Annotated in this window: 70 protein-coding genes, 1 rRNA gene and 2 other annotated features (1 of these 73 cut by a window edge); all 71 genes read right to left on the bottom strand. The window is 40.3% G+C overall.

Features of this window, described 5'->3' with window-relative positions; translation table 11 throughout:
- Positions 1-538 carry the 5' portion of an Mrp/NBP35 family ATP-binding protein gene (locus ACFOU2_RS18175; RefSeq protein ID WP_377917629.1) on the bottom strand. Its footprint begins 533 nt before the window's first position, so only the first 538 of its 1,071 coding nucleotides appear in the window; it begins with the start codon at positions 536-538; the stop codon falls past the left edge of the window.
- A 139-nt stretch (positions 539-677) separates the two neighbouring features.
- Entirely contained in the window at positions 678-1,385 is a 708-nt protein-coding gene (cwlD, locus tag ACFOU2_RS18170) for an N-acetylmuramoyl-L-alanine amidase CwlD (protein WP_377917628.1), read from the bottom strand.
- A 68-nt stretch (positions 1,386-1,453) separates the two neighbouring features.
- Positions 1,454-1,897 (bottom strand): DUF2521 family protein, encoded by a 444-nt coding sequence (locus tag ACFOU2_RS18165; RefSeq protein WP_377917626.1) that lies wholly within the window; start codon positions 1,895-1,897, stop codon positions 1,454-1,456.
- Between the two features lie 680 nt (positions 1,898-2,577).
- Positions 2,578-2,970: a 30S ribosomal protein S9 gene (gene rpsI / locus ACFOU2_RS18160; RefSeq protein WP_377917624.1), complete on the bottom strand. Its 393-nt coding sequence runs from the start codon at positions 2,968-2,970 to the stop codon at positions 2,578-2,580.
- A 20-nt stretch (positions 2,971-2,990) separates the two neighbouring features.
- Positions 2,991-3,428: a 50S ribosomal protein L13 gene (gene rplM / locus ACFOU2_RS18155; protein WP_377917622.1), complete on the bottom strand. Its 438-nt coding sequence runs from the start codon at positions 3,426-3,428 to the stop codon at positions 2,991-2,993.
- 164 nt (positions 3,429-3,592) lie between these two features.
- Entirely contained in the window at positions 3,593-4,336 is a 744-nt protein-coding gene (gene truA, locus ACFOU2_RS18150; protein ID WP_377917620.1) for a tRNA pseudouridine(38-40) synthase TruA, read from the bottom strand.
- Between the two features lie 24 nt (positions 4,337-4,360).
- Positions 4,361-5,158 (bottom strand): energy-coupling factor transporter transmembrane component T family protein, encoded by a 798-nt coding sequence (locus ACFOU2_RS18145; RefSeq protein ID WP_377917618.1) that lies wholly within the window; start codon positions 5,156-5,158, stop codon positions 4,361-4,363.
- Positions 5,155-6,024, bottom strand: a complete 870-nt coding sequence (locus tag ACFOU2_RS18140) for an energy-coupling factor ABC transporter ATP-binding protein (RefSeq protein WP_377917616.1) — start codon at positions 6,022-6,024, stop codon at positions 5,155-5,157. The genes ACFOU2_RS18145 and ACFOU2_RS18140 overlap by 4 nt, the downstream gene beginning before the upstream one ends.
- A complete protein-coding gene (locus ACFOU2_RS18135; RefSeq protein WP_377917614.1) occupies positions 6,000-6,839 on the bottom strand; it encodes an energy-coupling factor ABC transporter ATP-binding protein in 840 nt (279 codons plus the stop codon). Before ACFOU2_RS18135 ends, ACFOU2_RS18140 begins: the two co-directional genes overlap by 25 nt.
- Positions 6,840-7,296: 457 nt before the next feature.
- Positions 7,297-7,659 carry a 50S ribosomal protein L17 gene (rplQ, locus tag ACFOU2_RS18130; RefSeq protein ID WP_377917613.1) on the bottom strand — a complete coding sequence of 121 codons (363 nt, stop codon included), beginning with the start codon at positions 7,657-7,659 and terminating at the stop codon, positions 7,297-7,299.
- Between the two features lie 29 nt (positions 7,660-7,688).
- Entirely contained in the window at positions 7,689-8,633 is a 945-nt protein-coding gene (locus ACFOU2_RS18125; protein WP_377917643.1) for a DNA-directed RNA polymerase subunit alpha, read from the bottom strand.
- A 187-nt stretch (positions 8,634-8,820) separates the two neighbouring features.
- A complete protein-coding gene (gene rpsK, locus ACFOU2_RS18120) occupies positions 8,821-9,210 on the bottom strand; it encodes a 30S ribosomal protein S11 (protein WP_078415016.1) in 390 nt (129 codons plus the stop codon).
- Between the two features lie 23 nt (positions 9,211-9,233).
- Positions 9,234-9,599: a 30S ribosomal protein S13 gene (gene rpsM / locus ACFOU2_RS18115; RefSeq protein WP_377917610.1), complete on the bottom strand. Its 366-nt coding sequence runs from the start codon at positions 9,597-9,599 to the stop codon at positions 9,234-9,236.
- Positions 9,600-9,622: 23 nt separating this feature from the next.
- Positions 9,623-9,736 carry a 50S ribosomal protein L36 gene (gene rpmJ / locus ACFOU2_RS18110; RefSeq protein WP_003156543.1) on the bottom strand — a complete coding sequence of 38 codons (114 nt, stop codon included), beginning with the start codon at positions 9,734-9,736 and terminating at the stop codon, positions 9,623-9,625.
- Positions 9,737-9,773: 37 nt separating this feature from the next.
- Positions 9,774-9,992, bottom strand: coding sequence for a translation initiation factor IF-1 (gene infA, locus ACFOU2_RS18105; RefSeq protein ID WP_003348578.1), 219 nt, complete (start codon positions 9,990-9,992; stop codon positions 9,774-9,776).
- Between the two features lie 249 nt (positions 9,993-10,241).
- A complete protein-coding gene (gene map / locus ACFOU2_RS18100) occupies positions 10,242-10,988 on the bottom strand; it encodes a type I methionyl aminopeptidase (RefSeq protein ID WP_377917608.1) in 747 nt (248 codons plus the stop codon).
- Positions 10,985-11,638: an adenylate kinase gene (locus tag ACFOU2_RS18095; RefSeq protein ID WP_377917606.1), complete on the bottom strand. Its 654-nt coding sequence runs from the start codon at positions 11,636-11,638 to the stop codon at positions 10,985-10,987. Before ACFOU2_RS18095 ends, map begins: the two co-directional genes overlap by 4 nt.
- A gap of 68 nt (positions 11,639-11,706) precedes the next feature.
- A complete protein-coding gene (secY, locus tag ACFOU2_RS18090) occupies positions 11,707-12,999 on the bottom strand; it encodes a preprotein translocase subunit SecY (protein ID WP_377917604.1) in 1,293 nt (430 codons plus the stop codon).
- Positions 12,999-13,439, bottom strand: a complete 441-nt coding sequence (gene rplO, locus ACFOU2_RS18085) for a 50S ribosomal protein L15 (protein WP_377917602.1) — start codon at positions 13,437-13,439, stop codon at positions 12,999-13,001. Before rplO ends, secY begins: the two co-directional genes overlap by 1 nt.
- Positions 13,440-13,471: 32 nt before the next feature.
- On the bottom strand, positions 13,472-13,657 hold the full coding sequence (gene rpmD, locus ACFOU2_RS18080) for a 50S ribosomal protein L30 (RefSeq protein ID WP_078415013.1): 186 nt from the start codon (positions 13,655-13,657) through the stop codon (positions 13,472-13,474).
- Between the two features lie 13 nt (positions 13,658-13,670).
- On the bottom strand, positions 13,671-14,171 hold the full coding sequence (gene rpsE / locus ACFOU2_RS18075; protein WP_377917600.1) for a 30S ribosomal protein S5: 501 nt from the start codon (positions 14,169-14,171) through the stop codon (positions 13,671-13,673).
- A 20-nt stretch (positions 14,172-14,191) separates the two neighbouring features.
- Complete coding sequence (gene rplR, locus ACFOU2_RS18070; protein ID WP_377917598.1) at positions 14,192-14,554, bottom strand: 50S ribosomal protein L18; 363 nt, start codon at positions 14,552-14,554, stop codon at positions 14,192-14,194.
- 32 nt (positions 14,555-14,586) lie between these two features.
- A complete protein-coding gene (gene rplF, locus ACFOU2_RS18065) occupies positions 14,587-15,126 on the bottom strand; it encodes a 50S ribosomal protein L6 (protein WP_377917596.1) in 540 nt (179 codons plus the stop codon).
- A gap of 30 nt (positions 15,127-15,156) precedes the next feature.
- On the bottom strand, positions 15,157-15,555 hold the full coding sequence (rpsH, locus tag ACFOU2_RS18060; protein ID WP_377917594.1) for a 30S ribosomal protein S8: 399 nt from the start codon (positions 15,553-15,555) through the stop codon (positions 15,157-15,159).
- 30 nt (positions 15,556-15,585) lie between these two features.
- Positions 15,586-15,771, bottom strand: a complete 186-nt coding sequence (locus tag ACFOU2_RS18055) for a type Z 30S ribosomal protein S14 (RefSeq protein WP_377917592.1) — start codon at positions 15,769-15,771, stop codon at positions 15,586-15,588.
- A 34-nt stretch (positions 15,772-15,805) separates the two neighbouring features.
- Positions 15,806-16,345, bottom strand: coding sequence for a 50S ribosomal protein L5 (gene rplE, locus ACFOU2_RS18050; RefSeq protein ID WP_377917590.1), 540 nt, complete (start codon positions 16,343-16,345; stop codon positions 15,806-15,808).
- A gap of 23 nt (positions 16,346-16,368) precedes the next feature.
- Entirely contained in the window at positions 16,369-16,680 is a 312-nt protein-coding gene (gene rplX / locus ACFOU2_RS18045; protein ID WP_377917588.1) for a 50S ribosomal protein L24, read from the bottom strand.
- A gap of 43 nt (positions 16,681-16,723) precedes the next feature.
- A complete protein-coding gene (gene rplN / locus ACFOU2_RS18040; protein ID WP_377917586.1) occupies positions 16,724-17,092 on the bottom strand; it encodes a 50S ribosomal protein L14 in 369 nt (122 codons plus the stop codon).
- Between the two features lie 40 nt (positions 17,093-17,132).
- Positions 17,133-17,396: a 30S ribosomal protein S17 gene (gene rpsQ, locus ACFOU2_RS18035; RefSeq protein ID WP_377917584.1), complete on the bottom strand. Its 264-nt coding sequence runs from the start codon at positions 17,394-17,396 to the stop codon at positions 17,133-17,135.
- A 25-nt stretch (positions 17,397-17,421) separates the two neighbouring features.
- Entirely contained in the window at positions 17,422-17,622 is a 201-nt protein-coding gene (gene rpmC / locus ACFOU2_RS18030) for a 50S ribosomal protein L29 (RefSeq protein ID WP_028397301.1), read from the bottom strand.
- Entirely contained in the window at positions 17,612-18,046 is a 435-nt protein-coding gene (rplP, locus tag ACFOU2_RS18025; RefSeq protein WP_377917582.1) for a 50S ribosomal protein L16, read from the bottom strand. Before rplP ends, rpmC begins: the two co-directional genes overlap by 11 nt.
- A gap of 2 nt (positions 18,047-18,048) precedes the next feature.
- Entirely contained in the window at positions 18,049-18,705 is a 657-nt protein-coding gene (rpsC, locus tag ACFOU2_RS18020; protein WP_377917580.1) for a 30S ribosomal protein S3, read from the bottom strand.
- Between the two features lie 3 nt (positions 18,706-18,708).
- A complete protein-coding gene (gene rplV, locus ACFOU2_RS18015; RefSeq protein ID WP_377917578.1) occupies positions 18,709-19,050 on the bottom strand; it encodes a 50S ribosomal protein L22 in 342 nt (113 codons plus the stop codon).
- Positions 19,051-19,069: 19 nt separating this feature from the next.
- Positions 19,070-19,348 (bottom strand): 30S ribosomal protein S19, encoded by a 279-nt coding sequence (rpsS, locus tag ACFOU2_RS18010; protein WP_377917576.1) that lies wholly within the window; start codon positions 19,346-19,348, stop codon positions 19,070-19,072.
- Positions 19,349-19,405: 57 nt separating this feature from the next.
- Complete coding sequence (rplB, locus tag ACFOU2_RS18005; RefSeq protein WP_377917574.1) at positions 19,406-20,236, bottom strand: 50S ribosomal protein L2; 831 nt, start codon at positions 20,234-20,236, stop codon at positions 19,406-19,408.
- Between the two features lie 27 nt (positions 20,237-20,263).
- On the bottom strand, positions 20,264-20,551 hold the full coding sequence (gene rplW, locus ACFOU2_RS18000) for a 50S ribosomal protein L23 (protein ID WP_377917572.1): 288 nt from the start codon (positions 20,549-20,551) through the stop codon (positions 20,264-20,266).
- Positions 20,551-21,174 (bottom strand): 50S ribosomal protein L4, encoded by a 624-nt coding sequence (rplD, locus tag ACFOU2_RS17995; protein WP_377917570.1) that lies wholly within the window; start codon positions 21,172-21,174, stop codon positions 20,551-20,553. Before rplD ends, rplW begins: the two co-directional genes overlap by 1 nt.
- 30 nt (positions 21,175-21,204) lie before the next feature.
- Positions 21,205-21,834: a 50S ribosomal protein L3 gene (gene rplC / locus ACFOU2_RS17990; RefSeq protein ID WP_377917568.1), complete on the bottom strand. Its 630-nt coding sequence runs from the start codon at positions 21,832-21,834 to the stop codon at positions 21,205-21,207.
- Positions 21,835-21,873: 39 nt separating this feature from the next.
- Positions 21,874-22,182 carry a 30S ribosomal protein S10 gene (gene rpsJ, locus ACFOU2_RS17985; protein WP_019394071.1) on the bottom strand — a complete coding sequence of 103 codons (309 nt, stop codon included), beginning with the start codon at positions 22,180-22,182 and terminating at the stop codon, positions 21,874-21,876.
- Positions 22,183-22,606: 424 nt separating this feature from the next.
- Entirely contained in the window at positions 22,607-23,797 is a 1,191-nt protein-coding gene (gene tuf, locus ACFOU2_RS17980; protein WP_377917566.1) for an elongation factor Tu, read from the bottom strand.
- Between the two features lie 122 nt (positions 23,798-23,919).
- Positions 23,920-25,998 (bottom strand): elongation factor G, encoded by a 2,079-nt coding sequence (gene fusA / locus ACFOU2_RS17975; protein WP_377917564.1) that lies wholly within the window; start codon positions 25,996-25,998, stop codon positions 23,920-23,922.
- 96 nt (positions 25,999-26,094) lie between these two features.
- Positions 26,095-26,565, bottom strand: a complete 471-nt coding sequence (gene rpsG / locus ACFOU2_RS17970) for a 30S ribosomal protein S7 (RefSeq protein ID WP_377917562.1) — start codon at positions 26,563-26,565, stop codon at positions 26,095-26,097.
- Positions 26,566-26,608: 43 nt separating this feature from the next.
- Positions 26,609-27,031, bottom strand: a complete 423-nt coding sequence (gene rpsL, locus ACFOU2_RS17965; RefSeq protein ID WP_377917560.1) for a 30S ribosomal protein S12 — start codon at positions 27,029-27,031, stop codon at positions 26,609-26,611.
- Between the two features lie 99 nt (positions 27,032-27,130).
- On the bottom strand, positions 27,131-27,379 hold the full coding sequence (locus ACFOU2_RS17960; RefSeq protein WP_377917558.1) for a 50S ribosomal protein L7ae-like protein: 249 nt from the start codon (positions 27,377-27,379) through the stop codon (positions 27,131-27,133).
- Between the two features lie 136 nt (positions 27,380-27,515).
- Complete coding sequence (gene rpoC / locus ACFOU2_RS17955) at positions 27,516-31,109, bottom strand: DNA-directed RNA polymerase subunit beta' (RefSeq protein ID WP_377917556.1); 3,594 nt, start codon at positions 31,107-31,109, stop codon at positions 27,516-27,518.
- Between the two features lie 63 nt (positions 31,110-31,172).
- A complete protein-coding gene (gene rpoB, locus ACFOU2_RS17950; RefSeq protein ID WP_377917554.1) occupies positions 31,173-34,739 on the bottom strand; it encodes a DNA-directed RNA polymerase subunit beta in 3,567 nt (1,188 codons plus the stop codon).
- 251 nt (positions 34,740-34,990) lie between these two features.
- Positions 34,991-35,596 carry a class I SAM-dependent methyltransferase gene (locus tag ACFOU2_RS17945; protein WP_377917552.1) on the bottom strand — a complete coding sequence of 202 codons (606 nt, stop codon included), beginning with the start codon at positions 35,594-35,596 and terminating at the stop codon, positions 34,991-34,993.
- Positions 35,597-35,718: 122 nt separating this feature from the next.
- Positions 35,719-36,084 carry a 50S ribosomal protein L7/L12 gene (gene rplL, locus ACFOU2_RS17940; RefSeq protein WP_377917550.1) on the bottom strand — a complete coding sequence of 122 codons (366 nt, stop codon included), beginning with the start codon at positions 36,082-36,084 and terminating at the stop codon, positions 35,719-35,721.
- 56 nt (positions 36,085-36,140) lie between these two features.
- Positions 36,141-36,641, bottom strand: a complete 501-nt coding sequence (gene rplJ, locus ACFOU2_RS17935; RefSeq protein ID WP_377917641.1) for a 50S ribosomal protein L10 — start codon at positions 36,639-36,641, stop codon at positions 36,141-36,143.
- Positions 36,642-36,690: 49 nt separating this feature from the next.
- Positions 36,691-36,829: a sequence feature (ribosomal protein L10 leader region), on the bottom strand.
- A gap of 66 nt (positions 36,830-36,895) precedes the next feature.
- Positions 36,896-37,597, bottom strand: a complete 702-nt coding sequence (rplA, locus tag ACFOU2_RS17930) for a 50S ribosomal protein L1 (RefSeq protein ID WP_377917548.1) — start codon at positions 37,595-37,597, stop codon at positions 36,896-36,898.
- Positions 37,598-37,706: 109 nt separating this feature from the next.
- Entirely contained in the window at positions 37,707-38,132 is a 426-nt protein-coding gene (gene rplK, locus ACFOU2_RS17925; RefSeq protein ID WP_028397322.1) for a 50S ribosomal protein L11, read from the bottom strand.
- A 165-nt stretch (positions 38,133-38,297) separates the two neighbouring features.
- Complete coding sequence (gene nusG / locus ACFOU2_RS17920) at positions 38,298-38,831, bottom strand: transcription termination/antitermination protein NusG (protein ID WP_377917546.1); 534 nt, start codon at positions 38,829-38,831, stop codon at positions 38,298-38,300.
- Positions 38,832-38,992: 161 nt separating this feature from the next.
- The gene (secE, locus tag ACFOU2_RS17915; protein WP_377917544.1) at positions 38,993-39,175 is read right to left on the bottom strand and encodes a preprotein translocase subunit SecE; all 183 of its coding nucleotides are present in this window, start codon (positions 39,173-39,175) and stop codon (positions 38,993-38,995) included.
- Between the two features lie 58 nt (positions 39,176-39,233).
- Positions 39,234-39,383, bottom strand: coding sequence for a 50S ribosomal protein L33 (rpmG, locus tag ACFOU2_RS17910; RefSeq protein ID WP_377917542.1), 150 nt, complete (start codon positions 39,381-39,383; stop codon positions 39,234-39,236).
- An 83-nt stretch (positions 39,384-39,466) separates the two neighbouring features.
- Positions 39,467-40,105, bottom strand: a complete 639-nt coding sequence (gene sigH / locus ACFOU2_RS17905) for an RNA polymerase sporulation sigma factor SigH (RefSeq protein WP_377917639.1) — start codon at positions 40,103-40,105, stop codon at positions 39,467-39,469.
- 79 nt (positions 40,106-40,184) lie between these two features.
- Entirely contained in the window at positions 40,185-40,694 is a 510-nt protein-coding gene (locus ACFOU2_RS17900; protein ID WP_377917540.1) for an NYN domain-containing protein, read from the bottom strand.
- Between the two features lie 4 nt (positions 40,695-40,698).
- Positions 40,699-41,442, bottom strand: a complete 744-nt coding sequence (rlmB, locus tag ACFOU2_RS17895; protein WP_377917539.1) for a 23S rRNA (guanosine(2251)-2'-O)-methyltransferase RlmB — start codon at positions 41,440-41,442, stop codon at positions 40,699-40,701.
- Between the two features lies 1 nt (position 41,443).
- Positions 41,444-41,863, bottom strand: a complete 420-nt coding sequence (locus ACFOU2_RS17890) for a Mini-ribonuclease 3 (protein WP_377917537.1) — start codon at positions 41,861-41,863, stop codon at positions 41,444-41,446.
- Between the two features lie 6 nt (positions 41,864-41,869).
- A complete protein-coding gene (cysS, locus tag ACFOU2_RS17885; protein WP_377917535.1) occupies positions 41,870-43,267 on the bottom strand; it encodes a cysteine--tRNA ligase in 1,398 nt (465 codons plus the stop codon).
- Entirely contained in the window at positions 43,257-43,913 is a 657-nt protein-coding gene (gene cysE, locus ACFOU2_RS17880) for a serine O-acetyltransferase (RefSeq protein WP_377917533.1), read from the bottom strand. The genes cysS and cysE overlap by 11 nt, the downstream gene beginning before the upstream one ends.
- Before the next feature lie 88 nt (positions 43,914-44,001).
- Positions 44,002-44,222 (bottom strand) — a binding site (T-box leader).
- A gap of 44 nt (positions 44,223-44,266) precedes the next feature.
- Complete coding sequence (gene gltX, locus ACFOU2_RS17875; protein ID WP_377917532.1) at positions 44,267-45,724, bottom strand: glutamate--tRNA ligase; 1,458 nt, start codon at positions 45,722-45,724, stop codon at positions 44,267-44,269.
- A gap of 96 nt (positions 45,725-45,820) precedes the next feature.
- The gene (gene ispF, locus ACFOU2_RS17870) at positions 45,821-46,300 is read right to left on the bottom strand and encodes a 2-C-methyl-D-erythritol 2,4-cyclodiphosphate synthase (protein WP_377917530.1); all 480 of its coding nucleotides are present in this window, start codon (positions 46,298-46,300) and stop codon (positions 45,821-45,823) included.
- Positions 46,301-46,312: 12 nt separating this feature from the next.
- Positions 46,313-47,002: a 2-C-methyl-D-erythritol 4-phosphate cytidylyltransferase gene (ispD, locus tag ACFOU2_RS17865; RefSeq protein WP_377917528.1), complete on the bottom strand. Its 690-nt coding sequence runs from the start codon at positions 47,000-47,002 to the stop codon at positions 46,313-46,315.
- A gap of 93 nt (positions 47,003-47,095) precedes the next feature.
- Positions 47,096-48,187 (bottom strand): PIN/TRAM domain-containing protein, encoded by a 1,092-nt coding sequence (locus ACFOU2_RS17860; RefSeq protein ID WP_377917526.1) that lies wholly within the window; start codon positions 48,185-48,187, stop codon positions 47,096-47,098.
- Between the two features lie 119 nt (positions 48,188-48,306).
- Positions 48,307-49,380 (bottom strand): DNA integrity scanning diadenylate cyclase DisA, encoded by a 1,074-nt coding sequence (gene disA, locus ACFOU2_RS17855; protein WP_377917523.1) that lies wholly within the window; start codon positions 49,378-49,380, stop codon positions 48,307-48,309.
- A gap of 2 nt (positions 49,381-49,382) precedes the next feature.
- Entirely contained in the window at positions 49,383-50,759 is a 1,377-nt protein-coding gene (gene radA / locus ACFOU2_RS17850) for a DNA repair protein RadA (protein WP_377917521.1), read from the bottom strand.
- A 90-nt stretch (positions 50,760-50,849) separates the two neighbouring features.
- A complete protein-coding gene (clpC, locus tag ACFOU2_RS17845) occupies positions 50,850-53,291 on the bottom strand; it encodes an ATP-dependent protease ATP-binding subunit ClpC (RefSeq protein WP_377917519.1) in 2,442 nt (813 codons plus the stop codon).
- Positions 53,292-54,383 carry a protein arginine kinase gene (locus ACFOU2_RS17840; RefSeq protein WP_377917517.1) on the bottom strand — a complete coding sequence of 364 codons (1,092 nt, stop codon included), beginning with the start codon at positions 54,381-54,383 and terminating at the stop codon, positions 53,292-53,294.
- Positions 54,384-54,385: 2 nt separating this feature from the next.
- Positions 54,386-54,934: a UvrB/UvrC motif-containing protein gene (locus ACFOU2_RS17835; protein WP_377917515.1), complete on the bottom strand. Its 549-nt coding sequence runs from the start codon at positions 54,932-54,934 to the stop codon at positions 54,386-54,388.
- 41 nt (positions 54,935-54,975) lie between these two features.
- Entirely contained in the window at positions 54,976-55,437 is a 462-nt protein-coding gene (locus ACFOU2_RS17830) for a CtsR family transcriptional regulator (RefSeq protein ID WP_377917513.1), read from the bottom strand.
- Positions 55,438-55,685: 248 nt separating this feature from the next.
- Positions 55,686-55,801: ribosomal RNA gene (gene rrf, locus ACFOU2_RS17825) — 5S ribosomal RNA — on the bottom strand.
- Positions 55,802-56,041: the final 240 nt, after the last annotated feature.

Here is a 56,041-nt window from a genome sequence, read left to right as displayed (position 1 = left end):
TGACTTTTACGCCAAATCGTTCAACTGGAATGATTTTATCGCCCCGCACAACCGGCCTTTGGGCAACCCCCATCATATCCGGCACGCTAAATCCATAAATATCAGCATCGATTAATCCAACTTTCTTTCCAAGTCGAGCTAAAGCTATAGCTAAATTTACAGAAACAGTTGACTTTCCTACGCCTCCTTTTCCGCTGGCAATCGCTAGAAAGTGAGTGGAGTCTGAATTGGCTAAAAGATGATTAGGAGCAGTACTTGGAATCTGAGCCTTAAACTGTTTTAGCTCGTCCCCGGATAACTCAACAAAACGCAAGCCTACTGTAATTGCTCCTGCAGCTTTTAATGTATTGACGACAAGCTCTTGAAATTTTAACTGTTCTGATGTTCCGGTTTTAGCAAGAGCTATTTTGACACTAACATGACCTTTTTCTTGTTTCACCGTCACTTCCTTAAGTGCGCCTGTCTCTTCAAGCGTTTTATGTAAAAAAGGATCTTTTAAATCTTTTAACAAAGCGTATACTTTCTCTTCTGTTAACATATCTCCCACCACCATATGAATTCGTTTACACTTTTTAGTATAACATACTTCTAAAGAGGATGTTGAGGAGTAGTCTCCTTCTTCCTCACGCAAAATGGAGATAATCTTCCAGTTCCATGTGAAACATGAAAACACCTCCTTATTCAGGAGATGTTTGTTCAGTAAAATATCGATTGATGCCTCTATAAATAGCTTCCGCTACTTTCTTCTGGTATTCCTCTGTCTGAAGTAAATTTCTTTCCTCCACATTTGATAAAAATCCCACTTCTACTAAAGCGCCAGGAACCTTAGCATGTTTCACAAGATAAATTCCTTGGATAAGTTTTGCTTCCCTTGATGTGTTCTCTAAGCTGCTTTTCAGCTCATTCTGCACAGACTTGGCTATAGCCTCGTTTTCTTCCAAAGATCCATGAAAAAAGGTTTGTGCCCCTCGCCATCTAGGAGAAGGGATGGCATTTAAGTGAATACTCAAATACAAATCTGCCTGTGATTCATTGATGATTTCTAGTCTTTTCTTTAGGTCTTCTACCTTCCTTCTGCTAATTCGCTTTGTTTCTTCATTGGCTAAATCTCGGTCGTCTTCCCTTGTTAAAATGACTAACGCTCCTTGCTCTTGTAAATAATCCTTTACTAAAAGGGTGATGTTTAAGGCGATATCTTTCTCAAGCACCTTTCCCCCTACTGCTCCTCCATCCATGCCCCCGTGCCCTGGGTCCAAGACAATAATTTTCCCGCTTAACGGTAAGTTCCACGATTTCCAGGAGTTCTTGTCCCATACCTCATATTGAATAATGCAAAATAGCAAGGTAATTCCCACTATAAATAATAGCACTTTCACCGGTCTCATCTTATCCCTCCAACTTGCCTCGTCCTATTATCCTTATATGGGACAAGAAAGGGATTTATGATTAGTTTTTAATGCAGACGCAACCGGTAACGTTTCTCTCCTTTTTGAAACCCTTCTTCCCACCAATCCTGCACGTATTGCTCACATGTATAATAAATACTTTCTTGATAAAAATCCTTTTCACCTTCAGGAGACCAAAAACACAAGTAATCATAAAGTGCATCGATTAACATCTTCTCTTCTTCCTGACATCGCTTTTTAACAAATTGTAACGATTCTCCATAAAAGCCAAATCGGCTAAAATGGGCTCCCAATAAAAAAGCTTCAATTGCAATATCCATACAACCTTCTTCTAACGACATTGTCCAATCATGATCTTTAAAAAATAAAGGTTCAAAATAATATCTTATTTTTTTTCTTAAAATGTCCAGTGAAAGCTCTCTCAGCATCTTCCGCTCATAATTGATCTGTTTTTCCCGTCTTTTATCTTTTAAATTTGTCACAATACCCATAACAATATAGCGCCCCCTTTCCCCTATTTTCTACGTGTTTCTTTTTCTCATGCGTCTATCATAACAAAGTTAAATTGGCAAAATATATGGATATATTCCAGTGGAAAATTTCAATATTACTATGCATGTAACTTCCTCTAAAGATCAATGTGAAATGTAAAGTTAGGATGAATATAAGTCAGTTCAAAATCCGGATTGTCTTTTAAGTTAGAATAGAGATCTTCTGGTGCAAACCATAAATGATCATTTTTAAATTCGTAATTTGCACCGTAATAATAGCTTAGCCACACTAATTTTGTGCAGTATATATGGGTCCATTCATCATTTAAGGGGGTATTAAGGGTAAAAAAGAAGCATAAAAGATACCGTTGAAAAATTGATATCCTTTATGCCTTTTCTATTCCTGTACTTCAATCAATAAAGCATGTGTATCATCCTCTGATCCTTTAAAAAATGGCATCCATGTCTCTGTTTGATCCATTTTTGCGACGATATGAGGCTTGTCTACACAAGAATACCCCTTTTTGTCCATAAATCTTGATATTTTTCTTTCATGCTTTCTACTTGGAAGTAAATAACAGAACTTGATTTAGCATATATATTTCGTGGTCAAAAGTTATTTTCAAGCATAAAAAAGACCCCCAACCAATAATGGTTGAGAGCCTTTGAAACGCCAGCAATTAACGTTTTGAGAACTGAGGTGCACGACGAGCGCCTTTAAGACCGTATTTTTTACGTTCTTTCATACGAGCGTCACGAGTTAATAAACCAGCACGTTTTAAAGTTGTGCGGAACTCCGGATCAGCTTGCAATAAAGCGCGAGCGATACCATGACGGATAGCACCTGCTTGACCAGTGTATCCACCACCATTTACGTTTACTAATACATCGTAGCTGCCTGTAGTTTCAGTTGCAACAAGAGGTTGTTTTACAACTTCTCGTAATGCAGCGAATGGGATGTAGTTTTCGATTTCACGATCGTTAATAACAATACGTCCGTTACCTGGTACTAAACGTACACGTGCAACAGAGCTTTTACGACGGCCTGTTCCGTAATATTGTACCTGTGCCAAAATGATTCCCTCCTCTTAAATTATCCGCGAAGTTCGTAAACTTCTGGTTTTTGAGCTTCATGTGGATGTGTAGCGCCAGCATACACATGTAATTTTTTGAACATTTGACGACCTAAGCTACCTTTTGGAAGCATGCCTTTAATAGCAAGCTCAAGCATTCTCTCAGAGTAATTTGTACGCATTTCCAATGCAGTGCGTTGTTTTAAACCACCTGGATGTTGGCTGTGACGGTAGTAAATTTTGTCAGTTAATTTTTTACCAGTCAATTCAATTTTAGAAGCGTTGATGATGATTACATGATCACCAGTGTCAACGTGTGGTGTATAAGTTGGTTTATGTTTACCGCGTAAGATTGAAGCAACTTCGCTTGCAAGACGGCCTAAAGTTTTACCTTCAGCGTCTATAACGTACCATTTACGTTCTACTTCGTTCGCTTTCGCCATGAAAGTTGTACGCATGAGTTTCCCTCCTAATTTTTCAACATTAAAATCCAAAAAACTGATTTCAACCTCTATTTTCAACACGATTAATTTCCGGGGCTAATCGTGGGGTTAAAATACCATAACATATGATATATTAAAGGTTTGTGATAGCAATGTCAAGAAAATATTATACACCAGGTTTAGTTGTCATAGTGTACCTGCCATAAATAAAGCCCGTGTCCCGGTGCTGTTTTGCCTGCTTTTTCCCTTGATTTGCTCTCTAAAATATTTTTCATTTCCACTGCTTTTATTTTTCCTTGCCCTACATCCAGTAATGTCCCAACTAAAATACGGACCATATTATACAAAAAGCCGTCTCCCACAAACCGAAATATGAGCTCGTCTTTTTCTTCAAAAAACTCAATCTCATATATCGTTCGTACTTTATCTTCTACTTCCGTTTTCGCCGAACAAAAGCTTGCGAAATCATGCGTCCCGACTAAATATTTAATAGCTTCTTTCATCTCCACATAATCAAGTGGATAAGGAAAATGATAAGCATGATGGCGTTGGAAGACATTCCGCTCTTGAGATCTGATAATCTTATAGCGGTATTCTTTGGACACAGCCTGAAAGCGGGCATGAAAATCTAGAGGTACAATCTGCACCTCTTTTACCGAAATATCTTCTGGCAACAAGGAATTCAGCGCTTTTTTCCATCGATCAGCCGGTATGTTTAAAGGTGTATCAAAGTGGATGACCTGCCCATAGGCATGGACATGGGCATCTGTACGACCGGAAGCATGGATTTTAATGGTCTGGCCATTATGCATTTTCATCAACACTTCTTCAAACTCTGATTGAACTGTTCTTTTGTTCGGCTGGACTTGATAGCCGGAAAAATAAGTACCATCATAGGATAGAATACATTTCAACCTTTTCATCATCTCATCACCACATAACAGGAGTTAGGATCGGACGAAGAATAACACGATTGATAAGAACAAAAGCAAGAAGAGCATGAGAGAATCTAATGTTGTCCATCTCAATTGACGGAATTTTGTCCGTCCTTCTCCCCCTCGATATCCTCTTGCCTCCATAGCAATCGCTAATTCTTCAGCACGCTTAAATGAATTAATAAACAACGGGACAAGGAGTGGGACAACTGCTTGCAGGCGATTCTTTAAAGACCCGCTTGAAAACTCAATCCCTCGTGCAGCCTGTGCCTTCATAATCTTTTCTGTTTCATCCATTAATGTAGGGATAAAGCGCAAGGAAATCGACATCATAAGGGCAAGTTCATGTACAGGAAAACGAAATCTTTTAAGAGGATGCAGCAAGCTCTCAATGCCATCTGTCACTTGAATTGGAGTTGTCGTTAGTGTTAAAAGGGTGGTAATCAAAATAAGAAAGAAAAAACGGAAAGAAATGAAAATACCTTGAAGTACACCGCCTTTATACACAGAAAGCCAGCCCCATTTAAAGAGCAATTCCCCTTCCTTTGTCATCAGGATATGGAGAATAAATGTAAAAATGATAATAAATAAAACCGGTTTTAGTCCATTTAATATAAAACGGAACGGAACACGACTTAAAAAAAGCGCCGCAAAACTATAAAGACCCAATGCCAGATATCCGTAAAGATTATTAGCCAAGAACACCACCAGCACATAAAAAAAGACAATGAGCAGCTTTGCCCGCGGATCCATCCGATGAATGACCGAGTTCCCTGGTACATATTTCCCAATAATCATTCCATTCATCATCTGCTTTCACCCTTTACTATCAAATTCTTTAGCTGAAAAATAACTTCTTCAAAAGTGACAGCAGGCTCAGGAAATTGAACACCAAAGGCTTCTTCCATCTTTTTCATGAATTTTAAAGACTCAGGGATATCTAAACCATACTGATGCAGTTGCACATAAGAACCAAAGACTTCTTTAGGAGTTCCTTTCATAGCGATCGTTCCTTTATGCATCACCACAATCTGGTCGGCATATTGAGCGGCATCCTCCATACTGTGAGTAACTAAAATGATTGTTAAATTCTTTGATTTATGAAGGTTGGCGACCATTTGCATAATTTCTTGACGTCCCCTTGGATCTAACCCTGCGGTAGGCTCGTCTAATACCAGTACCTCTGGTTCCATTGCTAAAATGCCTGCAATCGCTACCCGGCGCATTTGCCCTCCACTTAAATCAAAAGGAGAGCGTTGTAAGATATCTTCAGGGAGCCCGACAAGAGCCAGCATTTCGTTTGCCTTTTTCTTTGCTTCTTCTTCCCTTACCCCAAAATTCATGGGACCAAAGCAAATATCTTTTTCCACTGTTTCCTCAAATAATTGATGCTCTGGAAACTGAAAGACAATCCCCACCTTTTTTCGAATGGGTTTTAGGTCCTTTTCTTTGCGATTAGCATGAATTACTCTATCGCCAATAGTAATGGTCCCTGAAGTCGGTTTAAGCAAGGCATTAAGGTGCTGGATAACGGTTGACTTGCCAGAGCCTGTATGGCCGATTACGGCCACAAAACGACCAGAGGGAATCTCCAAGTTCAAATCATACAAAGCTATCCTCTCAAATGGTGTATTCTGCTGATAACGATGTTCTACATTTTTGAGTACAATGTCCATAGATCCTTCACCAAACCCTCATCTGTTATGTGAATGTTAGATACAGGAATGCCTGCCTGTTTCAATGATTGGCTTAGTTTAGCTGCAAAAGGCAAATCTAGACCGATCTCTGTTAATTTTTCACCTAAGGCGAACACCTCTTCTGGTGTTCCTTCAGCCAGCAATTGTCCTCTATTCATCACAATGGCACGATCGGCTGCCGCCACTTCTTCTAAATCATGTGTAATAGAAATAATAGTTAGATTCCTTTCCTCTTTTAACCTGCGTACTGTTTCTAATACCTCTTTTCTTCCTATCGGATCGAGCATGGATGTCGCTTCATCGAGCACCATGATAGAAGGCCGAACAGCAATGATTCCTGCGATAGCAACACGTTGTTTTTGACCACCCGAAAGGTGATGGGGTTCATGGTCCACAAAAGAGGACATGTTTACAAGATCGATGGCTTCCTCTACTCTTTGAATCATCTTTTCTACAGGAAATCCGTTGTTTTCCAAGCCAAATGCTACATCATCCTTTACTGTGGCTCCTACAAACTGATTATCTGGATTTTGAAACACCATTCCAATTTCTCTGCGAATATCCCATATGGTTTCTTCCGACAACACAGTGTTACGTACGATTACCGTTCCGTCCTGTGGAAGTAAAAGACCGTTTAATATTTTAGCCAAGGTAGATTTTCCAGAGCCATTATGCCCTACAATAGCAAGCCACTCTCCCTTTATAACGGAAAACGAGACATCTTGAAGGGCCCAGTTGGCGTCCTCTCTGTAACGATAAGATAGGTTTTTAACTTCTAATATCGTCTCTCTCAAGGCTATCCTCCTCTCAACTCTTCCAGGAAATTTCCGTATTATTCTCTACTCTACTATAACAAATATCAAAAAGAAGAACAAAAGCGCAAGCGCCTCGCTCAGTCCCGACAAGCGCTGGCCGGCTAAAAGCGCCACGTCCTGTGGCAACACATCCTGTACGTCGGAGGCCTGGCAGTGAAGCCGTCCTTTGACTTCATGGACAGGACCCGAAGCGGCTCGAGGAGCTAGGCGCTGGAGCTGGGCGATAAAGCTATTTATACTTTCTTGTGTAAAAAAGAAAACTCACCGATTGGCAAGCCTGTAGAGGTGAAGACAGAGGTATAGTTGTTCTTATACAACGTAAAATTGGCTGCTTCGTCAAACCTGCCGCGGTGCTGCCAATTTATACTTTCCAAAAGTATAAAAAAAGGGCTAGACAATTTGCGAACTGTCATGCCCTTGCAATAGTACCTAATTATTAAACTAATTCAATGATTACCATTGGAGCAGCGTCTCCACGACGAGGTCCAACTTTTAAAATGCGAGTATATCCACCTTGACGCTCTTCATAACGAGGAGCGATATCGCCGAATAATTTTTGTAATGCATCTTGTCCAGCTTCTTCATTTGCAACCTCGTTGCGGATGAAGGCAGCAGCTTGACGACGAGCATGTAGATCTCCACGCTTACCTAAAGTAATCATTTTTTCTACAACTGAGCGTAACTCTTTCGCACGAGCTTCAGTTGTCTCAATGCGTTCATTGATGATTAAATCAGTCGCTAAATCACGAAGAAGTGCTTTACGTTGAGCACTTGTACGACCTAATTTACGGTATGCCATGTGAGGTCCCCTCCTTTGTTTAATGCTAATTAGTCATCTTTGCGTAAGCCTAAACCTAGTTCTTCAAGCTTCGCTTTTACTTCCTCTAATGATTTCCGTCCTAAGTTACGAACTTTCATCATATCTTCTTCTGTTTTATTTGCTAACTCCTGAACAGTGTTAATACCAGCACGCTTTAGGCAGTTGTAAGAACGAACAGATAAATCGAGTTCCTCAATCGTCATTTCAAGAACTTTCTCTTTCTGATCTTCTTCTTTCTCAACCATGATCTCTGCTTTTTGTGCTTCATCTGTCAAGTTAACAAAGATGTTTAGATGCTCTGTTAAAATCTTTGCACCTAACGCTACAGCTTTCTCTGGTTCGATGCTGCCATCAGTCCAAACATCAAGCGTCAATTTATCATAATTTGTCATCTGTCCTACACGAGTATTCTCAACATAGTAAGCTACACGTGTAACGGGTGTATAAATAGAGTCAATTGGAATCACACCAATCGGCTGATCTTCGCGTTTATTTGAATCTGCTGGACTATAGCCTCGACCTGTTCTAGCTGTAAATCTTATACGTAAATGCGCATCCGTCTCTAAAGTAGCAATGTGAAGATCCGGATTTAAAATCTCAACATCACTATCAGCTTGAATGTCCGCTGCTGTTACAGTACCTTGGCCCTGAACATCAATTTCTAATGTTTTTTCTTCTTCAGAATAGATTTTTAATGCTAATTTCTTAACATTTAAGATAATGTTTGTTACGTCTTCCACAACACCAGGTATTGTCGAAAATTCGTGTAATACACCATCTATTTGAATAGATGTTACAGCGGCACCAGGGAGTGAGGATAATAGGATACGACGTAAGGAGTTACCCAAAGTAGTACCATATCCACGCTCAAGTGGTTCGACGACGAATTTACCGTACTTTCTATCATCGCTGATTTCTACCGTTTCGATTTTTGGCTTTTCAATCTCTATCATCACTTAAACCCTCCTTCAAAACGTCGAAACCCCGGCTAGACAACGAATGAGTCCGTACTCAATTGGCTAGCCGAAATTCCCTATTAGACAGTTCCCGAATGTGCACAACAAATCAATGAATTTTTCTGTATGAAACAGACTGTACCTATCCCATTATAGACAAAGATACAAATTTTATACAGATTAATTATACACGACGACGTTTTGGCGGGCGGCAACCGTTATGTGGAACTGGAGTTACATCTTTAATAGCTGTAACTTCTAAGCCAGCAGCTTGAAGTGCACGGATTGCAGCTTCACGGCCAGCACCAGGTCCTTTAACTGTTACTTCAAGAGTTTTCATACCATGTTCTTGTGATGCTTTCGCAGCAGTTTCAGCAGCCATTTGCGCAGCAAATGGAGTAGACTTACGAGAGCCTTTGAAGCCAAGTGCACCAGCACTAGACCATGCAACAGCGTTACCATGAACGTCTGTAATTGTTACAATAGTGTTATTGAAAGTTGAGCGAATATGAGCAATACCAGATTCAATGCTCTTTTTTACACGACGCTTACGTGTATTCGTTTTGCGTGCCATAGGTCAAGAACCTCCCTTACTTGTTATTTTTTCTTGTTAGCTACTGTACGACGTGGGCCCTTACGTGTACGAGCATTGTTTTTCGTATTTTGACCACGAACAGGTAAACCACGACGGTGACGGATACCGCGGAATGAACCGATTTCGATTAGACGTTTAATGTTAAGAGATACTTCACGACGAAGATCACCTTCAACTTTTAAACGGTCAACGATATCACGAATTTTACCTAATTCTTCTTCTGTTAAGTCGCGTACGCGTGTATCTTCAGAAACTCCAGCTTCTGCTAATACTTTTTCTGCAGTTGAGCGACCGATACCAAAAATATAAGTTAGTGATACTACTATACGTTTATCACGAGGAATATCAACACCAGCAATACGTGCCATGTGAAAAGTGCACCTCCTTGTTATTAGCCTTGTTTTTGTTTATGTTTAGGGTTTTCACAAATAACCATTACTTTACCTTTTCTGCGAATAACTTTACATTTTTCGCAAATCGGTTTAACCGATGGTCTTACCTTCATTGTTCATACCTCCTTGATAGTACGGAGTGCATAGGTTTTATTTAAATCGGTACGTAATTCTACCACGTGTTAAATCATAAGGTGATAATTCAACGGTCACTTTGTCACCTGGTAAGATTCGAATGAAGTGCATACGAATTTTACCAGAAACATGAGCAAGCACTGTATGACCATTTTCTAATTCTACCTTGAACATTGCATTTGGTAAAGTCTCAACAACAGTACCTTCCACTTCAATTACATCGTCTTTCGCCATTAAATTGCTCTCCTTTCTCTATGAACAAGTAATATACTCATTTATCTTTAGACATCTAGAACCTGTTCTCAACATTCGGAGATTCGGAATCATTAAATTCAAGATGAATCACGTTTGTAATATACATCTTTACCATTTTTAAAGCAATTCAGACGAAACGATCATCGTGAATTTAGATAATTACCGCATACTGCCCAGTTTTATCTAACGAGGAATGGATAGAGACTGATCTTTCTGTATCTTAACCAATCAGAGAGTCGTTAAAATCTCATAACCTGTTTCAGTTAATGCAATAGTATGCTCGAAATGCGCACACATTTTACCGTCCACTGTTACAACAGTCCAGTTATCAGCCAATGTTCTAACATATCGGCTTCCAGCATTCACCATCGGCTCAATCGCAAGAACCATTCCAGGACGTAAACGCGGTCCCTTATTAGGTGGACCATAATGTGGAATTTGCGGATCTTCATGCAAGTCTTGACCTACACCGTGGCCAACATACTCTCTTACAATTGAAAAGTTATGCGCCTCTACATATGTTTGAATAGCATGGGAAATGTTTGACAAACGATCCCCTGGTTTTGCTTGCTCTAATCCTTTGTAAAGGGATTGTTCTGTTACCTCTAACAGCTTTTGAGTTTCCTCATCAATAGTCCCTACCGGATAAGTCCAAGCAGAATCTCCATGATAACCGTTATACTTAGCCCCGATATCGATGCTGATGATGTCGCCATTTTTCAGCTTACGATCACCCGGAATACCATGCACTAATTCTTCATTGACAGAAGCACATATACTGCCGCGAAATCCATTATAACCTTTAAAAGATGGAATTGCATCATGTTGACGAATAAACTTTTCGGCAATTGCATCCAATTCTTTCGTCGTGATGCCTGGTTGAATATGCTTCTTTAGCTCCTGATGAGTTAAAGCGACAATTTTGCCAGCCTCACGCATAATCCCAATTTCCCTAGGAGTTTTGCAAATGATCATTCACTTACGCCCCCAAGTAATGCGCGAATATCTTCGAATACATCATTGATATCTTGATCACCATTAATATTGCGTAGATAGCCTTTTGTTTCATAGAAGTCAAGTAAAGGTTTTGATTGCTTCACATTTACTTCTAAGCGGTTTGCAACTGTTTCGCTGTTATCATCTGCACGTTGATAAAGCTCTCCACCACATTTGTCGCACACGCCTTCTTTGGCTGGCGGATTGAACACTAAGTGATATGTTGCTCCACAATCTTTACAAATTCGGCGGCCCGTTAAACGTTCCATTAAAATGCTTTGATCTACATCAATATTAATAACATAATCAATCTTACGATCCAGTTCTTCTAACATCTGCTCCAGCGCTTCTGCCTGAGCTACTGTTCTAGGAAACCCATCAAGCAAGAAACCATTTTGACAGTCAGCTTTTGACAAACGTTCACGAACAATGCCAATCGTAACCTCATCGGGAACGAGTTCGCCTTTGTCCATGTAAGATTTAGCTTTTAATCCTAGTTGTGTTCCTTCCTTAATTGCAGCACGGAACATATCTCCTGTTGAGATATGAGGGATTTCGTAATTCTCTACAATTCGTTCAGCTTGTGTACCTTTCCCAGCACCAGGAAGGCCCATTAAAACTAAATTCATTTCTATTTCCCCCTCAGTCTCTTAATCAGTTTAATGGGAAAGCAAAAATTGCTCCCCACTAAACTCCCTTATTTAATAAATCCTTTATAATGGCGTTTTACCAACTGACTCTCAAGCTGTTTCATTGTTTCAAGCGCAACACCAACAACGATTAACAAACTTGTGCCGCCGATTTGAGCCGATGGCGGCAAGTCAGCGATTTGGATAAAGAAGACAGGAAGAACTGAAATAGCTGCAAGGAATAGAGAACCAATCAAGGTTAATCTATATAAAATCTTTGTTAGGTATTCTTGAGTGTTCTTACCTGGACGTATACCTGGAATATAACCGCCCTGCTTTTTCAGGTTTTCTGCTACCTGTTCAGGGTTAACCTGAACAAAAGTATAGAAATACGAGAAAGCAATAATAAGGGCAATATATATTACCATACCAATAGGCTTCGTATAATCAAATGTTTTCTGAATCCAATCCGTTACATCGTTTGAACCGAAGAACGACGCAATTGTTGGTGGAGTGATGATAAATGAAACTGCAAAGATAACAGGGATAACCCCAGCTGCATTTACCTTTAAAGGCAAATGAGTGGACTGGCCGCCAACCGGCGTTTTGCCAGCTGCTCTTTTTGCATATTGAATCGGAATTTTTCTTAGCGCTTGTTGCATGAAAATAACACCAACAATAACAGCTAAGATTGCCAGAGCAATTAGAATAACCGTTACAATGCGGATAAATAATTGATCTCCAACATCTTCAAATTGTTGCGCATAAATTTGATTGACTGTTGTTGGAATTCCGGCAACAATCCCTCCAAAGATAAGAACGGAAATTCCGTTCCCTACACCTTTAGCAGTAATTTGTTCTCCTAACCACATTAAAAAAGCAGTTCCTGCTGTTAAAACTGTAGCAATCAGGAGGTATGTGGGAATTCCAGGGTTTTGAATTAATTGTCCACCTGATAAATTATTAAACCCTATAGACATACCCAATGCTTGGATAAATCCAAGCACGATTGTACCATAGCGGGTAAACTGAGCTAATTTACGACGTCCTACTTCTCCTTGCTTAGACCATTCCGTAAATTTAGGTACAACATCCATTTGCAGCAACTGAACAATAATGGAAGCTGTAATATACGGCATAATACCCATCGCAAAGATGGAGAAGTTTTTTAATGCGCCCCCACCAAACGTGTTTAAAACTCCAAAAACATTGAATTGATCTTGGAGCTTTAACACATCGGTGTTAACGCTTGGCACCGGAATAAAGGTGCCTAGACGGAAGACAATTAACATTAGTAAGGTGAATATAATTTTCTTTCTTATATCACCTACGCGCATAAAATTGGAGATTGTCTGAAACATTAAATCACCTCAGTTTTACCGCCTGCAGCTTCGATCGCTTCTTTAGCAGTAGAGGAGAATTTGTTAGCTTTAACAGTTAACTTTTTATCTAAAGTACCTTTACCAAGAATTTTGATGCCAGCTTTAGCATTGCTTACTACGCCAGTTTCAATCAATAATTCTGGAGTTACTTCTGTTCCATCTTCAAAGCGATTTAATGTGTCTAAGTTTACAATCGCGAATTCTTTACGGTTGATGTTAGTGAAACCACGTTTAGGTAAACGACGGAATAAAGGAGTTTGACCACCTTCGAATCCAGGTCTTACACCACCACCGGAGCGAGCGTTTTGACCTTTATGACCTTTACCTGAAGTTTTACCGTTACCAGAACCGATACCACGACCTACACGATTACGTTCTTTACGAGAACCTTCAGCTGGTTTTAACTCATGAAGTTTCATGCGGAGCACCTCCTTATAGTAACAATTGAATGTTAGTCTTGTTCTTTAACAGTTACTAAGTGAGCAACTTTATTAATCATACCGCGAATCGCTGCATTATCTTCAAGTACAACCGTTTGGTGCATCTTGCGTAAACCAAGAGTGCGAACAGTCACACGTTGATCTTCTGGACGACCAATCACGCTACGAGTGAGGGTAATTGCTAATTTTTTCGCCATTTGTTTTCCCTCCTTATCCTAACAGTTCCTCTACAGTCTTACCACGTAACTTTGCAACTTCTTCAGCGCGTTTTAACTGTGCTAAACCTTCGATAGTAGCTCGAACCATGTTGATTGGTGTGTTAGAGCCTAAAGACTTAGAAAGGATATCACTTACACCAGCTAATTCTAATACCGCACGTACCGGACCACCTGCGATAACTCCAGTACCTTCAGAAGCTGGTTTCATGAAGATTTCACCTGCACCAAATTGTCCGACCACTTCGTGTGGAATTGTAGTTCCAACCATAGGCACAGTGATTAAGTTTTTCTTAGCATCTTCAATTGCTTTGCGAATTGCATCTGGTACCTCTTGCGCTTTACCAGTTCCGAAACCAACATGACCATTTTTGTCTCCAACTACTACAAGAGCAGCAAAACGGAAACGACGACCACCTTTAACAACTTTCGCTACGCGGTTAATTGTAACTACGCGCTCTTCAAGTTCTAATTTGTTTGGATCAATACGACGCATCTTTTTCCCTCCTTTTGCGATTAAAATTGTAAGCCAGCTTCACGAGCAGCATCAGCTAGAGCTTTCACACGACCATGATATAAATAACCGCCACGATCAAACACTACTTCTTTAACACCTTTTTCAATCGCGCGCTTTGCAACTAATTCGCCCACTTTTTGAGCTGCATCTACGTTGCCAGTACCTTCAAAAGATAACTCTTTATCCATAGTAGAAGCACTTGCAATTGTTACAGAATTAACATCATCAATGATTTGTGCATAAATGTGCTTGTTAGAACGATACACGTTTAAACGAGGACGTACAGCTGTTCCAGACAATTTTGCACGAACACGAGCATGTCTTTTCTTACGAACTGCATTTTTATCAGTTTTCGTAATCATTTTGGTCACTCCTTTCTTCTACCTACGCGGCATTACTTCTTAGCAGTTTTACCTTCTTTACGACGAACAAATTCGCCTTCATAACGAATACCTTTACCTTTGTAAGGCTCTGGCGGACGAACGTCACGAATGTTTGCAGCTACTGCACCAACACGTTCTTTATCGATACCTTTAACAACAAGTTTCGTTTGAGTTGGAACATCGATCTCGATACCAGCTTCAGGTACGATTTCTACTGGATGAGAGTAACCAACACTTAATACAACTTTGTTACCTTGCTTTTGCGCACGGTAACCAACCCCGATAAGCTCTAAGCCGCGCTCGAAGCCTTTAGTAACACCTTCAACCATGTTACCTAAAATGCTGCGAGTTGTACCGTGTAATGCACGGTGCTCTTTCTGATCGCTTGGACGAGATACGTTGATTACGTTATCTTCTACTTTAATTTCAATATCTGGATGAAACGTACGAGTTAATTCACCTTTCGGGCCTTTTACAGTTACAGTGTTGTTATTGTTTGTAATTGTAACGCCAGCAGGGATTTCTAAAGGTTTTTTACCAACACGTGACATACTTTACACCTCCGTTCACATTAAAAGTGATTACCAAATGTATGCTAATACTTCTCCGCCAGCTTGTTTTTGACGTGCTTCTTTGTCTGTTAACACACCTTGAGAAGTAGAAAGAATTGCAATACCTAGACCGTTAAGTACACGAGGTACTTCAGTAGATTTAGCGTATACGCGTAAACCAGGCTTACTGATACGTTTAAGACCAGTGATTACACGCTCGTTGTTTGCACCGTATTTCAAGAAAATACGGATGATACCTTGTTTGTTGTCCTCGATGTATTCTACATCACGAACAAAACCTTCACGCTTAAGAATTTCTGCGATTTGCTTTTTGATGTTTGATGCTGGAATTTCAATTTTCTCATGACGCACCATGTTCGCATTGCGGATGCGAGTAAGCATATCTGCAATTGGATCAGTCATTACCATATGATTTTACCTCCTTCCCATACTTGGGTTTTACCAACTAGCTTTTTTAACACCAGGAATTTGACCTTTGTAAGCAAGTTCACGGAAACAGATACGGCAAAGTTTAAATTTGCGAATTACAGAGTGCGGACGTCCGCAGCGTTCACAACGAGTGTACGCTTGCACTTTAAACTTTGGTTCACGCTTTTGTTTCACGATCATTGATTTTTTAGCCACATTCTCGCCTCCTCTGCTTAAAGTTGGCAGTAAATTACTTTTGGAACGGCATACCGAATTGTGTTAATAATTCACGAGCTTCTTCGTCTGTTTTTGCAGTTGTAACAATTACGATGTCCATACCACGTACTTTTGTTACTTTATCGTAATCGATCTCAGGGAAGATGATTTGCTCTTTAATACCTAAAGTATAGTTACCGCGTCCATCGAAAGATTTTTTAGATACTCCACGGAAGTCACGTACACGTGGAAGAGATACAGATATTAATTTATCAAAGAATTCGTACATGCGCTCGCCGCGTAAAGTAACTTTCGCACCGATTGGCATACCTTCACGAAGACGGAAACCAGCGATAGATTTTTTCGCGCGAGTCACGATCGGTTTTTGACCAGTAACAGTCGCTAACTCTTCAACTGCAACGTCAAGAGCTTTCGCGTTTTGTACTGCATCACCAATACCCATGTTTACAACGATTTTTTCGATTTTTGGAACTTCCATTACGGATTTATAGTTAAACTTACTCATAAGAGCAGGTGTAATTTCTTTAACGTATTTTTCTTTTAGGCGGTTCATGTTTTGTACCTCCTTTCGCTACATTATTTATCTAGAACTTCACCAGATTTTTTTGCTACACGTACCTTTTTGCCATCTTCCACTTTGTAACCTACACGAGTTGGTTCACCAGTTTTAGGATCTAATGGCATTACGTTAGATACATGGATAGGTGCCTCTTTATTAATGATTCCACCTTGTGGGTTGGCTTGAGAAGGCTTAGAATGTTTTTTCACAACATTTACACCTTCAACAAGTACACGGTTTTTCTTCGGGTAAGCTTCAAGGATAACGCCTTGTTTACCTTTATCTTTACCGGAGATAACCATTACCTTATCACCTTTTTTTACATGCATCCTAGTCGCACCTCCTTAAAAGGCTATCTTAAATTTTATATCATTATAGAACTTCTGGAGCTAAAGAAACAATTTTCATGAAGTTGTTGTCGCGCAACTCACGTGCAACAGGTCCAAAGATACGAGTACCGCGCGGGCTCTTATCGTCACGGATGATTACGCAAGCATTTTCGTCAAAGCGGATGTAAGAACCGTCTTTGCGGCGCACACCGCTCTTTGTACGAACAACTACTGCTTTAACAACGTCACCTTTTTTAACAACGCCTCCTGGTGTTGCTTGTTTCACTGAACAAACAATAACATCACCAATATTTGCTGTTTTGCGGCCAGATCCACCTAATACTTTAATTGTTAATACTTCACGTGCACCAGAGTTGTCAGCAACTTTCAAACGAGTTTCCTGTTGAATCATGCATGAAACCTCCCTTCGGATTTATGATTCTATCCGATCATTAGATAATAATTGCTTTTTCTACTACTTCTACTAGACGGAAACGTTTAGTAGCAGATAACGGACGAGTTTCCATGATTTTTACAATGTCGCCCACTTTAGCTTCATTGCGCTCATCATGAGCTTTGAACTTTTTAGAGTATTTAACGCGCTTGCCGTATAAAGAATGTTTCTTATACGTTTCTACAAGAACAGTGACTGTTTTGTCCATCTTGTCAGATACTACGCGACCTGTGTAAACTTTGCGTTGATTGCGTTCACTCATTCTGAAAGCCTCCCTTCAGACTATATTATTTGCTAGCAGCGATCTCTCTTTCACGAACGACAGTTTTCATACGAGCGATCGATTTACGCACTTCACGAATACGTGTAGTGTTTTCTAATTGACCAGTAGCTAACTGGAAACGAAGGTTAAATAACTCTTCTTTTAAAGCTTTGACTTTTTGTTCAATTTCGGCAGTGGTAAGGTCACGAATTTCATTAGCTTTCATTAGATTCACCACCAATTTCTTCACGTTTTACAAATTTACATTTAACTGGTAATTTATGAGACGCCAACCGTAATGCTTCACGAGCGATTTCTTCAGATACACCAGCGATTTCAAACATTACTTTACCAGGTTTCACTACTGCTACCCAACCTTCAGGAGCACCTTTACCGGAACCCATGCGCACCTCTAATGGTTTAGCTGTATAAGGTTTAGAAGGGAAAATTTTAATCCATACTTTACCGCCACGTTTCATGTAACGTGTCATCGCAATACGAGCAGCTTCGATTTGACGGTTTGTAATCCAAGAAGCTTCTAAAGCTTGTAAACCGAACTCGCCGAAATGTACTTCAGCGCCGCCTTTTGCACGACCACGCATTTTACCGCGGTGTTCACGACGATATTTAACGCGTTTTGGCATTAACATAATTATTTTCCTCCTTCCTCAGTTTTCTTCTTAGTAGGAAGAACTTCTCCACGATAGATCCATACTTTTACGCCAAGTTTACCGTAAGTAGTATCAGCTTCAGCTGTACCGTAATCGATGTCAGCGCGAAGAGTATGAAGAGGAACAGTACCTTCACTATAATGTTCAGAACGAGCGATATCAGCGCCACCTAAACGACCAGATACCATTGTTTTGATACCTTGTGCACCAGCACGCATTGAGCGTTGGATCGCTTGTTTTTGTGCACGGCGGAATGAAACGCGATTTTCAAGTTGACGTGCAATGTTTTCTGCAACTAATTTAGCATCTAAATCAGCTCTTTTGATTTCAACGATGTTGATATGAACACGCTTGCCAGTTAATTGGTTAAGAGCTTTGCGAAGTGCTTCAACTTCAGTACCACCTTTACCAATAACCATACCAGGCTTAGCTGTGTGGACAGTTACGTTTAAACGGTTTGCAGCACGCTCGATTTCTACTTTAGAAACAGCCGCATCGTTTAAGCGTTTTGTAATGTACTCACGTACTTTTAAGTCTTCATGTAATAAATCGGCGTAGTCTTTTTCAGCGTACCATTTAGACTCCCAATCACGGATAACTCCGATACGCAAACCGACTGGATTTACTTTTTGACCCACTGATTATCCCTCCTTCTTTTCTGATACCACGATTGTGATGTGGCTTGTGCGTTTGTTAATTTGGCTCGCACGACCCATAGCGCGTGGACGGAAACGTTTTAAAGTTGGCCCCTCGTTCACGTATGCTTGAGTAACAACTAAGTTATTTGCGTCCATTTCATAGTTGTGTTCTGCGTTCGCAATTGCAGATTTCAACACTTTCTCCACGATTGGAGAAGCTGCTTTATTTGTAAGGCGAAGAATAGACACAGCTTCACCTACTTGCTTTCCTCGAATTAAATCCACCACTAAACGAACTTTACGAGGAGCAATACGAACTGTTCTAGCAACAGCTTTAGCTTGCATTTAAATGCCTCCTCTCATATTAGCGTCTTGTTTTCTTATCATCACTTGCGTGACCTTTGTAAGTACGAGTTGGTGCGAATTCACCTAATTTGTGACCTACCATGTCTTCAGTAACATAAACAGGAACGTGTTTACGACCATCGTATACAGCAATAGTATGACCGATAAATTGAGGGAAGATTGTAGAACGACGAGACCAAGTTTTAATAACTTGTTTGCCATCAGTTTCATTCAACTTCTCAATTTTCTTCATTAAATGATCATCAACAAAAGGCCCTTTCTTTAAGCTGCGACCCATGCGTGAACCTCCCTTCGTGATTGTTCTACGGTTCGCTTGAACCGTAGCTCAATCCCGTTATTTTTTACGACGACGAACGATAAATTTGTCTGATTTGTTTTTCTTCTTGCGAGTTTTGTATCCAAGAGTTGGTTTACCCCAAGGAGTCATTGGAGACTTACGTCCGATAGGAGCACGACCTTCACCACCACCGTGTGGGTGATCGTTAGGGTTCATTACAGAACCACGAACTGTTGGACGGATACCTAACCAACGAGAACGACCAGCTTTACCGACGTTGATTAATTCATGTTGTTCGTTACCTACTTGACCGATAGAAGCGCGGCAAGTTGCAAGAATCATGCGTACTTCACCAGAAGTTAAACGTACTAATACGTATTTACCTTCTTTACCAAGCACTTGTGCAGATGTACCTGCAGAACGAACTAATTGTCCACCTTTACCAGGTTTTAATTCGATGTTGTGGATTACAGTACCCACCGGAATGTTAGCTAGTGGAAGAGCGTTACCTACCTTGATGTCAGCCTCTGGACCTGACATAACTTCCATACCAACTTCTAAGTTTTTAGGAGCTAGGATGTAACGTTTCTCACCATCTGCATAGTTAACTAATGCGATGTTTGCTGAACGGTTTGGATCGTACTCGATTGTAGCAACGCGTCCAGGTATTCCATCTTTGTCGCGTTTGAAATCGATAATACGATATTGGCGCTTATGTCCACCACCTTGGTGACGAACTGTTAATTTACCTTGGTTATTGCGTCCACCTTTTTTGTGTAAAGGCGCAAGCAATGATTTCTCTGGCTTATCAGTAGTGATTTCGGCGAAATCAGATACTGTCATGTTACGACGACCATTTGACGTTGGTTTATACTTTTTAATCGCCATGGCTGTTTCCCTCCTTCTCTATTAGACTTAAACTTCAAAGAACTCGATTTCTTTGCTGTCTTGAGTTAATGTTACAACTGCTTTACGACGACGATTTGTAAGACCGCTGTAGCGACCTACACGTTTGAATTTACCTTTGTAGTTCATGACGTTAACTTTCTCAACTTTTACGTCAAAGATTTTTTCGATCGCATCTTTAACTTGAGTTTTGTTAGCTTTTACATCAACTTCAAATGTATATTTCTTTTCAGCCATTAAATCAGTTGAACGTTCAGTAATTACGGGGCGCTTAATAATATCACGAGGATCTTTCATTATGCAAGCACCTCCTCTACTTTTTCAACCGCATCTTTCGTGAGGACAAGTTTGTCATGGTTAAGAACGTCTAATACGCTTAAACCATTAGCTGAGACAACAGTCACACCAGGAATGTTGCGAGCAGATAATGCAACAGTTTCGTTTACATCACCAGTCACGATTAAAGCTTTGCGGTCTAATGATAAGTTCTTAAGAACCGCCACCATCTCTTTTGTTTTTGGAGCATCAAAAGCTAGTGCTTCAAGAACTAAAATGTTATTCTCTTGAACTTTTGAAGATAATGCAGATTTGATCGCTAAACGACGAACCTTTTTAGGTAATTTATAGCTGTAGCTACGAGGAACTGGACCGAATACAGTACCACCACCACGCCATTGTGGAGAGCGGATAGATCCTTGACGAGCACGACCAGTACCTTTTTGGCGCCATGGTTTACGTCCACCGCCGCTTACTTCAGAACGATTTTTTACTTTAGAAGTACCTTGACGCATAGCTGCACGTTGCATAACTACTGCTTCAAAAAGTACATGTTTGTTTGGTTCAATACCAAATACGGCATCGTTTAATTCGATTTCACCAACGTTTTGGCCGTTTTGGTTATACAATGCTACTTTAGGCATTGGGTATTTCCTCCTTTCTTGAAAGAATCATTATTTTGATTTAACCGCACTTTTAACTGTTACTAATGCTTTTCTAGCACCAGGCACATTACCTTTTACCAATAAAAGGTTGCGCTCTGTATCAACTTTAACTACTGTTAAATTTTGAACAGTGATACGCTCTCCGCCCATGCGGCCTGCAAGTGCTTTACCTTTAAATACACGGTTTGGAGCAACAGGTCCCATTGAACCAGGACGACGATGGTAACGAGAACCGTGAGACATAGGTCCACGAGATTGTCCGTGGCGTTTAATTGCACCTTGGAAACCTTTACCCTTTGAAATTCCTGTTACATCAATCTTGTCGCCTTCCGCGAAAATATCAACTTTGACTTCTTGACCAACTTCGTATTCTCCAGCATTTACACCACGAATTTCGCGGATGAAGCGCTTAGGAGCAGTATTCGCTTTAGCAGCATGTCCTTTAGCCGGCTTGTTTGTTAATTTTTCACGAATATCTTCGAAGCCGATTTGAATCGCTTCATATCCGTCTGTTTCAGCAGTTTTCTTTTGAAGAACTACGTTTGGAGTTGCCTCAATTACTGTTACAGGAATTAACTCACCGTTTTCTGCGAATACTTGAGTCATACCGATTTTTCTTCCTAAGATTCCTTTGGTCATAAGTCACACCTCCTAAAAATATTGTTCATTTTATTTCAATTAAAGTTTGATTTCGATATCTACACCAGACGGTAAGTCTAAACGCATTAATGAATCAACTGTTTGAGGAGTTGGATTCACAATATCAATTAAACGTTTGTGTGTACGCATTTCGAATTGCTCACGAGAATCTTTATACTTGTGAACCGCACGTAAGATTGTGTAAACCGACTTCTCAGTTGGTAATGGAATTGGACCAGACACGTTAGCACCTGAGCGTTTTGCAGTTTCAACAATTTTCTCAGCTGATTGATCAAGGATTCTGTGATCGTAAGCTTTTAAACGGATGCGAATTTTTTCTTTTGCCATTATTTTCCCTCCTTTATCGCCTATTTCACTAATAGACATTCTCCGTGGAAATTTCCTCACACTCGCCATGGCAAAGCGGCCGGGTGTGTCAGCAACCTTCCACATCATCGCAGTCAAAGACCAACATTTTTATTATAATAAAAATGGGCTCACAATGCAACACTAAATTTTATATTCTTTAATGCCGCGCACTTTTTACATTATATATAACATCAATAGAATTTGCAAGACATTATATGAGTGGAATATTTCTCTAGTAAAAAACTATCTATATAGAATGAAACTCATATAAATGATGGTTTTCTTTCCTATTCACAGACATTTGTTGAACACTCCTAGTTTTGGAGCAGCGTGATCTCAAGGGCCAGAATCAATAGAAACAAAAAGAGCAGGATTCATTCCTGCTCTTTTTCTATCACCATGATTACTCTTGGATAGTTGCTACTACGCCAGCGCCTACTGTGCGGCCGCCTTCACGGATTGAGAATTTAGTACCTTCTTCAATCGCGATAGGAGCGATAAGTTCTACTGTCATTTCGATGTTATCGCCAGGCATAACCATTTCTACACCCTCTGGTAATTGGACGATACCAGTTACGTCAGTTGTACGGAAGTAGAATTGTGGGCGGTAGTTTGAGAAGAATGGAGTGTGACGTCCACCTTCTTCTTTAGAAAGAACGTAAACTTCCGCTTTAAATTTTGTATGTGGAGTGATTGTACCTGGTTTAGCAAGTACTTGACCACGTTGTACTTCTTCACGAGATACACCGCGAAGTAATGCACCGATGTTGTCACCAGCTTCCGCATAGTCAAGAAGCTTACGGAACATTTCAACACCTGTTACTGTAGTTGATTTTGGCTCTTCAGTTAAACCGATGATTTCTACTACGTCACCAACTTTAACTTGACCGCGCTCAACACGACCAGTAGCAACTGTACCACGACCAGTGATTGAGAATACGTCCTCTACTGGCATCATGAATGGTTTTTCAGTGTCGCGTTCTGGAGTTGGGATGTACTCATCAACAGCGTTCATAAGCTCGATGATTTTTTCTTCCCATTCAGGCTCTCCTTCAAGAGCTTTAAGAGCAGAACCTTTGATTACTGGTACATCATCACCAGGGAAGTCGTATTCAGAAAGTAAGTCACGAACTTCCATTTCTACTAATTCTAATAACTCTTCGTCGTCTACCATGTCACATTTGTTTAAGAATACAACAAGGTAAGGTACACCTACTTGACGAGATAAAAGAATGTGCTCACGAGTTTGTGGCATTGGGCCGTCAGCAGCAGATACTACTAAGATACCGCCGTCCATTTGAGCAGCTCCAGTGATCATGTTTTTAACATAGTCAGCGTGTCCTGGGCAGTCAACGTGTGCATAGTGACGGTTTTCAGTTTCATACTCAACGTGTGCAGTTGAGATTGTGATACCGCGCTCGCGCTCTTCTGGAGCAGCGTCGATTTGGTCGTAGGCCATAGCCGCACCTTTACCACTGCGCTTAGCAAGTACAGTAGTGATAGCAGCTGTTAATGTAGTTTTACCATGGTCAACGTGACCAATTGTACCGATATTAGCATGCGTTTTCGAACGGTCAAATTTTTCTTTAGCCATTTGAAAATCCTCCTTAACCTTTTAAGTAAGTATAATAGGTATATATGATGCTGCGAAAGTGAAATTTGGTCACTTCCACAGCTTACATAAGTAGTTATACTTCAATAAAGGATGAAAATCAATTATTCACCTTTATTTTTTTTGATAATTTCTTCAGAGATGTTTCTAGGTACTTCTTCGTAGTGATCGAAGTGCATTGAGTATGTTCCGCGACCTTGAGTGTTTGAACGCAACGCAGTTGCGTACCCGAACATTTCAGAAAGTGGAACGAATGCACGTACTACTTGCGCGTTACCGCGTGCTTCCATACCTTCTACACGTCCGCGACGGGAAGTGATGTCACCCATGATGTCACCTAGGTACTCATCTGGGATAACGACTTCTACTTTCATCATTGGCTCAAGTAGCACTGGGTTACATTTTTTAGCTGCATTTTTAAGAGCCATAGATGCCGCAATTTTGAACGCCATCTCACTTGAGTCAACATCATGGTAAGAACCATCGAATAAGCGGGCTTTAATGTCGATTAACGGATAGCCAGCTAATACACCATTGTCCATAGCATCTTCAAGACCAGCTTGTACTGCAGGGATGTACTCACGAGGTACCGTACCACCCACGATGTTGTTTATGAATTCAAAGCCTTTTCCTTCTTCATTTGGTGAGAATTCAATCCAAACATGACCATATTGACCACGACCACCAGATTGACGTGCAAATTTACCTTCAACTTCAGCTGCACTACGGAATGTTTCACGATATGCCACTTGAGGAGCACCAACGTTCGCTTCTACTTTGAATTCGCGACGCATACGGTCAACGATAATATCAAGGTGAAGCTCACCCATACCAGAGATGATAACTTGTCCAGTCTCAGGGTTTGTTTCCGCACGGAAAGTTGGGTCTTCTTCTTGAAGTTTTTGTAAAGCTGTTGTCATCTTATCTTGGTCAGCTTTGGACTTAGGCTCAACAGATAAAGAGATAACTGGCTCTGGGAATTCCATTGATTCTAAGATAACAGGGTTTTTCTCGTCACATAGAGTATCACCAGTTGTAGTGTCTTTTAGACCTACAGCTGCTGCGATATCCCCTGCATATACTTGAGAAATCTCCTCACGAGAGTTAGCATGCATTTGCAGGATACGACCTACACGCTCACGCTTACCTTTCGTAGAGTTTTGAACGTATGAACCAGAGCTTAATACACCAGAGTATACACGGAAGAATGTTAACTTACCAACATAAGGGTCAGTCATAACTTTGAATGCTAGCGCAGAGAATGGTGCATCATCGCTAGATTCACGAGTTACTTCTTCATCAGTATCCGGTAAAGTACCTTTGATTGCCGGTACATCTACTGGCGCAGGTAAGTAATCGATTACCGCATCTAACATAAGCTGAACACCTTTGTTTTTGAATGCAGAACCGCAAAGAACAGGGAAGAATTCAACGTTGATTGTACCTTGACGAATGGCAGCTTTTAACTCTTCGTTTGTAAGCTCGCCTTCTTCTAAGTATTTCATCATTAATTCTTCATCAAGTTCAGCCGCAGCTTCAACTAGCTTAGAGCGGTATTCTTCAGCTAAGTCTTGATATTCTTCTGGAATGTCACGTACTTCAATATCAGTACCTAAGTCATTTCCATAGAAAGTAGCTTTCATTTCGATTAGATCAATGATACCTTCGAATTGGTCTTCAGCACCGATGGGTAATTGCACAGGATGAGCGTTTGCACCTAAACGATCATGAATTGTTTTTACAGAATATAAGAAGTCTGCGCCGATTTTGTCCATTTTGTTAACGAACACGACACGTGGTACTCCGTAAGTTGTTGCTTGACGCCAAACTGTTTCAGTTTGAGGCTCAACACCTGATTGGGCGTCAAGTACAGCAACAGCACCATCAAGTACACGAAGAGAACGTTCAACCTCTACAGTGAAGTCTACGTGTCCCGGTGTATCGATGATGTTAACACGGTGACCTTTCCACTGAGCAGTAGTGGCAGCAGACGTGATTGTGATACCACGCTCTTGCTCTTGCTCCATCCAGTCCATTTGTGAAGCACCTTCATGAGTTTCACCAATTTTGTGGATACGGCCAGTGTAGTAAAGGATACGCTCAGTAGTGGTTGTTTTACCAGCATCGATATGAGCCATGATCCCGATATTACGAGTGTTTTCTAAGGAGAACTCTCTAGCCATTGGGGTCTTTCTCCTTCCTTTGCTAAGTATGGTTTAGTTTTTATTTTCAGAGCTGTTAAGTATAAACATCCTAACAGCTCTAAATAATATGTTATATTACCAGCGGTAGTGAGCAAACGCTTTGTTTGCTTCTGCCATTTTGTGAGTGTCTTCACGTTTCTTAACGGAAGCACCTGTATTGTTGGCTGCATCTAAGATTTCGTTAGCTAAACGCTCTTCCATCGTTTTTTCACCGCGAAGACGAGCATAGTTTACTAACCAGCGAAGTCCTAAAGTAGTACGGCGCTCAGGGCGAACCTCTACTGGTACTTGGTAGTTAGAACCACCTACACGACGAGCTCTAACTTCTAATACAGGCATGATATTTTTAAGAGCTTGTTCAAATACTTCCATCGGCTCTTTACCTGTACGGTCTTTTACGATATCGAATGCATTATAAAGAATTGCTTGAGATTTACCTCTCTTACCATCGATCATCATTTTGTTGATAAGACGAGTTACAAGCTTAGAATTGTAAATTGGATCTGGTAACACATCACGTTTTGCAACAGGTCCTTTACGTGGCATTCCATTTTCCTCCTTTCACGATGCGTATTGTAATTTCATTTTATTATTTTTTCGCTGCTTTAGGCTTCTTAGTACCGTACTTAGAACGACCTTGCATACGGTTGTTAACACCTGCAGTATCAAGCGCACCGCGCACGATGTGGTAACGTACCCCTGGTAAGTCTTTTACACGACCACCGCGAATTAATACTACGCTGTGTTCTTGTAAGTTGTGACCGATACCTGGAATATAAGCTGTTACCTCGATACCGTTAGTTAAGCGTACACGAGCATATTTACGAAGCGCTGAGTTTGGCTTCTTAGGTGTCATAGTACCTACACGTGTACATACACCACGTTTTTGTGGAGACATTACGTTAGTTTGCGCTTTTTTAAAGCTGTTGTAACCTTTGTTTAACGCAGGAGATTTTGATTTTTCTACTTTTGTTTCGCGACCTTTGCGCACTAATTGGTTAATAGTAGGCATTTATGTTCCTCCTTTCGATTTTTTTAAGACCACATACCCAGGTGGTTCATTTTTTTACAAAAAACAAAGTTTTTGAAACTACTACAGTTCAAAAACATGTTAACTAATTATTGCAACAGCAGAAGCTCCAACTTCTATCTTACAAGCTTTACCTAGCTTTTTCATAGAATCCACATAATGAATCGGAGTTTGTAGTTCAGAGGCTGTTCGGATCACTTGTTCAATAATCCGCAAATCAGCATCCTTGGCAACAAACACCTCTTTGACTCTTCCGTTTTTAAGAGCTTTAACTGTTTGCTTCGTTCCTACAATCACTTCTTTAGCCTGTGCTACTTTTTCATAAGACATAATATCCTCCAAAGTAACAGGTGGTTTATAGGAGCACCTTTGTTATAGTAACATCCTCCTGAATGGATGTCAACACAAAAAAAGATTTTTTGTAACATCCATTCAGAGAGAATGTTAATTTAAAAAAAGAGTTGGATTAGTCGATAGTTACGGGCTCTTCAACTTGGTTGAAAACTGGAGTCGCTTGACGATATCGACTCATACCAGTTCCAGCTGGGACAAGCTTACCGATGATAACATTCTCTTTCAAGCCCAATAACTCATCGCGTTTTCCTTTAATTGCTGCATCGGTAAGAACACGTGTTGTTTCTTGGAATGATGCGGCTGATAAGAATGAATCTGTTTCGAGTGATGCTTTTGTAATACCAAGAAGAACCGGACGACCTGTAGCAGGACGTTTACCTTCTAGCAATACTTTTTCATTTGCATCAGTGAATTGGTGAATATCTAATAATGAGCCTGGTAATACATCTGTGTCACCGGCATCCATTACACGGACTTTGCGCAACATTTGACGTACCATAACCTCAACGTGTTTGTCACCAATTTCCACCCCTTGCATGCGGTATACTTTTTGTACTTCACGCAGCAAGTACTCTTGAACAGAGGTAATGTCTTTTACTTTCAATAACTCTTTCGGATCGATTGAACCTTCTGTCAGCTCTTGACCACCCGCGACTTGTTGCCCTTCTGTGACTTTAAGTCTTGCGCTATAAGGAGCTGTATACGTACGGCTTTCAATGTCACCTTGGATCACGATTTCATGCTGGCGATCGCGGCCTTCATTAATAGAAGCAACAGTACCGTTAATCTCAGAGATAACAGCTTGACCTTTTGGATTACGAGCTTCAAATAGCTCTTGGATACGCGGTAAACCTTGTGTAATATCGTCTCCGGCAACCCCACCAGTGTGGAATGTACGCATCGTTAACTGTGTACCCGGTTCACCAATTGATTGAGCAGCGATGATACCAACCGCTTCACCCACTTCTACTTCCGCACCGGTTGCTAAATTGCGGCCATAGCATTTTTTACATACACCGTGACGGGTGTTACATGTAAAGGCGGAACGAATCCATACCTCTTCGACACCTGCATCTACGATCAATTTGGCTGTATCTTCTGTGATCAATTCGTTTTCTTGAACAAAGACTTCGTTTGTCTCCGGATGTCTCACTGATTTTCTTGCATAACGACCAATTAAGCGCTCTTCAAGGTGTTCAATAACCTCTGTGCCGTCTTTAAGAGATGCTACAAGCAATCCGCGGTCTGTACCACAATCATCTTCACGGATAATGACATCCTGGGCAACGTCTACTAGACGACGAGTAAGGTAACCTGAGTCGGCTGTTTTAAGAGCTGTATCAGCAAGACCTTTACGCGCACCATGTGTAGAGATGAAGTACTCTAATACCGTTAAACCTTCGCGGAAACTTGATTTGATCGGTAATTCAATGATTCGTCCAGCCGGGTTGGCCATGAGACCACGCATACCTGCAAGCTGAGTGAAGTTCGATGCGTTACCACGGGCACCAGAATCACTCATCATGAAGATAGGGTTACGGCGGTCTAAGGATTCCATTAATTTACCTTGAATCGTATCTTTTGCAGCACTCCAGATGGCGATCACGCGATCGTAGCGCTCATCTTCCGTAATTAAACCGCGTCTGAATTGTTTTAACACATTATCTACTTTTGCTTGGGCTTCCTTTAAGATTTGTTCTTTCTCACCTAAAACCACAATATCGGCTACACCAACTGTAATACCTGCTTTAGTGGAGTATTTAAATCCTAAATCTTTCATGCGGTCAAGCATCTTAGACGTTTCAGTGATTTTGAAGCGTTTAAATACCTCAGCAATGATGTTTCCAAGAATTTTCTTTTTGAACGGATCAATGATTGGTTGACCTTTAATGAACTCTTTAACATCCGCACCCTTATCAATGAAATACTTTTCAGGTGTTTTCACTTCAAGGTTTAGCTTAGTCGGCTCATTAATATATGGGAATGACTTCGGTAAAATTTCATTAAAAACTAATTTACCTACTGTTGTCACCAATAATTGTTGGTTTTGCTCTTCTGTAAATGTTTCATTATGAAGAGATCCTGCATGTACAGCTACACGTGTGTGAAGATGTACATATCCATTTTGATAGGCAAGCAAGGCTTCATTTGTATCTTTGAAGACCATACCTTCCCCAACCGCACCTTCACGCTCTAATGTTAAATAGTAGTTACCTAATACCATGTCCTGTGAAGGTGTAACAACTGGTTTTCCATCTTTCGGGTTCAAGATGTTTTGAGCCGCCAGCATTAAAAGACGCGCTTCTGCTTGGGCTTCAGCAGAAAGTGGTACGTGAACCGCCATTTGGTCACCGTCAAAGTCTGCGTTGTATGCTGTACATACAAGCGGATGAAGACGAATCGCACGTCCTTCTACTAGAGTAGGTTCAAATGCTTGGATACCTAATCTATGAAGGGTTGGTGCACGGTTAAGTAATACCGGGTGTTCTCTGATAACGGACTCTAAAACATCCCATACTTCTGGCTGAACACGTTCGATTTTACGTTTCGCGCTCTTAATGTTATGGGCTAAACCACGTTCAACCAATTCTTTCATCACAAAAGGTTTGAAAAGCTCTAACGCCATTTCTTTCGGTAAACCACATTGATACATCTTTAAGTTCGGACCTACGACGATAACTGAACGGCCAGAGTAGTCAACACGTTTACCTAAAAGGTTTTGACGGAAACGTCCTTGCTTACCTTTTAACATATGAGAAAGTGATTTTAATGGGCGGTTACCTGGTCCTGTAACAGGACGGCCGCGACGACCATTGTCGATTAAAGCATCAACTGCTTCTTGAAGCATACGCTTTTCGTTTTGAACGATGATGCTTGGTGCTCCAAGGTCAAGAAGACGTTTTAAACGATTGTTACGGTTGATAACACGGCGATATAAATCATTTAAATCAGAAGTAGCGAAGCGTCCGCCGTCAAGCTGTACCATCGGGCGTAGTTCAGGCGGGATAACCGGTAATACATCTAGAATCATCCATGAAGGCTCATTTCCAGAGTTACGGAATGCCTCTAATACTTCCAAACGTTTAATCGCACGAGTACGACGTTGACCTTGAGCTGTTTTCAGCTCTTCTTTTAACGTATCAACTTCTTTTTCAAGGTCGATATCTTGAAGAAGCTTTTTAACAGCTTCAGCTCCCATAGAAGCTTGGAATGTTTGACCGTATTTCTCACGATATGCACGATATTCTTTTTCAGAAAGTAATTGTTTCTTTTCAAGCGGTGTATCACCTGTATCTGTCACTACATAGGAAGCAAAGTAGATAATCTCTTCCAGCGCGCGAGGGGACATGTCTAAGACAAGTCCCATGCGGCTAGGGATACCTTTGAAATACCAAATGTGAGAGACAGGTGCAGCTAATTCGATATGTCCCATACGCTCACGACGTACTTTAGCACGTGTAACCTCTACACCACAACGGTCACACACCACACCTTTATAACGTACACGTTTATATTTACCACAATGACATTCCCAATCTTTTTGCGGACCGAAAATACGCTCACAGAACAATCCGTCTTTTTCTGGTTTTAAAGTACGGTAGTTGATTGTTTCTGGCTTTTTAACCTCACCGTAAGACCAAGAACGGATTTTATCAGGTGAAGCAAGACCAATTTTCATATACTCAAAGTTATTTACATCTAGCAAGGGGCCTACCTCCCTTTTAGTCTCCAGGTTTTTCCCTTATATCGTAAAATCGCTTGGCGTAAATTACTCTTTTATGACAGGGGCTTTTTGCTCTTCTGCAACAGACTCCCTTTCAGAATCGATCATGATGCTGTCAGTTGACTGATCATGATCATCATCCATATCAGTAATTTCGATTTCTTCTTCATTGCTTGATAACATCTTAACATCCATACCCAAACTTTGAAGCTCTTTAATTAATACTTTGAATGACTCAGGTATACCTGGTTCAGGTACGTTTTCACCTTTGACAATCGCTTCGTATGTTTTCACACGCCCTACAACGTCATCGGATTTCACTGTTAAGATTTCTTGTAATGTATAAGCGGCACCGTATGCCTCAAGCGCCCAAACCTCCATCTCACCGAAACGCTGGCCGCCAAATTGAGCCTTACCTCCAAGTGGTTGTTGCGTTACAAGCGAGTAAGGGCCTGTTGAACGTGCATGGAGTTTATCGTCAACCATGTGCGCAAGTTTGATCATATACATGACACCTACAGATACACGGTTGTCGAACGGTTCACCAGTACGTCCATCATAAAGGACTGTCTTTGCATCACGAGACATGCCGGCTTCTTCAATCGTCGCCCATACATCTTCTTCACGGGCACCATCAAATACAGGAGTAGCTACATGAATTCCCAGCCTACGGGCAGCCATACCTAAGTGCAACTCTAATACCTGACCGATGTTCATACGTGAAGGTACCCCTAATGGGTTCAACATGATATCAACAGGAGTGCCGTCCGGCAGATAAGGCATGTCTTCTTCAGGTAAAATACGAGAGATAACACCTTTGTTACCATGGCGTCCCGCCATCTTGTCACCTTCATGGATTTTACGTTTCTGTACAATGTATACACGAACGAGTTGGTTTACACCAGGTGGCAGTTCATCGCCATCTTCACGATTGAAGACCTTGACATCAAGAACAATACCGCCACCACCGTGAGGTACACGAAGAGATGTATCACGAACTTCTCTTGCTTTCTCACCGAAGATCGCATGTAATAAACGTTCTTCAGCTGTTAGCTCTGTAACTCCTTTTGGCGTTACTTTCCCTACAAGAAGGTCGCCGTCTTTTACTTCAGCACCGACGCGAACAATTCCGCGCTCATCTAGATTACGCAGTGCATCTTCACCTACATTCGGGATATCACGCGTAATTTCTTCCGGTCCTAATTTTGTGTCACGAGATTCAGACTCGTATTCTTCAATATGAATTGAAGTATATACATCATCTTTTACAAGACGTTCACTCATAATGATCGCATCTTCGTAGTTATATCCGTCCCAAGTCATGAACGCTACAAGAACGTTTCGACCTAAAGCCAGTTCACCTAACTCCATAGATGGGCCATCAGCTAAGATTTCACCTTTTACTACTTCGTCTCCAACAGAAACGATTGGGCGTTGATTATAGCAAGTACCTTGGTTTGAACGAATAAATTTTAATAAGTTGTACTTATCTAAGTTACCTTTTACCTTCTGGCCGTCTACCTCTTCATAACGTCTTACCCAGACTTGTTTCGCTTCAACCCGTTCAACAATACCAGGATATTTACAAATAACGGCTGCACCAGAGTCTTTTGCTGATACATACTCCATACCTGTACCAACGACTGGTGCCTCAGGCTTTAATAAAGGTACTGCTTGACGCTGCATGTTCGCTCCCATTAATGCACGGTTGGAGTCATCGTTCTCTAAGAACGGAATACATGCTGTCGCAGCCGATACAACTTGTTTAGGAGATACATCCATATAGTCAACACGCTCACGTTTAACAACAGTATTTTCACCGCGGAAACGCGCTACGATGTCTTCATCTAAGAATGAGCCGTCTTCATCTAAACGGACATTCGCTTGTGCTACTACATAGTTATCTTCTTCATCAGCTGTTAAGTAATCAATTCGATCCGTAACTTTACCTGTCTCCGGGTCAACACGACGATAAGGCGTTTCGATGAATCCGAATTTATTTACTTTCGCAAACGAAGATAACGAGTTGATTAATCCAATGTTCGGACCCTCTGGAGTCTCAATCGGACACATGCGTCCATAGTGAGAATAGTGAACGTCACGCACTTCAAAGCCTGCGCGCTCACGTGTTAAACCACCAGGACCTAATGCAGATAAACGACGCTTATGCGTTAATTCTGCTAATGGATTTGTTTGATCCATGAATTGGGACAACTGAGAGCTTCCAAAGAACTCTTTAATTGCCGCAATAACCGGACGAATGTTAATGAGTTGTTGCGGTGTGATCGTGTTTGTGTCCTGAATTGACATTCTTTCACGCACTACACGCTCCATACGCGACAAGCCGATACGGAACTGATTTTGTAATAACTCACCAACTGAACGCAGACGACGGTTACCTAAATGGTCAATATCATCTGTGTCACCTACTTGATGTAAAAGGTTAAAGAAATAACTAATCGAAGCTAGAATATCAGCTGGTGTAATATTTTTAACTTCCTCTATTACATAGGCATTTCCTAAAACATTAATAACCTTTTCGCCATCTGGATCGTTTGGAGCGTAGATTTTGATGGACTGAAGTGTGATATCTTCTTCTACTACCCCGCTAGCCGGATTATAAGTTTTGAAGTTCACACCACTTTCAATCATCGGCAAGATACGATCTAATGTACGACGATCAATGATCGTACCTTTTTCTGCAATGATTTCACCTGTCTCTGGGTCTACTAGCGTTTCGGCTAGTCTTTGATTAAACAGACGGTGTTTAATGTGAAGTTTTTTATTGATTTTATAACGACCTACATTCGCTAAATCGTAGCGTTTTGGGTCAAAGAAACGTGAGATTAAAAGCGTTTTAGCATTTTCAACCGTCGGAGGCTCTCCCGGGCGTAAACGCTCATAAATTTCCAACAACGCTTTCTCTGTGCTTTCTGTATTATCTTTTTCAAGAGTGTTGCGTAAGTATTCATTATCACCAATTAAATCGATGATTTCCTGATCAGACCCAAAACCAAGAGCACGAAGCAACACGGTAACTGGAAGTTTACGAGTACGGTCGATACGAACATATACTACATCTTTCGCATCTGTTTCATACTCTAACCAAGCTCCACGATTCGGAATAACTGTAGCAGTATATCCCTTTTTACCGTTTTTATCAATTTTTCCACTGTAATACACACTTGGTGAGCGAACTAGCTGGGAAACAATAACACGTTCAGCACCATTGATGACAAACGTACCTGTTTCTGTCATAAGCGGGAAGTCGCCCATGAATACATCCTGGTCTTTTACTTCCCCTGTTTCCTTATTAATTAGGCGCACTTTTACACGAAGAGGCGCCGCATATGTTACATCTCGCTCTTTTGATTCTTCTACAGAGTATTTCGGTTCGCCTAAGCTGTAATCAATGAATTCAAGTGATAAATTTCCTGTAAAGTCTTCAATCGGAGAAATGTCTTGGAACATTTCTCTAAGACCCTCATCAAGAAACCATTGATATGAAGAGGTTTGAATTTCAATAAGGTTTGGTAATTCCAATACTTCGCTAATGCGAGCATAACTTCTTCGTTGGCGGTGGCGTCCATACTGAACTAGTTGACCTGTCAACTCATTCACCCCTCAAATAAAGCGTTATTGTTGAAAGACTTAAACATTCATAATAAACATAAGCATGTTTATTATTAAACAAAAGAAAAATGGCTTCTTTAAATAGAAAACCACGACTTTCCAAAAACGAACTATTGATTTTATTAGCATTTCCATACAAACCAAAATTATACATTTTATGTACAATAAAAGCCTATATAGAATAATGACATATTGGCATTTTATAATGCTACCACAACGAGATTAGGCAGTCAAGATTTTTTTGCACGGATTATGTAATATCCTTTCTTCTTCTCTACTACCTCAACTTCAGCAAACAATCCCTCTAATTTTTCCAAAGCAGAAGGAGCTCCCTGTTTTTTTTGAATGACAACCCATAGCTCTCCATTTGGCAATAGATGTTGAACCGCTCCCTCCAAAATCGCATGAACTACTTTCTTCCCGGCTCGAATCGGAGGATTTGTCAGGATGGCAGCATACTGGTTCTCCGGCTTTAAAGCACTGTAACAATCACTTTTAAAAATATGTACATTAGTGATTCCATTACGCTGTGCATTCAGCTTCGCCAGCTCAATCGCCCTTTCATTTACATCTATCATGTTTACCCATATAGAAGAGCGTTCTTTGGCCAACGATAAACCAATTGGACCGTAGCCGCACCCTACATCTAAAATTGGTCCTTCCACATCAGGAAAAACAAATTCCTCGATTAACACTCTCGATCCAAAATCCACTTCTCTTTTAGAGAACACTCCTTGATCAGTTGTAAACAGCAACTTATTCCCACGCAGCGTGAAATTCCATGTTTGACGATCACTTGCCACAGACGGCTGATGCGAATAGTAATGTTCCGTCAACGTCACCATCCTCCTTCTTTCCTATCTCATACTAGCCTGTTTATTTAGTATAAACCTCATTACCTACAGAAAGCAAAAAAGCCCGCTTATGATAAGCGGGCTTTTTAAGGATTAAAAAGAAATTACTTAACTTCTACAGAAGCGCCAACTTCTTCAAGTTTAGCTTTCATTTCTTCAGCTTCTTCTTTAGAAACGCCTTCTTTAAGAGCTTTTGGTGTGTTGTCAACTAATTCTTTAGCTTCTTTTAAGCCAAGACCAGTGATTTCGCGAACAACTTTGATAACTTTAATTTTTTGAGCACCAGCGCTAGCAAGTACTACATCAAATTCAGTTTTCTCAGCAGCAGCTTCGCCACCAGCAGCGCCACCCATAACAGCTACAGGAGCAGCTGCAGTTACACCAAACTCTTCTTCGATAGCTTTTACTAAGTCGTTAAGTTCTAAAACAGTCATATTTTTAACCGCTTCAATGATTTGTTCTTTAGTCATTTTAATATCCTCCTTATTTTTCCTTTGGTTATATTGAGATAGGTTTAAATTCTAAATTAAGCGCCTTGCTCTTCCTTTTGATCAGCAACAGCTTTTGCAGCAAGTGCAAGGTTGCGGATTGGAGCCTGAAGAACGCTAAGCAACATTGAAAGTAAGCCTTCGCGAGATGGAAGTTCAGCAAGAGCTTTAACCTCTTCCACAGTCGCAATGTTACCTTCGATAACACCAGCTTTGATTTCTAATGCTTCATTCTTTTTGGCAAAATCGTTTAATACTTTCGCAGGAGCGATTACATCTTCAGTACTGAATGCGATCGCATTCGGTCCTGTTAAGTGTTCATTTAAACCTGTTAATTCTGCTTCTTCAGCAGCACGACGAGTTAAAGTGTTTTTGTAAACTTTGAACTCAACGCCGGCTTCACGTAAAGATTTACGAAGTTCAGTTACTTGCGCAACCGTTAAACCACGGTAGTCAACAACAACTGTTGATTTGCTTTCACGTAATTTAGAAGCGATTTCAGATACTACTTGTTTTTTAGCTTCAACTGCTTTGCTCATTGTTACACCTCCTGTAGATTTCGTTCCGTACACTCGTATCAACAAGGTGTAATGCAAACAAAAACCTCCATGGTAGACATGGAGGTATTATAAGCATACAAAACACACAAATGCTTTCTATAATACACCTCGGTAGGAAATTAAGCCTTTAAGGCACCTACTGTCTACGGTACAAATAAATTCTATATTTAAACAACAAAATTTATTATAACCAACGACTCAATCAAAGTCAATTGGAAATTTCATCAAAAAAATTAAGCTTTTACAACAAAAGTAGCTGGATCAACTTTGATACCAGGGCCCATCGTAGAAGTGACTGCTACATTCTTCATATAAGTACCTTTAGCAGCCGATGGTTTTACTTTTACCATTGTTTCATAGATAGTTACGAAGTTTTCAACTAATTTTTCATTGTCGAAAGAAACCTTGCCGATTGGTACATGGATGTTACCAGCTTTATCAACGCGGTATTCAACTTTACCAGCTTTGATTTCGTTCACAGCTTTTGTCACATCGAAAGTAACTGTACCAGTTTTAGGGTTTGGCATTAAGCCTTTAGGACCTAATACACGACCTAGTTTACCAACTTCACCCATCATGTCAGGTGTAGCTACGATTACATCGAACTCGAACCAACCTTGTTGGATTTTGTTGATGTAGTCCGCATCACCAACATAGTCAGCTCCAGCAGCTTCAGCTTCTTTTGCTTTTTCACCTTTAGCGAATACTAATACACGTTGTACTTTACCAGTACCATGTGGTAATACAACTGCACCGCGGATTTGTTGGTCTGCTTTCTTAGGATCTACACCTAGACGGAAAGCAACTTCTACAGTCGCATCAAATTTTGCAGTATTTGTTTTCTTTACTAATTCAATAGCTTCTTCAACTGAATAAGCTTGAGTACGATCTACTAATTTAGTAGCTTCTACGTACTTTTTACCTCTTTTAGCCATTTTAAAATTCCTCCTTATGTGGTTTTAGCGGAATAACCTCCCACGAATAAAGGTTGCGAATTGGACATTCCCTACCCGCAACCTTCAACAACCTGTTCAATGCATGGGATTAGTCTTCGATTACGATACCCATGCTGCGCGCTGTACCTTCAACCATGCGCATAGCAGCTTCTACGCTAGCAGCATTTAGGTCAGGCATTTTTGTTTCAGCAATCTCACGTACTTTATCACGCTTGACTGTTGCAACTTTATTACGATTTGGCTCACCAGAACCAGACTCGATACCAGCTGCTTTCTTAAGTAATACAGCAGCAGGAGGAGTTTTCGTAATAAATGTAAATGAACGGTCTTCAAATACCGTAATTTCAACAGGGATAATTAAACCAGCTTGATCAGCTGTGCGAGCGTTAAATTCTTTACAGAATCCCATGATGTTCACACCTGCTTGACCCAACGCAGGACCAACTGGCGGTGCTGGATTCGCTTTACCAGCAGGGATTTGTAATTTAACCATTTTAATTACTTTTTTAGCCACGAGACACACCTCCTTAAGTCCGTGATGTGGTAATAGGGGTATACCCTCCCACTCGAATGTTCCTTTATATCAAATAAGGAATTTGTGTTATAAGTCTCTTTTCTTGAGACATACTGACTTATGAAATGTTATCACTAATCTGTAAGAAATGCAAGTTTTTTGGAATTATATTTTATCAATTTGATTAAAATCTAATTCCACCGGAGTTTCACGTCCGAACATGTTAACAAGTACCTTAACTTTACGCTTGTCTAGATCAATTTCCTCGATGGTACCTTCGAAATTCGCGAAAGGGCCTTCTTTGACCATTACGGTTTCGTTTAATTCAAAGTCAAAGTCGGCATGAGTATCTTCCACGCCCATACGTTTTAAAATCATCGCTACCTCATCCGGTAAAAGCGGAGTCGGCTTGGATCCAGAACCGCTCGAACCAACGAATCCTGTAACACCCGGTGTATTCCTTACTACATACCAAGAATCATCTGTCATAATTAATTCAACAAGTACATAGCCAGGGAATACTTTTTTCTTTGTAACTTTTGTTTTGTTGTTTTTTACCTCTTTTTCTTCCTCTTCAGGAACGACAACACGGAAAATCTTATCTTGCATGCCCATTGATTCTACGCGTTTTTCGAGGTTCGTTTTTACTTTATTTTCATATCCTGAGTAAGTATGAACAACATACCAATTTTTCTCCATTTATGAGGACTATCCGTCCGTCCCTCCCCGATCACTTTTAAATAGCATCCTACCTGACTTAATCCACCGTCTACAGCAAATTAAAAGGCAAATTAAAAAACCCGTTCCCGGGCTTTTCAAAAAAATTATTCTTTGATTATTATACCATCTTTTTGTACAGATTATTCAAGGATTAGACGAATTAAAGAAGAAATCCCTAAGTCCACTGCTGCAAAAAAGACAGACATGATAACAACAGTTGATAAAACTGTAATCGTATAGCGTGTTAACTCTTTGCGTTTCGGCCAACTTACTTTTTTCATTTCGCGCCCTACGTCGCGCAGGAATTTCCCAAGACGATTCATTAATAAGTTACCTCCAATTATAAAGGGGTGCTTAATCTATGTGCCTAAAAACAATCCACTATTTTGTTTCACGATGACCCGTATGTTTGTTACAAGCCTTGCAAAACTTCTTTATTTCCAATCGCTCTTGAGTGGTTTGGTCACTTTTCATTGTTGTATAGTTGCGACTTCCACATTCTTCACAAGCGAGTATCACTTTTTTACGCATGCTAAACCACCCATACATTAATGATGTCCATAAAAAGTTACCATACTGATTCTTTCCATGTCAACACAAGCTTTAAGAGAAAACTACAATGTAATTTCCCGGTACTCCAGATATCGTTCAAGTTTTCTTTTCACTCTTTGTAAGGCATTATCGATCGATTTAACATGTCGATTAAGCTCTTCCGATATCTCCTGATAGGAACGACCATCCAAATACAGAACTAAAACTTTTCTTTCTAAGTCGCTTAGTAACTCGGCCATCTTCACTTCAATATCGTCAAACTCTTCTTGATTAATAATGAGCTCCTCAGGATCCATCACTTTAGCTCCAGAAATAACGTCCATTAAAGTCCGATCAGACTCCTCATCATAAATGGGCTTGTCCAATGATACATATGAATTTAATGGAATATGCTTTTGTCTTGTAGCGGTTTTGATGGCTGTAATGATTTGACGTGTGATACATAGCTCTGCAAAAGCTTTAAAGGAAGTTAATTTATCTTCCTTAAAGTCACGGATCGCTTTGTAAAGTCCTATCATTCCTTCTTGAACGATATCTTCTCGATCAGCCCCGATAAGAAAATAGGATCTTGCTTTTGCACGCACAAAGTTTTTATATTTGTGAATCAAATATTCTAAAGCTTCACTATCGCCTTTGTGCACTAACTCTACAATCTCTCCATCCTCTTGTTGATCTAAATAAGCAATCGATTTTCTCCCCATTTTAGAGCCCACGCTAATCCCCCCGACCGCATGTAGATAGAAATATTATACAGTAGCCTTTTTTCAAGCGTCAACCGTCTCAACGCTCTCCTCTACGCCATTTTTCGAATATTTCCATAACATCGTCAGAAATCTGAATACGAGTCGTCGGTTTTTTCCCCTGAATGTGCTTTACATCTTGCTTGATGTTCCTCTCAATTTCCAGCATCTCGTTTCTGAGTTCACGCGCTGATTTCCTTAAGGCTCCTTGGCCAAAAATTGCCCATTGTTCTGTAAAATCAGAAGTAGCAACATGAATTTGTGTTTTAATATTATTTAAAGATTTGGCCAACTTTTCAATTCGCTCATCAGCGGTTTCGTTTTCTCTCGTAAAAATTACTTCTACCGTATGGTCTTTTGTCTTCTTCTCAATCCCCTGTACAAGATGGGCGTCAAACACAACAATGATATGATAACCGGTATACGCCTTGTATTCAGCCATTTTTTCGATCAATAAATCGCGGGCGGCCGGTAAATCCTTGTCCTTTAATTGCCTTAACTCCGGCCATGCCCCGATGATGTTATATCCATCAACAAGCAGGATATTCATTTCCTTACTCACCTAGTGGATGGCGCTTACGGAATACCTCATACATTAGTAGACTAGCCGCTACCGAAGCATTTAGAGATGTTACTTTTCCGACCATCGGTAAACGAACTAAAAAATCACACTTATCGCGAATGAGCCTGCTCATCCCTTTGCCTTCACTGCCGATAACCAGTACAAGAGACATCGTTCCGTCAAGTTGGCGATAATCCTCTTTTCCTTTCGCATCTGTTCCCGCAATCCATAAACCTTTCTCTTTTAATTCATCAATGGTTCTCGATAAATTTGTCACTCTCACTACGGGAATATGCTCAATAGCACCAGTAGAGGCTTTTGCTACTGTAGCGGTTAGGCCAACAGCGCGGCGCTTTGGAATAATAATTCCATGGGCGCCAACTGCATCCGCGGTTCTCATAATGGATCCTAAGTTATGAGGATCCTCTATTTCATCCAACAATAAAAAGAAAGGTGTTTCGTTGCGTTCCTCAGCTTTTTGAAACAAATCGTCTAATTCTGCATATTGATAAGCGGCTACTTGAGCGACAACTCCTTGATGATTTCCCTCTACCATTTGTTCGATTTTTTTCTTCGGTACAACTTGAACGAGCACTCCGTTTTGCTTCGCTAACTGGGTAATTTGGTTAACCGGTCCCTTTTGGGCTCCTTCAGCCAGCCATATTTTATTAATTTCTCTTCCCGATCTTAATGATTCTAATACAGGATTTCTCCCGATAATATATTCCTGATCCATATTATTTTCCTCCTTTCTGTTCTTCACTCAAACGAATCGCCGTGAAAATAATCGTTTCCATTCGTTCTTTATTTTCCAATAAATAATGATATCCAATTAATGCTTCAAAAGCAGTGCTGTATCGATATGTTTGAACATCTGTATTTTTAGGAACGGTTCCTGATTTGGCATTACGTCCTCGCTTTAATACAGCTATCTCCTCTTCCGAAAAAAACTCTTCCTCCATCAAAGTGAGAACGACTTTCGCTTGTGCCTTTGCTGAGACGAACCTCTTTGCTTGATTGTGCAATTGATTAGGACGAACAGCCCCCAATGCCAAAAGGTGATGGCGTATATAGACATCAAACACACTATCGCCCATGTAAGCAAGAGCGAGACTATTCAACTGTTTTGCATCAACTTGTTTAAAACTTTCCGTCATCAATCTTTATCCTCTTTTCCATCTTGTTCCTTGTGCCGTATCTTCTAAAACAATGTTTTTAGCTTTCAGTTCATCCCGAATCTGGTCAGCTAAAGCAAAATTGCGATTTTTTCTTGCTTCAATACGCTTTTGGATTAATACTTCAATTTCTTCATCCAATAATTCTTCCTTCGCAAAATCTAAACCTAATACACTTGTTAAAGCCTCAAATTCTTTAATAAATGCCTGAACAATTACTTCTGATGTGTTCTTTTCCAACAAGTAAAGGTTTGCCTGTTTCGATAAATCAAACAACACAGCAATAGCGTTAGCCGTATTAAAGTCATCATCCATCTCACGAACAAACGTTTTGTGAAGATCCTCGATTTTCTTCAGCCAGTCCTCATTATTACTCGTTAGGTTATTAGAGCTTTCGAGACGGTGCTTTAAGTTTTTGTAAGATGTTTGAAGGCGTTCTAATCCTTTTCTTGTATTTTCTAAAATTTCTTCACTGTAGTTAATCGGATGGCGATAATGAACAGATAGAATGAAAAAGCGCAACAACTGCGGGTCATACTTTTTGATAATGTCATGAACAAGTATGAAGTTGCCAAGTGATTTCGACATTTTTTCATTATCGATATTAATATACCCGTTATGCATCCAATACTTTGCAAATGCTTTTCCTGTAAGAGCTTCTGACTGGGCAATTTCATTTTCATGATGCGGGAACGCTAAATCCTGCCCCCCCGCATGGATATCGATTGTATCTCCAAGATATTGGCGGGCCATTGCTGAGCATTCAATATGCCACCCCGGTCTTCCTTTCCCCCACGGACTCTCCCAATAAATCTCACCCTCTTTAGCTGCTTTCCATAGAGCGAAATCTAAAGGATCTTCTTTCTTCTCTCCCACCTCAATACGAGCACCTGAACGTAATTCGTCAATAGGTTGATGAGAAAGCTTCCCATATTCCTCAAATTTTCTCGTGCGGTAATAGACATCTCCCTCAGCTTCATAAGCATAGCCTTTCTCTACAAGTGCTGAAATAAAGTCAATGATGATGTCCATATTTTCCGTAACGCGAGGGTGGACAGTCGCTTTTTTACATCCTAAAGCGGAAACATCTTCAAAATAAGCCTCGATAAAACGGTCGGCAATTGTTGGTACCTCTTCTCCTAGTTCATTAGCCGCTCTGATCAATTTATCATCTACATCCGTAAAGTTAGAGACATACTGTACCTCATATCCCCGAAACTCCAGATAACGACGCACCGTATCGAATACAATGGCAGGTCTTGCATTCCCAATATGAATGTAATTATAAACGGTTGGACCACACACATACATTTTCACTTTATTTTCTTCTAATGGCTGAAACTCTTCTTTTTGACGAGTTAATGTATTATAAAGCTTAATGGTCATGCTTAATCTTCCCTTCTTTTAGTTGTTGAAGTTCTCGTTTTAGAACCTGAAGTTCTTCTTCAAGCTCTTTAAAGCGATCTGCCACCGGATCGGGTAAATCGCGATGGTTCAAGTCTTTATCAATACGAACACCGTTTTGCACCCTGACTTTCCCCGGGATACCCACTACGGTGGAATTTGGTGGTACATTGTGCAACACAACAGAACCTGCTCCTATTTTAGAGTTTTCCCCAACCGTTATGGAACCGAGTACTTTAGCCCCTGTTGCAATCAATACATTATCTTGAATAGTTGGGTGTCGCTTCCCTTTTTCTTTCCCTGTTCCACCAAGTGTTACCCCTTGATAAATTGTTACATTATCGCCAATTTCACATGTTTCCCCAATCACAACGGCCATACCGTGGTCAATAAAAAGGCGCTTACCAATCTTAGCACCAGGATGAATTTCAATACCCGTAAAAAAACGGCTAATTTGCGAAATGGCTCGAGCTAAAAAGAACCACTTCCGCTTAAACAGCGCATGAGCTAATCGGTGTGCCCAAATTGCATGTAAACCGGAATAAGTCAAAATAACCTCTATATAACTTCTGGCTGCGGGATCTTGATCAAAAATAACTTCAATATCCTCTTTTAGTGATTTAAACATCTCTCCACCCCCTGCTTCTTCTCCTAACGCTTTTTATATCATAGTAACGCTGTTATTGCCCAAATAAAAAACGCCTCTGCGTCTAAGACACAGAGACGTAAAATTACGCGGTTCCACTCTGTTTGGGTTAATCGTAACCCCAACTTTGCTCTTATAACGGTAGAGATTCCGCTTCTGCTTACTAAAAAGTTCGTTCAGCAAAAGGCTCGAAGGTGCATTTCAAAAATGCGATTCATAAACCACTTTCACCGAAATGTGGTTCTCTCTGTGATGATCACATTTTTTACTTCTCCTTCTCAACACTTTGCGATAATTTAAATGTATATTTACTATATTACATAATTTCCTTTTTGTTAACCAATAACGCGATCTAAACGGGCTAAGACTGTCTCCTTGCCAAGAAGATGAATAGCTTGTGGCAAATCTGGTCCATGCGTTTGGCCTGTTGTAGCTACACGGATTGGCATAAATACTTTTTTCCCCTTGTGCCCCGTCGCTTTTTGCACGGCTTTTGTTGCAGCTTTAATTGCATCCGCTGAGAAATCGTCAGATGCTTTCAGTTCTTCTGCAAATGCTTTTAACACTTCTGGCACTTGCTCTTCTTCTAATACTTCACGTGCTTCACGGTTATATTCAATCTCTTGCTTAAAAAACATTTCTGTGAGTTCGACGATTTCCGCCCCGTAGCTCATTTTTTCCTGATGAAGAGAAATAAGATCACGTACCCACTGCATCTTCTCTTCATCCATATTCTCTTCTACTTTCCCGGCCTTAATTAGATGAGGAAGTGAAATTTCTACTAATCGATCTAACTCTAACTGCTTCATGTATTGATTATTCATCCAACGAAGCTTCTGAGTATCAAATAATGCCGGTGATTTTGAAAGACGGTCAGCATCAAAAATTTTAATGAATTCCTCTTTTGAAAAGATTTCTTCTTCTCCTATCGGAGACCATCCTAAAAGCGCAATGAAGTTAAATAACGCTTCTGGCAAGTATCCTAAATCCTCATACTGTTCAATGAATTGAATGATGGATTCATCACGTTTACTTAACTTTTTGCGGCTCTCATTTACAATCAATGTCATATGGCCGAACACAGGAGGCTCCCAACCAAATGCTTCATAGATCATTAATTGTTTAGGTGTGTTAGAAATATGGTCATCCCCACGTAAAACATGTGTCATTTTCATCAAATAATCATCGACCGCTACCGCATAGTTGTAAGTTGGTGTGCCGTCCTTTTTCACAATCACAAAATCGCCGATGCCATTCGCTTCAAATGAGAGCTCACCTTTTACCATATCATTAAACGTATAAACGCGATCGTTTTGCACAGCAAAACGAATGCTCGGCTGACGACCTTCTTTTTCTAATTCTACGCGCTGTTCTTCCGTTAAATGACGGCATTTACCTGAATAACGCGGCATTTGTCCTTGTGCAGATTGCTGCTCACGTTCCTGCTCAAGCTCTTCTTCTGTACAGTAACATTTATAAGCTAACCCTTTTTCAAGGAGTTCATTTGTATATTTTTGGTAAATATCCGTTCGCTCTGATTGGCGATAAGGGCCATATTCTCCACCTACATCAATGCTCTCATCCCAATCCATGCCAAGCCATTTTAAATATTTTAACTGACTTTCTTCTCCGCCTTTGATGTTTCGCTTTTTATCAGTATCTTCAATACGGATAATAAATTTTCCGTTTTGATTTCTAGCAAATAAGTAGTTGAACAATGCTGTTCTTGCATTTCCGATATGAAGATGTCCAGTTGGACTTGGTGCGTAACGGACACGTACTTCGTTTGACATGGTTCGAGTAACCTCCAATTTATCTATCGTATGTATAAAACTTAAAGTCCATGCTTATTTTAACACCAAACGATGTTCTTTCAAAGAATGTATAATTTATTTTTGATAAACGAGCGCAACGACTTGTGCCGCAATTCCTTCCTCCCGGCCTGTAAAGCCCAGCTTTTCCGTGGTGGTCGCTTTGACGTTAATTTGCGAGATAGACACATCTAATAAAGAAGCGATACGCTCTCTTATGGATTCCATGTAAGGAGCCATTTTAGGCTTTTGAGCAATAATGGTGCAATCGATATTGCTAAGCTCATATCCTTCTGCTCTTACCATATTCCATACATGCTGTAACAATTTGCCCGAGTCTGCATCTTTAAACTCTTCGTCTGTGTCGGGAAAGTGTTTGCCGATATCTCCTTGTGCAATTGTACCAAGAAACGCATCTGAAATCGCATGTAATAATACGTCTGCATCTGAATGGCCCAACAACCCTACATGATGAGGAATTTCAATGCCTCCAATGATCAGCGGCCTCCCTTCAGCAAATTGATGGACATCAAATCCCTGTCCGATTCGAATATTCATCTCATTCCCACCTTACTTTGTCTGTTCTCTTTTTTGTAGAATGGCTTCAGCATACCATAAATCTTCTGGTGTTGTTAATTTTATATTATCATAATTACTCTCTACGACTATAATAGGCTTTCCCATTCGCTCGACTAAGCTGGCATCATCTGTGCCCAAAAAGGATTGCTTTTGTGCATGTTCATGTGCCTCTTTAATAAGCGACACAAGAAAAGCTTGTGGTGTCTGAATAGCCCACAAGCTGGAGCGTTCAATGGTGTCTACAATATACCCGCCTTGAACTCTCTTCATTGTATCCTTTACCGGTACTCCTAACACAGCCGCTTCCTCTTCATGAGCAGCCATCACCAGCCGATGAATACTTTCTGCTGTCACAAACGGTCTTGCTCCATCATGAATCAACACGATTCCCGTATCTTTCAATGCCTGTAATCCGTTATAAACACTATGTTGACGTTCCGTCCCACCGATGACTAACGAACAAACTTTATGAATATGATAAGAATCCAGTATCTCTTGGAACTGCTCAATTTCATCCTTGTTGACTACTAAAATAATTCCTTCACACCAAGAATCTTGTTCAAAAACAAGAAGTGTATGAACAATAACAGGAATATCCCTCAATTGAATGAACTGTTTGTTTTTTCCGGCCTTCATCCGCTTTCCCTGACCTGCAGCAGGAATCACAACATGGTAATTCATAAAACTTTCTCCTCTATCTTTCTCTTTATCACATTTTAAAACGGTTAAGATCCCTTGTCCGTAAAAGCGAGCTTGGTTCGATTAACCTTTATCCTATAGTGCCTTTTCTAGCAATTTGGGCTTGGCAAAAATCATTCGCCCCGCTGAAGTTTGCAAGACACTCGTGACTAGTACATCAATACTTTTACCAATATAGTCTCTTCCGTCTTCTACTACAATCATCGTGCCGTCATCTAAATAAGCAACACCTTGATTATGCTCTTTTCCATCTTTAATGACAAGAACATTTAGTTCTTCTCCTGGGAGCACAACAGGTTTCACTGCATTTGCTAAATCATTAATGTTTAATACAGCAACGTTTTGCAATTCGCACACTTTATTTAAGTTGAAATCATTGGTTACTACTACACCTGAAGTTAATTTCGCTAGTTTTACAAGCTTACTGTCCACTTCTTGAATCTCTTCGAAATCGCCTTCATAAATTTCCACTTTAATAGCCAATTCTTTCTGGATACGGTTTAAAATATCCAATCCTCTTCTTCCTCTATTGCGTTTTAATACATCGGATGAATCTGCAATATGTTGAAGTTCTTCCAAGACAAATTGAGGAATGACGATGACTCCTTCCAAAAATCCTGTTTGGCAAATATCGGCGATACGGCCATCAATAATCACACTTGTGTCTAAAATCTTTAGCTTTTTGGCAGAAGTCTCTTGTTCTTCTTCCTGAGCTTTTTTCTTTCCAATTCTAGCTGGTATAGAGAATAAATTAACCAGCTCATCCCTCTTTTTAAATCCTACTTGAAATCCTAAATAACCTAATAAAAGGGTAAGGAATATCGGAAGTACGGTATTGACGACTTGAAGCTGAATACTTTTTAAAGGTAATACTACCAAATAAGCAACAACAAGACCGAGGATTAACCCTAAACTTCCAAACAATACATCTGTCACTGGAGCTTTCACCAGCGTTTCTTCAAACCAATGAATAAAGTCTACTACATAATCTACGACCCAAAATGTCAGAATGTAAAAAAGCACGGCCCCCAATAAAGCATGGATATATGATTTTTCTAAAAAAGCAACACCTTGCATATCTAATAAATCTATAAGTTCTGGTATGAAAAAGATACCCAGTGTTCCACCCGTGATGATAAAAAATAATTGTACAATACGTTTTAACACGTACTCACCTCCCTTTTATTCATTATAAACAGTTTACAATGATTGAAACCTCTTATTTGCTCGAAAGTACAATTTGTAAACAAAATGTTATGTTTTTTGACACTTCCCTTCCATTTCCTTTAAAGTTGCCGGTTAAGAAAATATTGTTGTTTTAGTCGTTTCAATCCTTCTTTAATCTTTTTAGCTCGGATCTCCCCTATTCCCTCTACTTCGTCTAGCTCTTCCACAGACGCATCGAAAACGCCCTTTAAATGGCCGAACTGCTCAATCAAGTTTTCGACGATAATGATAGGGAGACGAGGAATTTTATGAAGCATACGATAGCCCCTTGGCTGAACAGCATCTTCAAAGCTTGTGTAAACCGGGTATCCCATTAAGCGAAACAACGATTGATCATCAAGTAACACCGCATTGGAAAGTTCTTGCAGCTTGGCAATAATTTTGTATGGATCCTGATCTTCGTCGAATGTGTAATCTTTTATGAGCAACACAGCTTCCCGCTCCATATCTGCTAACAATTCATTCATTTGTAATCGTATTAAGCGCCCTTCTATCCCCAGTTCTCCAATATAGCTTAAAATCTCATTCTTAATTCTTAAAACCATTTCAATACGATGAAGGGACTGAATAACCTCAACATGTGTAACTTGTTCTTCAAACTCTAATGCCGTTAAATTAGCAATCGATTCGTCCAATACGGATTTATATTTCTCCAACGTTTCTAGCGCTTGATTAGCCTTCGCTAAGATGACTCCAATATCTTTTAATACATACTGAAGCGACCCCTTATATAAGGTAATGACGTTTCTTCTTTGGGAAATGGCGATAACCAGTGCTCCTGTTTGTTTTGCAACCCGTTCAGCTGTTCGATGACGCATTCCCGTTTCCAAAGAAGGAATGGAAGGATTAGGAATGAGTTGGGCATTGGCAAATAATATTTTATTTCCCCCTTCGTTCAAGATAATAGCTCCATCCATTTTGGCCAGCTCATATAAATGAGCCGGAGTAAAGGTACAATTAATAGAGAACCCGCCATCTACAATTTGCCTGACCTGATCATTATAGCCTAAAACGATTAATCCCCCCGTTTTTGCCCTCAATACATTATCAATTCCTTCCCGAATCGGCGTGCCAGGCGCAACAAGCCTTAAAATTTCAGAAATTTGTTGATCATTAATTTTTTCTCTTTCCATCCCTATCCCCCTAGTGTGTACTGCAATGCTTCAGCTACAGTCGATACGCCTACGACTTCCACACCTTTTGGAATATTCCATCCCCCTAAATTTCGTTCAGGCAGAATCACACGTTTAAACCCTAGCTTGACAGCCTCTTGGACACGCTGCTCAATACGGGAAACACGGCGGACCTCCCCCGTTAATCCAATCTCACCAATTACCACATCGGCTGGGTTAGATGGAATGTCCCTAAAGCTGGAAGCAATACTCACAGCAATAGCCAAGTCGATGGCAGGCTCATCTAACTTTACACCGCCTGCTACTTTTAAATAGGCATCCTGATTTTGCAACAACAAGCCCACCCGCTTTTCTAATACCGCCATAAGAAGAGAAACGCGGTTATGATCAATTCCCGTAGCCATTCTCCTTGGATTTCCAAAACTTGTCGGGCTAATTAATGCTTGTAATTCTACTAAAACAGGTCTTGTTCCTTCCATTGATGCCACAACAATAGAACCTGCTGCTCCTTGAGAGCGTTCTTCCAAGAAGATTTCAGAAGGATTTAACACTTCCTCCAAGCCGCTTTCTTTCATTTCGAAAATCCCCATTTCGTTAGTAGATCCAAAACGATTTTTCACGGCTCTTAAAATTCGATATGTATGGTGTCTCTCCCCCTCAAAATACAAAACCGTATCAACCATATGCTCTAATAAGCGAGGGCCTGCGATAGCCCCTTCTTTTGTAACATGCCCGACAATAAAGATTGCAATTCCTTCCGTTTTCGCAATTCTCATTAGATCTGCCGTACATTCCCTCACTTGCGAAACACTTCCTGGGGCAGATGTAATGTCTGGATGGTAAATAGTTTGAATTGAATCGATGACTACAAAATCCGGATTCATCTCTGAAATAATATGGGAGATAAGCTCTAAATTCGTTTCGGAGTGAACATACAACTGAGGTGCGTTAATATTTAAACGATCTGCTCGGAGCTTCGTTTGTTTTGTTGACTCCTCACCTGAAATGTAGAGAACTTTATAATTACTATCTGCTAATTGTGCAGAAGTTTGCAAAAGGAGTGTAGATTTCCCAATCCCGGGATCACCCCCTATTAACACGAGGGACCCTTTAACGATTCCTCCGCCTAATACTCTATTTAATTCAGAGAGCTTCGTGAAAATTCTTGGTTCACTTGTTGATTCAATAGAACTAATGGATTGGGGCTTTAAGGAGGTCGAAGTGGTCGCTCCTGTAAAGGCGCCTCTACGATTAGCTGCCACTTGCTCTACCTCTTCTACCATCGTATTCCAGTTTCCGCATCCCGGGCATTTTCCCATCCACTTGGGTGACTCATATCCACAATCCTGACATATAAACTTTGTTTTTTTCTTTGCCATACCTCTAACCTCGTTGTTTGTATTTTAGGAAAAAAGAAGGCATACGAATCATAAACGTATGCCTTTTGTTGATGATCTATTTGTTTGCCCTTAACTAATCCCGCTTGTTTCTATGGCACGGACCTTAAACCCGCCATCCACCACATCGAGCTCTATTTTTTGCCCTTTTTGAATGGTGCCTTTTAAAAGCTCTTCCGATAAGCGGTCTTCAATATGTTTTTGAATAGCGCGGCGAAGCGGACGAGCACCGTATTCCGGATCGAATCCTTCTTCTGCGATTTTCTCAATTGCTTTTTCCGTTAAGTGCAATTCGATGTCTTGTTCTTTTAAGCGTGTTGTTAATTGTTTCGCCATGAGCGTAACAATATTTTGTAGATGAGGCTTCTCAAGTGAATGGAAAACAATGATTTCATCAATACGGTTTAAAAACTCTGGACGGAATGCGCGTTTTAGCTCACCCATCACTTTGCCCTTCATATCTTTATAATCCTGACCCTCATCTTGTACATTAAAGCCTACATATTTGTTCCGTTTTAATGTGTCTGCTCCAACGTTAGAAGTCATGATTAAAATCGTATTTCGGAAATCGACTGTACGCCCTTTTGAATCCGTTAAACGTCCATCTTCTAACACTTGCAATAGAATATTGAACACATCTGGATGCGCTTTTTCAATCTCATCTAATAAGACAACAGAATAAGGTTTTCTTCTCACTTTTTCCGTTAATTGACCGCCTTCATCATAGCCTACATAACCTGGAGGCGATCCAACAAGACGCGATGTGGAGTGTTTCTCCATGTATTCCGACATATCTATGCGAATCATCGCATCTTCATCGCCAAACATTGATTCTGCTAATGCACGAGCCAGCTCCGTTTTCCCTACACCCGTTGGCCCTAAGAAGATAAAGGAACCAATTGGGCGTTTTGGATCTTTTAATCCTGCACGAGCACGACGTACCGCTTTTGCCACAGCTTTAACGGCTTCTTCTTGACCGATGACACGTGAATGTAAGATCTCTTCCATATTTAATAGACGCTCAGTTTCCTCTTGAGCCAATTTAGAAACAGGAATTCCGGTCCAGCTTGACACTACCATGGCAATATCTTCAACGGTTACTTGAGAATTTTCTTGACCTTGTTTTTCTTTCCATACTTTCTTTGTTTCTTCCAATTCTTCACGCAGTCTTTGTTCTGTATCGCGTAGAGATGCTGCTTTTTCAAACTCTTGGCTTTGGACAGCTGCATCTTTCTCTTTGCGTACCGTCTCTAATTTTTGCTCTAACTCTTTCAAGTTAGGAGGTGTTGTAAATGAGCGTAAACGTACTTTTGAACCAGCTTCATCAATTAAGTCGATAGCCTTATCAGGAAGGAAACGATCCGATATATAACGATCTGAGAGTTTAACCGCCTGTTCAATCGCTTCATCTGTAATGGAAACACGATGATGTGCTTCATAACGGTCTCTTAATCCTTGTAGAATTTGAATGGATTCTTCTATTGTTGGTTCATCTACTTGAATAGGCTGGAAGCGGCGTTCAAGTGCTGCATCTTTTTCAATGTATTTACGATATTCATCCAATGTAGTGGCCCCAATACATTGAAGCTCACCACGTGCTAAAGACGGTTTTAAAATATTGGATGCATCAATAGCACCTTCTGCACCACCAGCTCCAATCAGCGTATGAAGCTCATCAATGAATAAAATAATATTTCCAGCCTGACGGATTTCATCCATCACTTTCTTCAAACGGTCTTCAAATTCACCGCGATACTTCGTACCAGCTACTACTGTTCCCATATCAAGTGTCATGACACGCTTATCCCGTAAGGTTTCAGGAACCTCGTTATTGACAATTTGTTGTGCTAGGCCTTCGGCAATGGCCGTTTTACCTACACCCGGTTCACCAATTAATACGGGGTTATTCTTCGTACGACGGCTTAATACTTCAATAACGCGCTGGATTTCCTTACTGCGGCCAATAACTGGATCCAATCTTCCTTCACGGGCAATGGCCGTTAAATCACGGGCAAGGCTATCAAGAGTTGGAGTATTGGCACTTGCAGCCGCTCCTCCTTGATGGCTGGAGGTTGCCTCGTTGCTTCCCAGCAATTGCAATACTTGTTGCCTTGCTTTATTCAAGCTCACCCCTACATTGTTTAAAACACGGGCAGCTACACCTTCTCCTTCACGAATAAGACCCAATAGAATATGTTCTGTTCCTACATAGGAATGTCCCAGCTTACGCGCCTCATCCATTGAAAGTTCAATGACCTTTTTGGCTCTTGGAGTGTAATGAATGGTTTGTGTCATTTCTTGGCCGCGGCCAATCAATGATTCTACTTCTTTTTGAATTTTATCGGCTCCTAAACCAAGAGCTAATAATGCTTTAGCGGCAATGCCTTCTCCTTCACGAACAATTCCTAATAAAATATGCTCTGTGCCAATATTATTGTGACCTAATCGTAATGCTTCTTCTTGTGCTAAAGCCAAGACCTTTTGTGCACGCTCTGTAAATCTGCCAAACATCATTTATTCATCACCCTCCACATTTGTATGATTCGATTTTCTTAAGGTTAGGCATTCACGAATAAGGGATGCTCTTCTAACATCTCGTTCGTCAGGCCTTAGTGCCCCTCCTGCGTATTGTTGTAAAAAGCCAGGTTGTGTTATGACCATAAGCTCATTTAAGATACTTCTTGGAACATCTTTTATATATCCAAGATCTATTCCTAAACGAACATCTGATAAACATTGAGAAGCTTCTTTTGATTCGATGATTCGGCTATAAAGAAGTGTCCCGTAAGAACGGAAAACACGATCTTCTAATTCAAGGTTGGATGTTTTGATTAAAGCATCCCTTGCAGAACGCTCTTGGGTGATGATTTGCTGAACAACACTGTTTAAATCATCCACAATGTCCTCTTCCGATTTGCCTAATGTTATTTGATTAGACACTTGAAAGATATTCCCCAAGGCTTCACTTCCCTCTCCATAAGTTCCTCGGACGACTAAACCAAGCTGGTTAATAGCAGGGATAATGCGATTGATTTGCCTTGTCATCACTAAGGCAGGCAAATGCATCATGACAGATGCTCTCAATCCTGTTCCCACATTTGTAGGACAACTGGTTAAATAGCCAATTTGCTCATCAAAAGCATAATCGACATACTGCTCGATCCAATCATCTAACTCATTCGCCTCTTGCAGCGCCGATGAAAGTTGGAGTCCCGGAAATAAACATTGTATACGCAAATGATCTTCCTCATTTACCATGATGCTTATTTCTTCATTTTCAGACAGCAGACAAGCTCCAAAATTAGATTCTTCGGCTAGTTGCGGACTAATTAGATGTTTTTCAACTAATACCCTTTTTTCCAATGGCTTTAAATTTCCCATCTCTAAAAGCTGAAGATTCCTATTAGGGTGAGAAGCGGTCGTAAACTTATCTTTAAACAGCCCCACAACTTCTAAAGCTTGCTCATTAGTTGAAAGAGTAGGGAAAAGGTAGTGTTCTAAGTTTCGGGCCAAGCGAACTCGGCTGCTTAATACGATGTCAGAATCTGGACCGTTTTGGTTCATCCAGGAACTGATGGCTTGATTAAAGAATGATTCATTTGCCATTTTTACGCTTCCCCCTCCCTTTTCTCCCGCAATGTTTTTTCTAATGCTCTTATCTCATCTCTTAATGTTGCAGCTTTTTCAAATTCTTCTTGTGCAATATATTCTTTTAATTTCAATTTTTGCTTCTCTAATTCCTTTTTTAAATGTAGATTGCTTCCAATTCTCTTTGGAATTTTACCTTTATGAAGGTGATTTCCTGCATGCAACCTTTTCAAAAAGGGTGTAAGTGAACTGCGAAAAGTCTCATAGCAATGTGCACAACCAAACCTTCCAAATTTGGCAAATTGCCGGTAGGTCAGCTTACAATTTGGACATTGTACAACTTGATTATGGGTAAAAGTATGCGCAGAAGATTCCTTCGGCGCAGAATCGACATTTAATAAACCAGCCAGTAAGTTATTTATAGAAAAGCCTGTATTCCCTGGTATGCTAAACATCTCTCCACTTTCTTTTGCACAATGTTCACATAAGTGGATTTCTGACTTCTCTCCATTAATAACTTTTGTAAAATGCAGAGTAGCCGCTCTTATATTGCATTGTTGACAAACCATTTTGTCACCTCTCCCAACTTTAGAAATACCTTGGAGATCTATTATCTGTACCTTAAAGCATTCAACATAGCTTTTAATAATTTAGCCCTCAATTCATCACGATAAGGTAAATCTACTCCTATCACTGAGCGATCCATAACGCTTAACATCATTTTTGCTTCACGTTCAGTAATCACCTCTTCTTCAACTAAACGTACAATAAGATTTTCTGAATTATTTTGGGATATTTTTTCGGGAATAATGTTAAGAACTTGCTCAAACAAGTGAGAGGTATTATGAGATTTCACCTTTATAATTCGAATAAAACCTCCCCCTCCTCGTTTACTTTCTACCATATATCCTCTTTCCAGCGTGAAGCGAGTATTGATAACATAATTGATTTGTGAAGGGACACATTGAAATTTATCAGCAATTTCGCTTCTTTTAATTTCCACAACATCTTTCTCGCTTAAATCAAGGACTTGTTTTAAATATTGCTCGATAATATCAGATATATTTCGCATTACGCCCCTCCCTCTGACTTTGACTATATTTGACTTTATTTATAATATAAAATTTATAGGGGAATTTTTCAAGCATTAACACAGTATTTCTACTTTTATCGTTACCAAATTTCCGGGGTTTCAAAACATACTTCCCTAAAAACACTTAAATAAAACTAAAATATGTAGTAGTTGTATTATATTGTTTATTTTTCCTAATTGTGTATAAAAAACAAAAAAGACTAGTCAAATGACTAGTCTTTTTTGTTGCCTGGCGACGTCCTACTCTCACAGGGGGAGACCCCCAACTACCATCGGCGCTGAAGAGCTTAACTTCCGTGTTCGGCATGGGAACGGGTGTGACCTCTTCGCCATCATCACCAGACTATATGAAGGTTGTTCCTTCAAAACTAGATAACACATTACTGAGGAAAGCACGTAGTGCTTTTCATTGTCCAGTTGCGCAAGCTATATCCTACGGTCATTTCGCGTCTTCCGACGAAACCAAAGAGCGGTTTCGTCGGAAGAAGCTCCAATGCCCTATGGATATGAGCGAGCTTGCTCCACTTTTCTTTTGGTTAAGTCCTCGATCGATTAGTATCAGTCAACTCCACGTGTCACCACG

The sequence above is a fragment of the Bacillus songklensis genome (assembly GCF_042649685.1).
Lineage (GTDB): Bacteria > Bacillota > Bacilli > Bacillales > Bacillaceae_H > Bacillus_BA > Bacillus_BA songklensis.
Note: the sequence above shows the minus strand (reverse complement) of the source record. Positions and strands in the feature narration are given on the sequence as shown.

What these genes read in the sequence shown, in the direction of transcription:
- cwlD (WP_377917628.1), bottom strand. Translation starts at nt 1,385, where the DNA reads ATGAGACCGGTGAAAGTGCTATTATTTATAGTGGGAATTACCTTGCTA.
- ACFOU2_RS18165 (WP_377917626.1), bottom strand. Translation starts at nt 1,897, where the DNA reads ATGGGTATTGTGACAAATTTAAAAGATAAAAGACGGGAAAAACAGATC.
- rplM (WP_377917622.1), bottom strand. Translation starts at nt 3,428, where the DNA reads ATGCGTACAACTTTCATGGCGAAAGCGAACGAAGTAGAACGTAAATGG.
- truA (WP_377917620.1), bottom strand. Translation starts at nt 4,336, where the DNA reads ATGAAAAGGTTGAAATGTATTCTATCCTATGATGGTACTTATTTTTCC.
- ACFOU2_RS18145 (WP_377917618.1), bottom strand. Translation starts at nt 5,158, where the DNA reads ATGATGAATGGAATGATTATTGGGAAATATGTACCAGGGAACTCGGTC.
- ACFOU2_RS18140 (WP_377917616.1), bottom strand. Translation starts at nt 6,024, where the DNA reads ATGGACATTGTACTCAAAAATGTAGAACATCGTTATCAGCAGAATACA.
- rplQ (WP_377917613.1), bottom strand. Translation starts at nt 7,659, where the DNA reads ATGGCATACCGTAAATTAGGTCGTACAAGTGCTCAACGTAAAGCACTT.
- ACFOU2_RS18125 (WP_377917643.1), bottom strand. Translation starts at nt 8,633, where the DNA reads ATGATAGAGATTGAAAAGCCAAAAATCGAAACGGTAGAAATCAGCGAT.
- rpsK (WP_078415016.1), bottom strand. Translation starts at nt 9,210, where the DNA reads ATGGCACGCAAAACGAATACACGTAAGCGTCGTGTAAAAAAGAGCATT.
- rpsM (WP_377917610.1), bottom strand. Translation starts at nt 9,599, where the DNA reads ATGGCACGTATTGCTGGTGTTGATATTCCTCGTGATAAACGTATAGTA.
- rpmJ (WP_003156543.1), bottom strand. Translation starts at nt 9,736, where the DNA reads ATGAAGGTAAGACCATCGGTTAAACCGATTTGCGAAAAATGTAAAGTT.
- infA (WP_003348578.1), bottom strand. Translation starts at nt 9,992, where the DNA reads ATGGCGAAAGACGATGTAATTGAAGTGGAAGGTACTGTTGTTGAGACT.
- map (WP_377917608.1), bottom strand. Translation starts at nt 10,988, where the DNA reads ATGATCATTTGCAAAACTCCTAGGGAAATTGGGATTATGCGTGAGGCT.
- ACFOU2_RS18095 (WP_377917606.1), bottom strand. Translation starts at nt 11,638, where the DNA reads ATGAATTTAGTTTTAATGGGCCTTCCTGGTGCTGGGAAAGGTACACAA.
- secY (WP_377917604.1), bottom strand. Translation starts at nt 12,999, where the DNA reads ATGTTTCAGACAATCTCCAATTTTATGCGCGTAGGTGATATAAGAAAG.
- rplO (WP_377917602.1), bottom strand. Translation starts at nt 13,439, where the DNA reads ATGAAACTTCATGAGTTAAAACCAGCTGAAGGTTCTCGTAAAGAACGT.
- rpmD (WP_078415013.1), bottom strand. Translation starts at nt 13,657, where the DNA reads ATGGCGAAAAAATTAGCAATTACCCTCACTCGTAGCGTGATTGGTCGT.
- rpsE (WP_377917600.1), bottom strand. Translation starts at nt 14,171, where the DNA reads ATGCGTCGTATTGATCCAAACAAATTAGAACTTGAAGAGCGCGTAGTT.
- rplR (WP_377917598.1), bottom strand. Translation starts at nt 14,554, where the DNA reads ATGATTACGAAAACTGATAAAAATGCAGTTCGTAAGAAAAGACATGCT.
- rplF (WP_377917596.1), bottom strand. Translation starts at nt 15,126, where the DNA reads ATGTCACGTGTTGGTAAAAAACCTTTAGAAATCCCTGCTGGCGTTACA.
- rpsH (WP_377917594.1), bottom strand. Translation starts at nt 15,555, where the DNA reads ATGGTAATGACTGATCCAATTGCAGATATGCTTACTCGCATCCGCAAT.
- rplE (WP_377917590.1), bottom strand. Translation starts at nt 16,345, where the DNA reads ATGAACCGCCTAAAAGAAAAATACGTTAAAGAAATTACACCTGCTCTT.
- rplX (WP_377917588.1), bottom strand. Translation starts at nt 16,680, where the DNA reads ATGCATGTAAAAAAAGGTGATAAGGTAATGGTTATCTCCGGTAAAGAT.
- rplN (WP_377917586.1), bottom strand. Translation starts at nt 17,092, where the DNA reads ATGATTCAACAGGAAACTCGTTTGAAAGTTGCTGACAACTCTGGTGCA.
- rpsQ (WP_377917584.1), bottom strand. Translation starts at nt 17,396, where the DNA reads ATGAGTGAACGCAATCAACGCAAAGTTTACACAGGTCGCGTAGTATCT.
- rpmC (WP_028397301.1), bottom strand. Translation starts at nt 17,622, where the DNA reads ATGAAAGCTAATGAAATTCGTGACCTTACCACTGCCGAAATTGAACAA.
- rplP (WP_377917582.1), bottom strand. Translation starts at nt 18,046, where the DNA reads ATGTTAATGCCAAAACGCGTTAAATATCGTCGTGAACACCGCGGTAAA.
- rplV (WP_377917578.1), bottom strand. Translation starts at nt 19,050, where the DNA reads ATGCAAGCTAAAGCTGTTGCTAGAACAGTTCGTATTGCTCCTCGTAAA.
- rpsS (WP_377917576.1), bottom strand. Translation starts at nt 19,348, where the DNA reads ATGGGTCGCAGCTTAAAGAAAGGGCCTTTTGTTGATGATCATTTAATG.
- rplB (WP_377917574.1), bottom strand. Translation starts at nt 20,236, where the DNA reads ATGGCGATTAAAAAGTATAAACCAACGTCAAATGGTCGTCGTAACATG.
- rplW (WP_377917572.1), bottom strand. Translation starts at nt 20,551, where the DNA reads ATGAAAGATCCTCGTGATATTATTAAGCGCCCCGTAATTACTGAACGT.
- rplD (WP_377917570.1), bottom strand. Translation starts at nt 21,174, where the DNA reads ATGCCTAAAGTAGCATTGTATAACCAAAACGGCCAAAACGTTGGTGAA.
- rplC (WP_377917568.1), bottom strand. Translation starts at nt 21,834, where the DNA reads ATGACCAAAGGAATCTTAGGAAGAAAAATCGGTATGACTCAAGTATTC.
- rpsJ (WP_019394071.1), bottom strand. Translation starts at nt 22,182, where the DNA reads ATGGCAAAAGAAAAAATTCGCATCCGTTTAAAAGCTTACGATCACAGA.
- tuf (WP_377917566.1), bottom strand. Translation starts at nt 23,797, where the DNA reads ATGGCTAAAGAAAAATTTGACCGTTCGAAAACGCATGCTAATATCGGT.
- fusA (WP_377917564.1), bottom strand. Translation starts at nt 25,998, where the DNA reads ATGGCTAGAGAGTTCTCCTTAGAAAACACTCGTAATATCGGGATCATG.
- rpsG (WP_377917562.1), bottom strand. Translation starts at nt 26,565, where the DNA reads ATGCCACGTAAAGGACCTGTTGCAAAACGTGATGTGTTACCAGATCCA.
- rpsL (WP_377917560.1), bottom strand. Translation starts at nt 27,031, where the DNA reads ATGCCTACTATTAACCAATTAGTGCGCAAAGGTCGCGAAACAAAAGTA.
- ACFOU2_RS17960 (WP_377917558.1), bottom strand. Translation starts at nt 27,379, where the DNA reads ATGTCTTATGAAAAAGTAGCACAGGCTAAAGAAGTGATTGTAGGAACG.
- rplL (WP_377917550.1), bottom strand. Translation starts at nt 36,084, where the DNA reads ATGACTAAAGAACAAATCATTGAAGCGGTTAAAAATATGACTGTTTTA.
- rplJ (WP_377917641.1), bottom strand. Translation starts at nt 36,641, where the DNA reads ATGAGCAAAGCAGTTGAAGCTAAAAAACAAGTAGTATCTGAAATCGCT.
- rplA (WP_377917548.1), bottom strand. Translation starts at nt 37,597, where the DNA reads ATGGCTAAAAGAGGTAAAAAGTACGTAGAAGCTACTAAATTAGTAGAT.
- nusG (WP_377917546.1), bottom strand. Translation starts at nt 38,831, where the DNA reads ATGGAGAAAAATTGGTATGTTGTTCATACTTACTCAGGATATGAAAAT.
- secE (WP_377917544.1), bottom strand. Translation starts at nt 39,175, where the DNA reads ATGAATCGTCTTGGGAAATTCCTGCGCGACGTAGGGCGCGAAATGAAA.
- rpmG (WP_377917542.1), bottom strand. Translation starts at nt 39,383, where the DNA reads ATGCGTAAAAAAGTGATACTCGCTTGTGAAGAATGTGGAAGTCGCAAC.
- sigH (WP_377917639.1), bottom strand. Translation starts at nt 40,105, where the DNA reads ATGGGGAGAAAATCGATTGCTTATTTAGATCAACAAGAGGATGGAGAG.
- ACFOU2_RS17900 (WP_377917540.1), bottom strand. Translation starts at nt 40,694, where the DNA reads ATGAATATCCTGCTTGTTGATGGATATAACATCATCGGGGCATGGCCG.
- rlmB (WP_377917539.1), bottom strand. Translation starts at nt 41,442, where the DNA reads ATGGATCAGGAATATATTATCGGGAGAAATCCTGTATTAGAATCATTA.
- ACFOU2_RS17890 (WP_377917537.1), bottom strand. Translation starts at nt 41,863, where the DNA reads ATGACGGAAAGTTTTAAACAAGTTGATGCAAAACAGTTGAATAGTCTC.
- cysS (WP_377917535.1), bottom strand. Translation starts at nt 43,267, where the DNA reads ATGACCATTAAGCTTTATAATACATTAACTCGTCAAAAAGAAGAGTTT.
- cysE (WP_377917533.1), bottom strand. Translation starts at nt 43,913, where the DNA reads ATGTTTAAATCACTAAAAGAGGATATTGAAGTTATTTTTGATCAAGAT.
- gltX (WP_377917532.1), bottom strand. Translation starts at nt 45,724, where the DNA reads ATGTCAAACGAAGTACGTGTCCGTTACGCACCAAGTCCAACTGGACAT.
- ispF (WP_377917530.1), bottom strand. Translation starts at nt 46,300, where the DNA reads ATGAATATTCGAATCGGACAGGGATTTGATGTCCATCAATTTGCTGAA.
- ispD (WP_377917528.1), bottom strand. Translation starts at nt 47,002, where the DNA reads ATGAATTACCATGTTGTGATTCCTGCTGCAGGTCAGGGAAAGCGGATG.
- disA (WP_377917523.1), bottom strand. Translation starts at nt 49,380, where the DNA reads ATGGAAAGAGAAAAAATTAATGATCAACAAATTTCTGAAATTTTAAGG.
- radA (WP_377917521.1), bottom strand. Translation starts at nt 50,759, where the DNA reads ATGGCAAAGAAAAAAACAAAGTTTATATGTCAGGATTGTGGATATGAG.
- clpC (WP_377917519.1), bottom strand. Translation starts at nt 53,291, where the DNA reads ATGATGTTTGGCAGATTTACAGAGCGTGCACAAAAGGTCTTGGCTTTA.
- ACFOU2_RS17840 (WP_377917517.1), bottom strand. Translation starts at nt 54,383, where the DNA reads ATGGCAAATGAATCATTCTTTAATCAAGCCATCAGTTCCTGGATGAAC.
- ACFOU2_RS17835 (WP_377917515.1), bottom strand. Translation starts at nt 54,934, where the DNA reads ATGGTTTGTCAACAATGCAATATAAGAGCGGCTACTCTGCATTTTACA.
- ACFOU2_RS17830 (WP_377917513.1), bottom strand. Translation starts at nt 55,437, where the DNA reads ATGCGAAATATATCTGATATTATCGAGCAATATTTAAAACAAGTCCTT.